The sequence below is a fragment of the Arcticibacterium sp. GJ41-1 genome, from assembly GCF_055808875.1.
This window is the reverse complement of sequence record NZ_CM147888.1, coordinates 3466713-3524383: the sequence shown is the minus strand read 5'-3', so window position 1 is coordinate 3524383 and position 57671 is coordinate 3466713. Positions and strand designations below refer to the sequence as shown.

44 protein-coding genes and 1 pseudogene (2 of these 45 cut by a window edge) are annotated in these 57671 nt (G+C 36.9%); 17 read left to right on the top strand and 28 right to left on the bottom strand.

Annotated elements, in window-relative coordinates; genetic code table 11:
- From gatB/aspS to AC0L6O_RS14620, 3 genes are all read left to right on the top strand, one after another.
- Positions 1 to 1926, top strand: partial view of a bifunctional amidotransferase subunit GatB/aspartate--tRNA ligase AspS gene (gene gatB/aspS, locus AC0L6O_RS14630; protein ID WP_473303373.1) — the 3' portion only. The gene continues 1386 nt to the left of window position 1, outside the view; only the last 1926 of its 3312 coding nucleotides appear in the window; its start codon lies beyond the left edge, outside the window; it ends in the stop codon at positions 1924 to 1926.
- A gap of 278 nt (positions 1927 to 2204) precedes the next feature.
- Positions 2205 to 2681 carry an SRPBCC family protein gene (locus AC0L6O_RS14625; RefSeq protein WP_473303372.1) on the top strand — a complete coding sequence of 159 codons (477 nt, stop codon included), beginning with the start codon at positions 2205 to 2207 and terminating at the stop codon, positions 2679 to 2681.
- 172 nt (positions 2682 to 2853) lie between these two features.
- A complete protein-coding gene (locus AC0L6O_RS14620) occupies positions 2854 to 3285 on the top strand; it encodes a hypothetical protein (protein ID WP_473303370.1) in 432 nt (143 codons plus the stop codon).
- Between the two features lie 227 nt (positions 3286 to 3512).
- Here AC0L6O_RS14620 and AC0L6O_RS14615 read toward each other — a convergent pair whose 3' ends face one another.
- From AC0L6O_RS14615 to AC0L6O_RS14605, 3 genes are all read right to left on the bottom strand, one after another.
- The gene (locus AC0L6O_RS14615) at positions 3513 to 4820 is read right to left on the bottom strand and encodes a DUF2254 domain-containing protein (RefSeq protein WP_473303369.1); all 1308 of its coding nucleotides are present in this window, start codon (positions 4818 to 4820) and stop codon (positions 3513 to 3515) included.
- Positions 4821 to 4867: 47 nt separating this feature from the next.
- Positions 4868 to 5314, bottom strand: a complete 447-nt coding sequence (gene mscL, locus AC0L6O_RS14610; RefSeq protein ID WP_473303368.1) for a large conductance mechanosensitive channel protein MscL — start codon at positions 5312 to 5314, stop codon at positions 4868 to 4870.
- Between the two features lie 72 nt (positions 5315 to 5386).
- Entirely contained in the window at positions 5387 to 6406 is a 1020-nt protein-coding gene (locus tag AC0L6O_RS14605) for a glycoside hydrolase family 43 protein (protein ID WP_473303366.1), read from the bottom strand.
- Between the two features lie 352 nt (positions 6407 to 6758).
- On the opposite strand from AC0L6O_RS14605, the gene AC0L6O_RS14600 reads away from it, so the two are divergent.
- The 3 genes from AC0L6O_RS14600 to AC0L6O_RS14590 all read left to right on the top strand — a co-directional run bounded on the left by AC0L6O_RS14600 (position 6759) and on the right by AC0L6O_RS14590 (position 9113).
- On the top strand, positions 6759 to 7400 hold the full coding sequence (locus AC0L6O_RS14600; RefSeq protein WP_473303365.1) for a hemerythrin: 642 nt from the start codon (positions 6759 to 6761) through the stop codon (positions 7398 to 7400).
- A gap of 122 nt (positions 7401 to 7522) precedes the next feature.
- Positions 7523 to 8314: a glycerophosphodiester phosphodiesterase gene (locus AC0L6O_RS14595; RefSeq protein WP_473303364.1), complete on the top strand. Its 792-nt coding sequence runs from the start codon at positions 7523 to 7525 to the stop codon at positions 8312 to 8314.
- Positions 8315 to 8513: 199 nt separating this feature from the next.
- Complete coding sequence (locus tag AC0L6O_RS14590) at positions 8514 to 9113, top strand: hypothetical protein (RefSeq protein WP_473303362.1); 600 nt, start codon at positions 8514 to 8516, stop codon at positions 9111 to 9113.
- Positions 9114 to 9299: 186 nt separating this feature from the next.
- Here the strand turns inward: AC0L6O_RS14590 and AC0L6O_RS14585 are convergent, their stop codons facing one another.
- The 4 genes from AC0L6O_RS14585 to AC0L6O_RS14570 form a co-directional block, all read right to left on the bottom strand.
- Positions 9300 to 9764, bottom strand: coding sequence for a TlpA family protein disulfide reductase (locus tag AC0L6O_RS14585; RefSeq protein WP_473303361.1), 465 nt, complete (start codon positions 9762 to 9764; stop codon positions 9300 to 9302).
- Positions 9765 to 9829: 65 nt separating this feature from the next.
- Entirely contained in the window at positions 9830 to 10060 is a 231-nt protein-coding gene (locus tag AC0L6O_RS14580) for a hypothetical protein (protein WP_473303360.1), read from the bottom strand.
- A gap of 36 nt (positions 10061 to 10096) precedes the next feature.
- Complete coding sequence (locus AC0L6O_RS14575) at positions 10097 to 10624, bottom strand: hypothetical protein (RefSeq protein ID WP_473303359.1); 528 nt, start codon at positions 10622 to 10624, stop codon at positions 10097 to 10099.
- A 75-nt stretch (positions 10625 to 10699) separates the two neighbouring features.
- Positions 10700 to 11962 carry an alpha/beta hydrolase family protein gene (locus AC0L6O_RS14570; protein ID WP_473303358.1) on the bottom strand — a complete coding sequence of 421 codons (1263 nt, stop codon included), beginning with the start codon at positions 11960 to 11962 and terminating at the stop codon, positions 10700 to 10702.
- A 447-nt stretch (positions 11963 to 12409) separates the two neighbouring features.
- On the opposite strand from AC0L6O_RS14570, the gene AC0L6O_RS14565 reads away from it, so the two are divergent.
- The 4 genes from AC0L6O_RS14565 to AC0L6O_RS14550 all read left to right on the top strand — a co-directional run bounded on the left by AC0L6O_RS14565 (position 12410) and on the right by AC0L6O_RS14550 (position 18828).
- Positions 12410 to 13657: a DUF819 family protein gene (locus AC0L6O_RS14565; protein ID WP_473303357.1), complete on the top strand. Its 1248-nt coding sequence runs from the start codon at positions 12410 to 12412 to the stop codon at positions 13655 to 13657.
- Between the two features lie 47 nt (positions 13658 to 13704).
- The gene (locus AC0L6O_RS14560) at positions 13705 to 15177 is read left to right on the top strand and encodes a hypothetical protein (RefSeq protein WP_473303356.1); all 1473 of its coding nucleotides are present in this window, start codon (positions 13705 to 13707) and stop codon (positions 15175 to 15177) included.
- A gap of 142 nt (positions 15178 to 15319) precedes the next feature.
- Entirely contained in the window at positions 15320 to 17107 is a 1788-nt protein-coding gene (lepA, locus tag AC0L6O_RS14555) for a translation elongation factor 4 (protein ID WP_473303354.1), read from the top strand.
- Between the two features lie 89 nt (positions 17108 to 17196).
- A complete protein-coding gene (locus AC0L6O_RS14550; RefSeq protein WP_473303353.1) occupies positions 17197 to 18828 on the top strand; it encodes a 2-oxo acid dehydrogenase subunit E2 in 1632 nt (543 codons plus the stop codon).
- A 90-nt stretch (positions 18829 to 18918) separates the two neighbouring features.
- Here the strand turns inward: AC0L6O_RS14550 and AC0L6O_RS14545 are convergent, their stop codons facing one another.
- The 7 genes and pseudogenes from AC0L6O_RS14545 to AC0L6O_RS14515 form a co-directional block, all read right to left on the bottom strand.
- Positions 18919 to 19563, bottom strand: coding sequence for an energy transducer TonB (locus AC0L6O_RS14545; protein ID WP_473303352.1), 645 nt, complete (start codon positions 19561 to 19563; stop codon positions 18919 to 18921).
- 50 nt (positions 19564 to 19613) lie between these two features.
- A complete protein-coding gene (locus AC0L6O_RS14540; RefSeq protein ID WP_473303350.1) occupies positions 19614 to 20171 on the bottom strand; it encodes a hypothetical protein in 558 nt (185 codons plus the stop codon).
- A gap of 26 nt (positions 20172 to 20197) precedes the next feature.
- Positions 20198 to 20752, bottom strand: a complete 555-nt coding sequence (locus AC0L6O_RS14535; RefSeq protein WP_473303349.1) for a hypothetical protein — start codon at positions 20750 to 20752, stop codon at positions 20198 to 20200.
- A 428-nt stretch (positions 20753 to 21180) separates the two neighbouring features.
- Positions 21181 to 22230 (bottom strand): tryptophan synthase subunit beta, encoded by a 1050-nt coding sequence (gene trpB / locus AC0L6O_RS14530; protein WP_473308529.1) that lies wholly within the window; start codon positions 22228 to 22230, stop codon positions 21181 to 21183.
- Positions 22231 to 22738: 508 nt separating this feature from the next.
- Positions 22739 to 23752, bottom strand: coding sequence for a zinc-binding alcohol dehydrogenase family protein (locus tag AC0L6O_RS14525; protein ID WP_473303348.1), 1014 nt, complete (start codon positions 23750 to 23752; stop codon positions 22739 to 22741).
- Between the two features lie 173 nt (positions 23753 to 23925).
- Positions 23926 to 24291, bottom strand: a pseudogene (locus tag AC0L6O_RS14520) (methyltransferase).
- Between the two features lie 51 nt (positions 24292 to 24342).
- Positions 24343 to 27150, bottom strand: coding sequence for a 3-coathanger stack domain-containing protein (locus AC0L6O_RS14515; RefSeq protein ID WP_473303347.1), 2808 nt, complete (start codon positions 27148 to 27150; stop codon positions 24343 to 24345).
- A gap of 429 nt (positions 27151 to 27579) precedes the next feature.
- Here AC0L6O_RS14515 and AC0L6O_RS14510 point away from each other — a divergent pair, with 429 nt between their 5' ends.
- The 3 genes from AC0L6O_RS14510 (at position 27580) to AC0L6O_RS14500 (ending at position 32209) form a co-directional block, all read left to right on the top strand.
- Positions 27580 to 28425: an alpha/beta hydrolase gene (locus tag AC0L6O_RS14510; protein ID WP_473303346.1), complete on the top strand. Its 846-nt coding sequence runs from the start codon at positions 27580 to 27582 to the stop codon at positions 28423 to 28425.
- Between the two features lie 159 nt (positions 28426 to 28584).
- The gene (locus AC0L6O_RS14505; RefSeq protein ID WP_473303344.1) at positions 28585 to 29568 is read left to right on the top strand and encodes an SH3 domain-containing protein; all 984 of its coding nucleotides are present in this window, start codon (positions 28585 to 28587) and stop codon (positions 29566 to 29568) included.
- 208 nt (positions 29569 to 29776) lie between these two features.
- Entirely contained in the window at positions 29777 to 32209 is a 2433-nt protein-coding gene (locus AC0L6O_RS14500; protein WP_473303343.1) for a TonB-dependent receptor, read from the top strand.
- A 27-nt stretch (positions 32210 to 32236) separates the two neighbouring features.
- Here the strand turns inward: AC0L6O_RS14500 and AC0L6O_RS14495 are convergent, their stop codons facing one another.
- The 10 genes from AC0L6O_RS14495 to AC0L6O_RS14450 form a co-directional block, all read right to left on the bottom strand.
- Positions 32237 to 33133 carry a YqiA/YcfP family alpha/beta fold hydrolase gene (locus AC0L6O_RS14495; protein WP_473303342.1) on the bottom strand — a complete coding sequence of 299 codons (897 nt, stop codon included), beginning with the start codon at positions 33131 to 33133 and terminating at the stop codon, positions 32237 to 32239.
- A 176-nt stretch (positions 33134 to 33309) separates the two neighbouring features.
- Complete coding sequence (gene fabV, locus AC0L6O_RS14490) at positions 33310 to 34497, bottom strand: enoyl-ACP reductase FabV (protein ID WP_473303340.1); 1188 nt, start codon at positions 34495 to 34497, stop codon at positions 33310 to 33312.
- 171 nt (positions 34498 to 34668) lie between these two features.
- On the bottom strand, positions 34669 to 37110 hold the full coding sequence (locus AC0L6O_RS14485) for a glycosyl hydrolase 115 family protein (RefSeq protein ID WP_473303339.1): 2442 nt from the start codon (positions 37108 to 37110) through the stop codon (positions 34669 to 34671).
- 71 nt (positions 37111 to 37181) lie between these two features.
- Entirely contained in the window at positions 37182 to 38744 is a 1563-nt protein-coding gene (locus tag AC0L6O_RS14480; RefSeq protein WP_473303337.1) for a glycoside hydrolase family 28 protein, read from the bottom strand.
- Positions 38745 to 38890: 146 nt separating this feature from the next.
- A complete protein-coding gene (locus tag AC0L6O_RS14475; protein WP_473303335.1) occupies positions 38891 to 41644 on the bottom strand; it encodes a family 78 glycoside hydrolase catalytic domain in 2754 nt (917 codons plus the stop codon).
- On the bottom strand, positions 41637 to 42788 hold the full coding sequence (locus tag AC0L6O_RS14470; protein ID WP_473303333.1) for a glycoside hydrolase family 5 protein: 1152 nt from the start codon (positions 42786 to 42788) through the stop codon (positions 41637 to 41639). Before AC0L6O_RS14470 ends, AC0L6O_RS14475 begins: the two co-directional genes overlap by 8 nt.
- A 198-nt stretch (positions 42789 to 42986) precedes the next feature.
- Entirely contained in the window at positions 42987 to 43862 is an 876-nt protein-coding gene (locus AC0L6O_RS14465) for a tetratricopeptide repeat protein (RefSeq protein WP_473303332.1), read from the bottom strand.
- 327 nt (positions 43863 to 44189) lie between these two features.
- On the bottom strand, positions 44190 to 44912 hold the full coding sequence (locus AC0L6O_RS14460) for a TlpA family protein disulfide reductase (protein WP_473303331.1): 723 nt from the start codon (positions 44910 to 44912) through the stop codon (positions 44190 to 44192).
- Between the two features lie 260 nt (positions 44913 to 45172).
- Entirely contained in the window at positions 45173 to 46075 is a 903-nt protein-coding gene (locus tag AC0L6O_RS14455; RefSeq protein ID WP_473303330.1) for a hypothetical protein, read from the bottom strand.
- Positions 46076 to 46265: 190 nt separating this feature from the next.
- On the bottom strand, positions 46266 to 47834 hold the full coding sequence (locus AC0L6O_RS14450; protein WP_473303328.1) for a solute:sodium symporter family transporter: 1569 nt from the start codon (positions 47832 to 47834) through the stop codon (positions 46266 to 46268).
- Positions 47835 to 47942: 108 nt separating this feature from the next.
- Between AC0L6O_RS14450 and AC0L6O_RS14445 the strand changes: the two genes are divergently transcribed.
- Positions 47943 to 48812: an inositol oxygenase family protein gene (locus tag AC0L6O_RS14445; RefSeq protein ID WP_473303327.1), complete on the top strand. Its 870-nt coding sequence runs from the start codon at positions 47943 to 47945 to the stop codon at positions 48810 to 48812.
- A gap of 77 nt (positions 48813 to 48889) precedes the next feature.
- Here the strand turns inward: AC0L6O_RS14445 and AC0L6O_RS14440 are convergent, their stop codons facing one another.
- Positions 48890 to 50599 carry a GMC oxidoreductase gene (locus AC0L6O_RS14440; RefSeq protein WP_473303326.1) on the bottom strand — a complete coding sequence of 570 codons (1710 nt, stop codon included), beginning with the start codon at positions 50597 to 50599 and terminating at the stop codon, positions 48890 to 48892.
- Between the two features lie 31 nt (positions 50600 to 50630).
- On the bottom strand, positions 50631 to 51257 hold the full coding sequence (locus AC0L6O_RS14435; RefSeq protein WP_473303325.1) for a gluconate 2-dehydrogenase subunit 3 family protein: 627 nt from the start codon (positions 51255 to 51257) through the stop codon (positions 50631 to 50633).
- 442 nt (positions 51258 to 51699) lie between these two features.
- On the opposite strand from AC0L6O_RS14435, the gene AC0L6O_RS14430 reads away from it, so the two are divergent.
- The 3 genes from AC0L6O_RS14430 to AC0L6O_RS14420 all read left to right on the top strand — a co-directional run bounded on the left by AC0L6O_RS14430 (position 51700) and on the right by AC0L6O_RS14420 (position 55458).
- Positions 51700 to 53013: a UDP-glucose dehydrogenase family protein gene (locus tag AC0L6O_RS14430; protein WP_473303324.1), complete on the top strand. Its 1314-nt coding sequence runs from the start codon at positions 51700 to 51702 to the stop codon at positions 53011 to 53013.
- A gap of 9 nt (positions 53014 to 53022) precedes the next feature.
- Positions 53023 to 53994 carry a UDP-glucuronic acid decarboxylase family protein gene (locus AC0L6O_RS14425; RefSeq protein WP_473303322.1) on the top strand — a complete coding sequence of 324 codons (972 nt, stop codon included), beginning with the start codon at positions 53023 to 53025 and terminating at the stop codon, positions 53992 to 53994.
- Between the two features lie 123 nt (positions 53995 to 54117).
- Complete coding sequence (locus tag AC0L6O_RS14420; RefSeq protein ID WP_473303320.1) at positions 54118 to 55458, top strand: 7TM diverse intracellular signaling domain-containing protein; 1341 nt, start codon at positions 54118 to 54120, stop codon at positions 55456 to 55458.
- Between the two features lie 306 nt (positions 55459 to 55764).
- On the opposite strand, the gene AC0L6O_RS14415 is transcribed toward AC0L6O_RS14420, so the two are convergent.
- Positions 55765 to 57234 (bottom strand): pyridoxal phosphate-dependent decarboxylase family protein, encoded by a 1470-nt coding sequence (locus tag AC0L6O_RS14415; protein ID WP_473303319.1) that lies wholly within the window; start codon positions 57232 to 57234, stop codon positions 55765 to 55767.
- Positions 57235 to 57401: 167 nt separating this feature from the next.
- Positions 57402 to 57671, bottom strand: partial view of a sulfatase family protein gene (locus AC0L6O_RS14410; RefSeq protein WP_473303318.1) — the final stretch only. The gene runs 1215 nt beyond the window's last position; only the last 270 of its 1485 coding nucleotides appear in the window; its start codon lies off the right edge, out of view; the stop codon is at positions 57402 to 57404.

Genomic DNA, 57671 nt, shown 5'->3' with positions numbered 1-57671 from the left:
AACGGTAAAGTGGTTCGTGAAATGATTCTGACACAACTAAATGCTGAAAAGGTAGCCAGTGAAGCTTCTGCAAAAGAGGCTAAAACTACGGCTAACCGTCAAAAAGCTACGGATTTAGAGGAAGATGTAAGATTTACTGATATAGTAGTAAAAGATAGATACAGAACGCATCAAATTTCTGAAGTTTCGGAAGAGGTGCTTGACCAAGAAGTAACGCTTTCTGGCTGGGTAGCGAGTGTGAGAGACCATGGCGAGCTTGTTTTCATTGACCTAAGAGACAACTCTTATGAGGTAATGCAGGTAAGACTGGACAGAGAAAATATTGAACAAATTGATTTGTTTGCGAAGCTAAAACCAGAATCTGTTATCATGGTGACGGGTTCCGTTATCAAAAGACAAGAAGACGATTTTAACGCAGGAATTAGAACAGGAACTTTAGAGTTAAATGCTTCTAAAGTGGAGGTTTTAAACGCCGCAAGCACATTGCCTTTTGAAATTAAGCGTGCCGCCAAAACTGGTGAAAACGTCCGTTTCAAATATAAATACTTAGACCATAGAAGTGCAGAGGCTCGTCAGGCTATCATTAACCGTCATAAGGTTATAAAACTGATAAGAGATGTACTGGATACAGAGGACTTTATAGAGGTAGAAACCCCAATATTGACCGCAGGTACAGACGAAGGTGCAAGAGAATTTATAGTGCCTAGCCGTAAGTTTGCTGGTAAGTTTTATACCCTTCCGCAGGCACCACAGCAGTTTAAGCAAATGCTGATGGTGGGTGGTTTTGAGAAATATTTCCAAATAGCCAGATGTTTTAGAGATGAGGATTCGCGTGGCGACAGACAGCCTGAGTTTACCCAACTCGACATTGAGATGGCTTATGTGAGTATGCAAGACGTGATTGACATTAACACCAAACTATTTAATGAGGTAGTTCATAAGGTGTATGGCAAAAAATGGAAATTGCATCCGTTTAAAGTATTGACTTATAAAGAGTCGATGGACAAATATGGCTGCGACAGACCGGACCTAAGATTTGGGCTGGAAATGCAGGATATTACCGACATCGTAAAAGAGACGGAGTTTCAGGTTTTCGCGAAACCTATAGAGGATGGCGGAATAGTAAAATGTATCAAAGTAGGGGCAGAATTCCAGAAAACTAGGCTTTCAAAAGGACAAATAGAAAAACTGACAGCTACCGCTCAAAGTCACGGTTTAGGTGGATTGGCCTATATCATTGTCAATGAGAATGATTTACAGTCGCCTATTATCAAATTTTTGGGTGAAGATGTTTGTGCCAATATTATTAAGGCTACCAATGCTCAGGTTGGAGATATTGTTTTCTTCTCGGCAGCGGACTATAAAACGGCCAACACGGCTTTAGATGCTGTAAGACAGGAGTTGGGTCAATTGCTAAGATTAATAAAGCCTAAGGAGCTGCATCCGGCTTGGGTAATTGATTTCCCTTTCTTTGAAAAAACAGACGAAGGAAGGTGGACATTTACACATAATCCGTTCTCTATGCCAAAAATAGAAGACCTAGATAAGCACATGAGTGGTGAAAATGTAGGTGATATTATAGCTCAGCAGTATGACATGGTGCTTAATGGTTATGAAATAGGTGGAGGTTCTGTAAGGGCTCATAAAGCCGAAATTCTGGAAGCAACCTATAAAAACATGGGTTACGGCAAAGAAGATATGATGAAAAGTGTGGGGCAAATGTACACGGCGTTTCATTATGGAGCACCGCCACATGGAGGAATAGCCTGGGGAATAGACAGGTTAATGATGATTTTAGAAAAAAGAAACTCGATTAGAGAGGTAATGGCCTTTCCTAAAACGGGTTCTGGAGAAGATTTACTGTTCAATAGTCCTTCTGCATTGTCAGAAAAGAAGGTTAATGAGCAAAATGTTAAGTCAATTTAACGTACTAGTTTACCATTTAATAATCTTGTTTTGCAATCATTTAGTTTTTCGTCTAAACTTTTATAGATTTGTAGCACTAAAAATATTATTTGGTTTTTAGTTTGTTGATGAAGTGTAATTGCGACATGCAGCTCCAGGTTTGGGGCTGCGTGTTCTGTTTTAGAGCAAGCCTAAATTTTGTTCTTTTTTTTCAGCTCCCGAAACTTTCTTTTTTTGATTTAAAATCAAGCCTTTCTGACAAGGATTGACTAATTTGGCGTATATTTTTTGAGTAAAAAATGCCTAAAATCGAACTTAGAACAGTTATTACAGCTGATAGGGAAATAGTTTTTGACCTTGCTCGGAGTATTGATTTACATAAAATTTCTACTGAACATACCAATGAACAAGCAATTGCTGGTAAAACGAGTGGATTGATAGGTATAGATGAAAGTGTCACTTGGCGAGCAAAACACTTCGGAGTCAATCAAAATCTAACTTCAAAAATTACGGAGTTCGACCGACCTAATTATTTTGTAGATGAAATGCAAGAAGGTGTTTTTTCAGAATTTAGACATGAACATAACTTTTCTGATATTGAAAATGGTACTCTGATGATTGACGTATTTGAGTATTCATCTCCTTTTGGTGTTTTTGGCAAATTAGCTGATATGTTATTTCTTGAAAATTATATGAAGGATTTATTATCAAAACGAAATCAAATTATAAAAGAATTTGCTGAAACGGATAAGTGGCGAAAAATATTAATCAATTAAGAGGTTTCGTTTTAGTCTTTGCTCTTCGAAGCTTGTAGCTTCGGAGGAGTGTTTGCAAGCCTCTGGTCTGCTGGAAGGTATTAATTTTAGAAATTAAGATATCAGCCAGAGGTTGATTATCGCAGCTACTAAGTTAGAGGCTTAGTAATGGGTATTAATGAAATATTGAATAATGAAAAAAAACTTAATCATTTTACTGGTTACACTTCTCACGTTAAACATTTCCTGTACTATTAGGCCAAAATCGACATTAACACCAACTAACAATGCTGGTGGATACCTTTTAGAGAAGATAAATTCAAAAGGTAATCCAACTAATATTTCAGGAACGATTTACGATAAGTTAACGGGTTTACCTCTTAGCCATTCAGTAGTAACTATGGGTTGTTTAAAAGTAAAAACAACAGAAAGTGGTGAATATACTTTTACTGTAAATGGACCTTTAAGTGTCAAGGTTTTTCTTTCGGCCATCTCTGTTGGGTATTTGGAAGTTGAAACACGCATGTTTGATTTTAAAACTGACGCTATTAAATGTGATTTCTTCTTGGTTGAAGATTTGAGACCTCTAATAGACTGTGTGGAGATTGGCGGGCTTTCAAATTAACTAAATTTACCTTTACTCTTAAAAGCTTGTAGTTTGTGAGGAGGTAATGTTTCCGTGGGTAGTAATTAAGGCATATCAGCCAGAGGCTGATTAACACCTCTGCTAAGCTAGAAGCTTAGCAAAGCGAATTTTAGAATTGACCACAGAGTGGTCAAACTATGTTAAAAAGTACAAGGGAAATAGCACCCTGACCACAGCGTGGTCGAAGGTTTAGTCAGCAGAACCAATCAATCTTCAAAAGTCTGATACCGCTCTTTTAAGTCGTTTAGGTCGTTTATTTCTTTGATACTTTCTTCTGCTAGTCTTTTGACCATGTTGGCATGTGTTTTTATGGCAGTGTGATGTTCGTCTGTTGTGGCAAAACTTTTTAGCGTTTTAAAGCCTTCCATAAGTTTAATGAGCACCGAAGGGTTTCCGGCGGCATATTGCCTAATTTGATTAAAAGAGGCATCCATAAGCCCTTTGAAATCTAGGCTTTTCGCAATTACACGGACTTGCTCATTGTCGTCAAATCTATATTTTGATGGAAACTGAATTTGTGTTAATCGGCACATGGTGGCCGTCAAATTATCAATACAGGCTATTGCGGTAAATGGGTCATTAACTCCTGGCGATAAAGCTCTGGCGGCTATTTCTACCATTTGTAATATAGAGAATTCTGCGTCTTGGTCGGGCGACCGCTGTTTTCCTAAAACCAACATGTTTTGAAGCGAACTAAACTCATCGGGCTGAATGGGCTTTGATGCGTACAGCATACCCACCGTAAAACCTTTGACCAAGTAACTACCCGGTTTAGAGTCCAGAATAAGCAGTTGATTCTTATCCTTCATTTTATGAATTAAATCTTCTGCATCTATAAACTGTAAATACCCATTTTTGGGAGCAAGTAAAGGCATATGATATTCGTAGTTTTTTAAAACTTTCGGCATATCTGGCTCTTTGAGAGTGGGCTCGCCTATAACTATTTCCTCAGGAAAAAGGCTGTTTAAATTCTTTGACAAGAGTTCGGATATGTCGGCTATTACAGCATCTGCCTGAATTTTCATGGCAATATGATGTATGAAAACTATGAGCAAAATGATATTTGCGATGGTGACTAAAAATGCCACAAAAACCGATAGGGTAGGAATGAAAGAGATGCTATCATTATCTCTTACCGCATTAAGAATAATTAGGCAATAAACATAGGTAGAAACATAAGTACCAAGCACCACCTGATTAAGCCGCTCATGCATAAAATTGCGAAGTAGTCGTGGCCCAAACTGCGAAGAAGCTAAAGTTAAAGCCACCAAAGTAATGGAGAAAACGGTACCTGCCACGGTAATCATTGCTCCAGAAATGGCAGACAAGACACTACGAGCCGCTCCTGCACTACCTGGAAAAACGTATTGCAAAACACCTTTTGGTGTGTAATTAAGGTTATTGTCTAGATACAGTAGCTCAAATGCCGCAAGTATAGCAATAACGATGATAGCAACGGGAATAAACCAAAACGTAGACTTTAGATTATGCCAAAAGAATAATAGTTTTTTCACGCTCTGGTGTTTTGGTTTAAATGTGTTTTGACCTTTGGTCAATGAGGCTATTTCTTTTTCTCAAGCAAGTTCACTTGCTTTTCCATCAAGTCACTAATTTTAGAAAGCAGTTCTATGTCTTTTGGTGTAGCTACCGTACCATCTTTTGGGTCTTCTGCTTTTTTCTTTAAGGAGTGTATGACTTTAACCATCAAGAAAACGGTAAAGGCTATGATAGCAAAATCAATGGAAGCTTCTAATAGTTTTCCATAGCCTATGGCCACTTCTGGCTGTAAAATTTCTTCTCCTTTAATAATGGCTTCACGGAGAACTATCTTACTGTTTTCAAACTTTCCACCATTGGTCATGAGGCTCAGCGGCGGCATAAGTATCTCTTTTACTATGCTGTCTATTACCTTGTTAAATGCCGCACCTATTATAACACCTATTGCGATGTCAATCATGTTGCCTTTGACAGCAAACTCTTTGAATTCAGTTAGAAATTTAAAAGCCATCCTTATTTCGTTTTTGTTAATATTCGAAATAAGGACTTATTTGGATTATAAATTAGTATTGAAGATGTTTATTTATTGTAGCAAATGAGCCTCAACTCCCTCATTAGTTATTTTAACTGGCTTTATAGTGCCATCTTCATTGAAATACATCTCGTCAATACAGGTAACACGGTGGTCGCGTCCTTCATTTTGGATGGGTCTTCTATGGTAAACTATGTAGTACTTTTCCGTGTTTTCAGGATGCATAACAGAATGATGTCCTGCTCCGGTGGCTATGGTGGTATCTGATTCTAAAATGGTACCTATTTTATTGAAAGGACCAGTAGCATTATCTGCCATGGCGTAAGAAACATGATAGGTACTGTTTCCCCAGCTGCCTTCAGACCACATGAAGTAATATTTCCCATTTCTTTTAAACATAAAAGGACCTTCTACATAACCCTCTGGCGTAATCTCTTTGAAAAGGGAACCGTCTTCCCATGGGATAAATCCTGTAAAATCAGCGTTAAGTTTACCCACATTGCAATGTTTCCATCCGCCATAAAAAAGATAATGGGTGCCGTCATCATCTTTATAGACAAACTGGTCAATAGGCTGAGCATCATTATAAAAATCGGATATTAAGGGCTTGCCTATATAATCTTTAAAAGGTCCTTTGGGAGAATCTGCCATGGCGATGCCAATGCCTCCAAAATGATTGATGTCGTTATTTGGGTCAAAAGATGCTCCTCTGCTGGGTCTTTGCACATCATTGGCAGAGAAGAATAGGTAATACTTACTGTCTTTTTCTATGATAGAAGGAGCCCAAATGGCTTGTCTAGCCCATTTGATAATGGTGGTATCAATGATTTTTTCGTGTTTAGTCCAGTTTACTAAATCTTTAGAAGAGAAAGCATCAAGGAATAGTTGGTCTTCATATTTGGCAGAGAAGGTAGGGTAAATCCAGTATTCATTACCAAAAATAACGCCCTCTGGGTCGGCGTACCAGCCTTTAGCAATAGGATTTCCAGAAAGCTCTTTGGTTTTATTTTCGCTCTCACAGCTAAACAAAACTGCCACTAATAATAGATAAACTAGGGTATTCAATTTCATAATGAAAGATAAAATCAATTTTGAGATTCAAAAACTAAGTTTAGAATTATATAGGGTGGGAGTAGACGTGGGAGTGTTTTGTTGAAGTTTTTTACCGAAATAGAAGCTGCTGTTTCTGAGATAGCGTTATTGTGGGCTTTAGAATTATTAATGTTTTTCCTGAAGAGTCCCAATTTATTAAACGTTGCAAGCTCCAGCAATGAGTTATATGTAAAACTACTGCAGAGGCTCCGCAGTAAGGAAATTCAGAAGCCCTTAGTAATAATTAAGGTTTGGTATTTAAAAGCATGAGTTTGGTCATATTTAAAATCATGTTTTGAATCAATCTTTGTAAATAAACAATGTTAAAAAGATGATAAAAAGATTGGACATTAGTACTTACGAGGCTATAAACGAAAACTTTAATAACTTTTATAATTCAAACTTGGAGCTTGATAAGCCTAGTAGAAAACTTACAGAAGTTGCCTCTCAGCTCGATATGAATGATCTTTCTGGTACAGTTGAGAAATTCAAAGGATTTTCGACGGAAGAAATCATTGATTATCTTGTTTTTAACCACCACTACTATTTGACCAAAAAATTGCCTGAACTGCAGCAATCCATCCTGCATGTTTTTGGCCATGAAGATGTTTCAAATCTGTTGAAGACTTTGGCCATGTTTTTTGGTAAGTATCAAAAGAGCCTGATAAGTCATATCAAAATGGAAGAGAATGTTTTCTTTCCAATGGCAAAAGATTTAGCGAGTTCGTCTAAAGAACAAATGTCAAAAACTAAAAAATGGACATCGTTTATAGAGTTTTTGGGAAATCACGATCCTATTGAAGATGAACTGAAAAAGGTGAATTTGATTATAAAAGAGGCTGTTAAAGACATGAAAGTGCCTTTTGCTTATAGTGTGTTTATGAACCAAATTGACTTGTTTGAGTTAGATTTAAAACGACATGCCATTATTGAAGACGAGGTTTTATTACCTAGGGTAGAGGCCATGTTGTAAGTTTTTTGATTTCCGCTGTTGAAATTTAGTATTAAATAAGCCTACCTTTATTTAAGTATATCATCCTAAATCAATAGTCTGTGAATTCTGGTAAATTCGTTTTCTTAAAGAAATGTTTATTCTTGCTGCCATTTCTTCTTACTAATGTGCTGTGTGTAGCACAATCTGAAAGTTTAGCTTCAAAAGGAATCTGTGCACATCGTGGTGCAAATAAAACGCATCCAGAAAATACCTTGGCTGCCTTTAAAGAGGCCATTCGATTAGGTGCACACATGATTGAGTTTGATGTACAACTTACAAAAGACCACAAGCTGATTATAATGCATGATGAGACGGTAGACAGAACTACAAATGGCTCTGGGAAAGTCTCTCAATTGACTTTTGAAGACATAAGAAAGCTAGATGCGGGTAGTTGGAAATCTAACAAATTTGCCGGTGAAAAAGTACCAACACTTCAAGAAGTTCTTCAGATGATGCCTGAGAATATTTGGTTAAATATTCATCTTAAGGGCACTAAAAAAGTGGGTATAGAAACGTCTAAAGTGATTATTGCTGAAAATAGAATGAATCAAGCCGTAATTGCTTGTGGAAAAGAGGCCGCACGCGGTGTTAGAAGTGTAGATTCTGGTTTGAAAATTTGCAATATGAACAGATTGAATTCACGAGCAGCATATATTGAAGATACTATAAAAGAAGCTTACCCATTTTTGCAAATAAAAAGTAGTAGAGATGATGGTCAAATGCTATCCGATATTAAAAGATTAAAGGATAATGGTGTTATGATTAATTATTTTCATTCAGAAAAAGTAACTGAATTAAGCACACTTTTTGATGCAGGAGTCGATTTTATATTGACGGATAATCTAGAAGAAATGATTCAAGCTTTTTCAAGACTAGACGTTCGCCAGTTTTAATACTTCTCTCCTATGTAGAGTTGCAATTCATTGGACTCTGCAAGCTCTAGTTGATTCTTTCACTCTGCCGATTTCTTAGGCTGGTTTGAATGGTTAGGATTGATAATAGGCTTTAGTGAAAGTTTTGAAAAGGAAATGGGTTATTTGTAAAACTGAGGAGGATACGCAGTAAGGAAAAGACCTCGGAAAATAGAAAAAAATGAAAGCATCAATACTTTTTTGTAAAACTATATTTTCTTTGGATAATGGCTTTCTTTGGGTATGTTTATATTCAATGTTTTTTCTGTCTCCCGCTTATTCACAAGAGTATATTAACCTTGAAAAAATTGGTGATTTGTTAACAGACGAGTTGAATTCAGAATTTGCAGATATGGATAGTTTAGAAATGTCCATTTATGTTCGTTTCAAAGTTAACCAATCAGGTAAATTGGATTCAATTTGGGTTAATGGGGAAGAGCCCGAGAGTTTCGACTATGATTACTTTATAGAGACCTCTGAAACTAAATTAACGAGCATTTTTTACAGTTTTCTAAAAAAGGACTATCTAATAAGAAAGGCAATCTTTAAAGTTTTAAGAAATGTCAAAGTATCTCATTCAAATGAAGAGTACTATTCGGGATATTATTTACTGCCAATTAGAATAAATTTAAAAGGAGGATTAAGTGATTTCTATTATGAGAACCATTTTCGGGCAATGAAATCTTTTTTTAAGCCCGGTTTTCAGCAATATTATTTTCTTGAGCCTATAGCCATTTCTAGAATGATTGGAAAAGTTAAACCCAAAAAACGGAAAAAGTGATTTCCCCGCTGTGCAAGGTCTTTTTGACCTTGTACTTATGTTAGTCGGTCTTTTGACCGACCAATAGAGAATTTTTCGCCATAAAAGATAGTGTTTTTTCCCTTATAGAGTCTCAATTCATTGGACTTTGTAAGATATTTCCTTGCCACAGTCAATCATCTTCTTTTGATGGGTCCGGCTACTCGACTACAGGGCGTTTTTGATTATTTCTTTTAGTTCATCCATGCTTTTGTTTCTTGCTATAATTTTTCCATTTGGGTCAATTAATATAGTAGTTGGATAACTTGTTATTTTTAGTTTTTCAATCAAAGAATTTTTATTCCCTTGATTTTGATTAACAAATAGATGTTCCCAATCCATATTTTCTCTACTTATGAAATCGGCAACTTTTTTAGAGTCACTATCATAAGCAACACTGACCAAAACAAATTTATCATTAGAATACTCTGAATTTATTTTCTTTAACTCAGGTATAAGTTTTATGCAAGGCTTACACCATGTTCCCCAAAAGTCAAGTAGAATGTATTTGTCAGGATGTTGTTTTAACTCAAAAATGGAATTATCAAGATGTTTTGCTTCAAACTTTGGCATATTATAGCCTTCTGTAATTCCAACTGGTACAGTGTTTTTACCAACATACTTAATGAACATTTCGTCTCCCCAAGTTGTAACTGAATCAATAATATAATCATGACCTTTAACATTAAAAACATCACCTATATTAAAGGGATATTACCATTTAATTCTGAAGGCAAAGAATCTGATTGTGGCGTTATAAAGATGGATAAGTCACCTGCTGTATAGTTTACATGTGAAAAACCATTTGAGACAAAAAAGTCATACTCCATGCCATCAAAATCAAAGTGTCCTTTTTTATGCTCTGGAAAATTTGCAAACAGGAAGTATTTCTTTTCAATTTCATTGTCTGTATTGAAGGTCAGCCCCATGGTGCCTTTATATGGACTCGGTTTAACTTTAGTTATTTATGATATTATTTGATTATTGTCAAAATACTCATATTGAGCTGAAACAATCGGAAGCGTATTCTCTATTTCTTTTTGCCTTTCATAGGTCAATGGAAATTCGTATTCAAGAATTTCTTCATTTCCAAAATCCTCATCATTGTCAGAATCAACAATTATTACTCGCTTATTTGATTTTGTGCCGATAAGAAATAGAACTTCACAATCTACTGTTGTATTAGAAAGTTTGGATGTATCAACCTTGTAATATTTCGTGATACTCTTAAATTGCTCTTCTTCAATGCTTCCATCTAAATATTTATTCCAATAATATTGTGCTGGTTGTAATGTTAAACTTCTAACAACATATTCATCAATGTCCTTTGGTACATTTCGATAAAATATAGAATCTCGACTTGGCAATAAAATAACATTCCCAGGACTAAATATTCCATATCCGTCTTGTGAATTAAGCTTAACTACAAAATCTGTCTTGGATTCAGAACATCCGATTAGTAGTATAAAAATCAAATAAATAAATTGTTTCATAATGTGTAGTAAGTTTTTGCCTCTTTCAGAGTCTCAATTCATTGGACTCTGTAAGGGGTTTTCTTTTGAAAGTGACTACTCCCCAGCCTCAGCATGCAATAATTCCAAGCCAGTAGAAGACCTTGCTTTAAAACCTTCCCATGTGGCGTCGTTTGAGTTTGGTTTTAAGTCTAGGTATTTTGCATAGTCTTTTTGCTTTAGTTTGGTATCCAAAAACGCAGTTACAAAATGCTGGTTAATGTTATTAATGCGTCTTTCGTCCCAGGCTGGTTCGGCGTATCTGTAATACTCATCAAAAGGTAATCCTTCTGCTAAAGACTCTGCAGGTGGTGGGTTTGGAGCTACATTATGTCTGGCGTTATCGTAAGTTAGCATGTAACGTTCCACATTGGTAGCACCTTCATAAATGGCCTTTATGCCTTTTTCATAACCAGATACATCGTCTTGGCTTCCAGCCACAAAGAAGGTTGGTATTTTTAAACCTTTAAGTCCTTCAGCATCCCAAATTCCTCTGGCCATTCCCCATGGGGCAAAAGCCACTACCGCTTTAATTCTGCTGTCAAAAGCTGCTTCGTATTTTTCGTTTCCAGTGGTTAACACATCAATGGCTTTGCTACCACCTGTCATGCTACCAAAAAACTTCGCTAAACCCTGAGAGTATCCAGCACCAGCTACATTTAAAGAGCCATAACCACCCATGGAGTAGCCTATAATTCCTATGTTTTCAGAGTCCATTACTTTACTGGTAAAAGGCAGTTTAGTCATTTCATTGACCACAAAATGAATGTCTTGAGCTCTGTTTAATAAGGTGCTGTGAAATGCATTGGCATCTCTAAAAGTTGACTCCTTATGGTCTATGGCGGCTACTATGTACCCTTTAGAAGCCAAGTTTTCTGTCAAATAAGTCATTAAGAATCTTGAACCCACATAACCATGCGAAACCACTATAAGCGGGTATTTGCTTGAGCTGCTTTTAAGCTTGGCATCTCTGCTAGATCTGCCTTTAAATCGAAAAGGAATTAATGGACGTTTCTCATCGTTGGCAGTTCCCATAACTTCGTCGTATAATATCACTGGGTTTTCATCTGCCACGTCGGCGGGGTACCACATTTCCACTTTTAGGTCTCTGTCATAGAAGGCGTCTACGCCGTCTTTAGAGTTGATAATGTCCACTTGGTTTTTGTGAACAAAATCTAAGGTCTTTACACCCACTTTATGCGGACCTCTTTTAGCTAATTCGGGAGCATCCGGCAGGGCATCGCCGTAAATAAATTCGCTTTGGGCTTGAACAGAAAACGCAATAAGGACTGCGATTAAACTTAAGTAAGTTTTTTTCATTATTAAATTAGGGTATTGATGAAAGTTCGTTTCATTCAAAATTGCAAAAAATGATTGAAAGCTCAGGGCTGTCTCGAATTATTTTGTACTGCAACTGAAAAAATAAAATAATGAATTCCTTATATCGCCCTGTACTGTTTGAGTACGGTCAAAATTCGTTTTCAAGAAATATAATCATGTCTAATTAAATACTGAGAATTTTGAACGTATGAGTTTACAGACGGTCGGCCGCTGCCGGTAATGCTTTTTTGATTCGTTTTTTACGCTAAAAAATGAATTCCAGGCTGGAAAGCCAGCGAATAAAAAGAGGGTGTTCTCTGAAATATTTCAAAAAAAAACTTCTATTGACGTAAAAGATGTTTTTAAAGAAAAATGGCATACAGTCTGAAGACAATGATAATTTAACAGATTCATAAAAGAGGATGATAAATTTCCTTAGTTTTGAGCATGTTCAAAGAAACCCTCATCACAAACGACGCCATAGTTTTAGGACTATTGATTTGCCTACTTTACTTTGTTTTTGACCGAAATAAAAACGGCGGTAAACCTTGGCAATCCTTCTTTAAATTCTTTCCGCCTATTCTCCTTTGTTATTTTTTGCCAGGGGCATTAAACTCTTTAGGAATTATTTCAGGTGAAGAGTCTCAAGTCTACCCTGTGGTGAGTAGGTATCTTTTGCCGCCATGTTTGTTGCTTTTTACTTTGAGTTTAGATATTCAAATGCTTAAGAAATTAGGCATCAAAGCTGTTTTGGTCTTTTTGGCAGGAACGGTAGGTGTGGTAATAGGTGGTCCCATAGCTGTTTTAATAGTAAAAGCCATAAGCCCTGAAACATTCTCAGGTGTGAACTCTGAAACTTGGAGAGGATTATCAACGGTAGCAGGAAGCTGGATAGGTGGAGGAGCAAACCAAACGGCTCTTAAAGAAGTGTTTGAACCTAGTGCGGCTTTGTTTTCTCAGTCGGTAGCAGTAGATATTTTGGTAGCAGAAACATGGTTGGCTATTCTTCTTTTGGGCGTAGCCAATAAAGCGAAGATGAATAAATTCTTTGGTTCAAATTCAGATTTGATTGATGAAATCAAGGATAAACTGGAAGCAGAGTCTAAAAAGAAAACTAAAATTCCTATTTACGAAGATTACATGAAAATATTGGCCGTAGGCTTTGGAGGGACTGCAATAGCCTATTTCTGTGCTGATTTAATTACGCCATTTATCAGTGAGAACTATCCAGATTTGGCAAAGTTTAGTCTTACTTCTAGTTTCTTCTGGGTGGTGGTCATAGTTACGTTAATTGGTATAGGTCTTTCGCAAACCAAAGTTAAGGAGATAGAGCATGTGGGAGCCACTAAGCTTGCTACGGTTTTCTTATATATTCTTATTGCTTCCATAGGTATGCAAATGAGTTTGGTAGCTATTGCAGATAACCCAATGTTGTTTTTAGTTGGTTTTATTTGGATAGTGATTCATGCCGTTTTTATTGTAGTAGCAGGGAAGCTTTTAAAGGTTCCCTATTTCTTTGTAGCGGTAGGTTCACAGGCTAATGTTGGCGGAGCAGCCTCCGCATCGGTGGTGGCAGCGGCCTTTCATCCATCACTTATTTCAGTAGGTGTTATTTTGTCTGTTTTGGGCTATGCCTTAGGAACTTATGCAGGATATCTTACTACACAATTAATTCGCTTAGCCTCAGGTCAATAGTGGCGTAGTTTTTGCTTAATTTTAAGTACTAACTGATTGCTTACTTAATGCGGCCAACCGCCAAACTGCTTCTCTACTTAATGCTTGCTTGTGCCTTCTCGGCTCATGCTCAGGTAGATAGTGCTAAGTTTGTCAATAAGTTTAATTACGGTTTTGAGCTCGGAGGCTACTTCAGTTCCAACAACAAAATTCCATTTTGGCAAAAAAGTAACAAATTTGGCTCCGTGCCACAAAACGGAAATTCGCTTTATTTTCGTCAAGTATTGATGTCAAAAAAAGATACCAGCAAGCGTTTTTTCTCCGCCGACTATTGTATTGACCTTGTAACTATTGTTGGCGAAAAGCCATTGATAATCTTGCCAGAGGCCTTTGTGGGATTGAATTTTGGTGACTTAAGGCTTTCAGGAGGGCGTATAAAAAGTATTCACGGTTTGGTAGATACTACATTGAGCAGTGGCTCTGTTACTTGGTCTGGTAATTCATTGCCTTTGCCAGAAGTTCGACTTTCCATTCCTGAATATAAAAGACTCTTTGCCGACTGGCTCTCCTTTAAAGGGCATTACTCACATGGTTGGTTTGGGGAACAAACATATGTGAAAGGTTACTTCTTGCATCAAAAATCACTTTATGGAAGAATAGGTGCTCCTAACGCCAAATTACACTTTTATGGAGGATTGCTTCACAGTGTAGCTTGGGGCGGTACGCCAAAATATAATGCCGAAAGCTTTGAGAAACTAACAGATGGTAAGTTTCCTGCCGATTGGTTTACCTATGGACAGGTGGTTATTCCTTATGAAGCCGTGGTAGATACTACTTTAGGCTACGGAGGTTTTGAAACGGAAAACAGGTTTGGGAATCATGTAAGTCAAATAGACTTGGGTATGGATTTTTCTGTCAAAAACGGGAAGATCATGCTTTATAAAAACAACATCATAGAAACAGGACGAACACTCGGTAGCTTTTCAAATTTAGATGACGGGCTTTATGGCTTTAGTTTCCATAATTATAAAGAGAAGGCAGTTTTTAAGAAGGTGGTTTTTGAGTATTTGTTTTCTATGAATCAAGGAAGTTACAATGCTTTGATAGCTCGTTTACTAAAGAAGCCTTTGAAAGATTATGGAAATAATAGCTTCTATTTTAACCATCAGCAGTATTTAGATGGTTGGTCTTATGAAAAAGAAACGATTGGTTCTCCGTTTTTTGTGCCTGACGATGAACTGAAGCTAGAAAGCTCTAAAGGGAATTTTACTTTTAGTAACTCTAACAGATTAAAGGTGTTTTATTTAGCTACGCAAATGCAGCTGAACTCCATAGGAATAGTAGCGAAAGGCTCTTATAGCCAAAACTTTGGGTCAATATGGTTTCCGGTAGACCCTCTAAATCAGCTAAATACCAGTTTTGAATTTAAGGTGCCGCTAAAGGCAAAAAACGCTTTTATCAAAGTGGATATTGGTATTGACCATGGTGAACTTATTAAAGATAATTACGGGATAAACTTTGCTTATCAAAGATTTTGGTAGTTATATAGGCTTGCTGATATCAAATGGCAATCGTGTTGTATTCATTTCAAATAGAATTGTGTAAAGATTTTCGCCATAGCTCATATTTTCAGGGCAATTTGTGGTACTTTTGCAGTTTGATTTAACCTCATAATTTTTCTTAGTGAAGCAAATAAGAAACTTCTGTATTATTGCCCATATTGACCATGGGAAAAGCACTTTGGCCGATAGGCTATTAGAGTTTACGGGTACGGTTACCAATAGACAAATGCAGGCTCAGGTATTAGACGACATGGACCTCGAAAGAGAGCGTGGCATTACTATTAAGAGTCATGCCATTCAAATGGATTATGAGCTTAATGGAGAAAAATATGTACTAAACCTTATTGACACACCCGGTCATGTAGATTTTAGTTATGAGGTTTCTAGGTCAATAGCCGCCTGTGAAGGTGCTCTATTAATAGTAGATGCTGCACAGGGAATAGAGGCTCAAACCATTTCTAACCTTTTCTTGGCTTTAGAGCATGACTTGGAGATTATTCCTGTCATCAATAAGATTGATTTGCCAGGGGCAATGATTGAAGAGGTGAAAGACCAAGTGGTAGACCTGATTGGTATTGATAGAGATAAAATAGTTTTGTCTTCTGCCAAAGAAGGTATTGGTATCACAGATATTTTAGAGGCTATTGTTAGTCGTGTGCCGCATCCTGTGGGAGACCCAGAAGCTCCACTTCAAGGTTTGATATTTGACTCTGTTTTTAACTCTTACAGAGGTATTGAAGTTATTTTCCGTGTAAAAAATGGTTCTATCAAAAAAGGAGATAGAGTACGTTTTATGGCTTCAGGAAAAGAATATGAAGCTCAAGAAATAGGCAGTTTAAGATTAAAACAGCAGCCTAGAGATGAAATAAAATGTGGTGATGTAGGCTACCTTATTTCTGGAATAAAAGTAGCCAAAGAAGTAAAAGTAGGTGATACTATTACTTTGGTAAATAAGCCTTCTAAAGTCGCGATTCAAGGTTTTGAAGAGGTGAAACCGATGGTTTTTGCAGGTATTTATCCTGTAGATACTACAGATTTTGAAGAGCTTCGCGATTGCATGGATAAACTGCAACTGAACGATGCTTCTTTAGTTTGGGAACCTGAAACATCTGCCGCCTTAGGCTTTGGATTTAGATGTGGTTTCTTGGGTATGCTTCATATGGAGATAGTTCAAGAGCGTTTAGAGCGTGAGTTTGACATGACGGTTATTACTACGGTGCCTTCTGTGAAATTTCATGTGACTAATAATAAAGGAGAACGCGTTACGGTATCTGCACCATCCGAAATGCCAGATACTAACTTAATAAGCAGTTTAGAAGAACCTTTTATTAATGCACAGATAATTACGGCTTCTGATTATGTAGGGCCTATTATTAGTCTTTGTATGGATAAGCGTGGTATTATAAAGAATCAGGTTTATTTGACCTCAAATAGGGTAGAGCTGACTTTTGAGATGCCACTGGCAGAGGTTGTTTTTGATTTCTTTGATAAATTAAAATCTATTTCGAGAGGTTATGCTTCTTTAGATTATAGTTTATCTGGTTACAAAGAATCTCATTTGGTAAAACTGGATATCCTTTTAAATGGTGAACCTGTAGATGCTCTTTCGGCCATTGTTCATAGAGACAAGGCCTATGACTGGGGTAAGAAACTTTGTGAGAAATTGAAAGAATTATTACCACGTCAGCAGTTTGAAATTGCTATTCAAGCGGCCATTGGTGCCAAAATTATAGCAAGAGAGTCTGTAAGGGCAATGCGTAAAGATGTGACTGCCAAGTGTTATGGTGGTGATATTTCGCGTAAGCGTAAACTTCTGGAGAAACAGAAGAAAGGTAAGAAAAGAATGCGTCAGATAGGTTCTGTGGAGGTTCCACAAGAAGCTTTTATGGCGGTGTTGAAAATAAATTAGGCTTTTTTATGAGGCAAATTGCCAGTTTATTGGCTGATGTCTTAATTTTGGAGCATTGTTGAAGAATTTAAAGAAACTACAATAGAAATATGGCGGAGGTAATAAGAATGCCCAAAATGAGCGATACCATGGAAGAAGGGGTAATCGCAGCTTGGAATGTCAAAGTTGGCGATAAAGTAAGCTCAGGGGATATTTTAGCAGAAGTAGAAACGGATAAGGCTACCATGGATATGGAGTCTTATGAAGATGGTACCATTTTGTACATCGGAGTTCAGAAAGGAGAAGCGGTGCCTATAAATGCTGTAATGGCAGTAATAGGAGAGCCGGGTGAAGACTTTCAAGCACTTTTAGATGCAGAAGCAGGTGGTGCAGCTACAGAAGCTCCAGCCGAAACGCCAGCAGCAGAAGAAGCAGCTCCTGCTGCTCCAGCAGCTGAGGCTATTGACACTTCAGGTATTAATGCAGAATTGGTTAAAATGCCACTTCTTAGTGATACCATGACCGAAGGTGTAATTCACACTTGGTTAATGAAAGTGGGCGACACCGTTAAGTCTGGTGATATGCTAGCTGAAATAGAAACAGATAAAGCCACTATGGAATTAGAGGCTTATGATGAAGGTACATTACTTTATATAGGTGTAAAAGAAGGTGAAGCTGTACCGGTAAACTCGGTAATAGCAGTGATAGGAGAGAAAGGTGCAGATTATGAAACCTTATTAAAAGCGGAAGCAGCAGCAAATGCAGCCCCAGCTCCTAAAGCAGAAGCACCAAAAGCGGCGGCACCAGCAGCAGCCACGCCAGCTAAAACTGCAGCTCCAAAAGCAGCGGCTCCTGCGGCAGCACCAAAAACTACCTCAAACGGTAGAATATTGGCATCGCCATTAGCAAAGAGATTAGCAGAAGAAAAAGGAATAGATATAGGAACTGTAAGTGGTTCTGGTGAAGGTGGAAGAATTATCAAATTTGATATTGATAATTATGTAGCTCCTGCAGCTCCGGCTCCAGCCGCAGCGGGAAGTAGTGCAGCCTTTGGTGTAGAAAGCTCTGAAGAAATAGCATTGTCGCCAATGCGTAAGGCTATTGCTAGAGGGTTCTCTGGTGAGATTCCTTCTCCAGAATTCTATGTAACCATGGAAATCTGCATGGATAAAATCATGGAAGCTCGTAAAGAGATGAACGAGTACTCTCCTGTGAAAATTTCTTTTAACGATTTAGTAATAAAAGCATGTGCACTGGCACTTACTAAACACCCGAATGTAAACTCTTCTTGGAGAGGTGACCATATCAAACAAAACAATCACGTACACGTAGCTATGGCTGTGGCGGTACCTGATGGTCTTTTGATGCCGGTTGTTCGTTTTGCTAATGCTTTACCTTTATCTGCTCTTGCGGCAGCTACTAAAGAGCTAGGTGCTAAAGCAAAAAACAAAGAATTACAACCTAAAGACTGGGAAGGAAATACTTTCACGGTAAGTAACTTGGGGATGTTTGGTGTAGATAGCTTTACGTCTATCATTAATAACAGAAACAACGAAAGCTGTATTCTAGCTGTAGGTGGTATCAAAGAAACTGTAGCCGTGAAAAACGGTGAGTTTTATGCCACTAACATCATGAAAGTAACACTGACTTGTGACCACCGTGTGGTGGATGGAGCAGGTGGAGCGGCTTTCTTGGTAACAGTGAAAGAATTGCTTGAAAACCCAACTAAGATGTTGGTTTAAGGCTTATCGCTTATCGCCTCAAAATATTTAAAGAACCTCTTCCAGAAATGGGAGAGGTTTTTTTTGTGGGTAAGAAACGCCATATAGATTTTAATAATCAATATACTTAACTGGCATAGTGAAAAAGACTTTAACTAGTCTATTATTTTGTTTTCCTGGATTCCACAGAGGCATTTTATTCAGTGCTTTTAAAACCTTTTCTTGGACAACCTTAGGAGTCTCATTCAAGAAAAGAGTGCAACAGGTTTTACCATTTTCAACTACTGTAAATCTAATAAAGCAAGATCTAAGATTTTTGGAGTAAGATTCAAATATACCCATGTTTTCTTTGAAAAAGGCATCAATAGCTTCGTTGCCGCCAGGGAATGAAGGGTTTTCTTCTACTGCCGTGTACACAACTGATGCGTCAAATTGGATTGGAATAATTCTTATAGAAGATATAAGTTGGCCATCTTGTGTGGCAGGAATCCATTTGGGCATTTCATTTGCCATTTTTAAAATAGCTTCATCGACCTCGTAATCTGTACTGTTTAGGATATCGACTTCTACAACTTTTCCAGTCGAATCTATTCGTAATTGTAGTGCTGTATTTAATTCCCTGTATGGTTTTAACTTTCTTTCGAGATAAGATTTTAGAGAATCATCGCCGCCTTCAAATTGAGCTAGGGCTAACTGTGAAAAAGAAGAGTGGAAGCTTAAGAACAGAAGGATAAAAATGATATTTCTTATTTTCATTTTTTAATTTACGTTTTCATTTTAGCTTAAAAACTTGTTTTGGCATAACATTAAAGTTTAAATCCAACATTCAATGCGTTTAGAAATGTACCTGTTATTTCTTGTGTGTAGTTCATTCCCAGTGAGCTAGAAAATCCTAATTGAAATTTATTTAACCGAATAGTCAAAGCATTATTAAGTTCAACTCCTAGAATATCTTGTTTCTCTAACCTGGTTTGGCGTCCGCCGTATCCATGATGGTAAGTATACTTGACAACGCCATATCTTATAGACGGCCCAATACTCCATTTAGCTTTTTCATTGATGCCTTTGGGGTATATTTTCAATGTAGGTGAGATGCTATAACCTCTCTCTTTAGTTGCCTTATGACTTGCGTAAATACCGGAAGGGAAATACTTTTCTATTGGAACCTCTATGGATATTTTCTCTCCTATTTGTTGTTCGTAAGCAATTCCAATGCCTGATAAGAATATTTCGCCGTATATTCCATAGACTAATGGGCGTATAGCGATTTTTTGGTACGTTTTCTGATTTGGTGTATTCTCAGTTCCTTGAGAAAACACATTTAAAAAACATAATAGGAAGAAAGCTGTAAGGGACTTTTTCAAAACAAGGCTATTTTATGGGACGTTCTTTAAAGGTGTATTCCAATCGACATTGAGTTGATGAATATGGCTGTGGTAGAGGGAATACAATTAATTCCTAAGGTGGAGGTTACATTGAAATATAGATGCTTAGCGGAAACATTTAGACCGTTGTGCATTTCAAAACCTAATACATCAGTGTTTGGGCTATATTCAGTTTTGTAATAATTCCCATCCAAATACCATCCCTCGAAATAATTAACTTTACTGTACCTTATTCCTGGACCAATACTCCAAACTACTGGTTTCTCTTTTTTATATGGGTAAATTTTGAGTCTAGGGCCTAGAGAAATTCCCTCATTATCTAAATAAGGAAAGAAATATTGAATTGGTATTTCAATAGATAAAGCCTGAGATATTTTCCTTTCGAATTCTATTCCAGAGCCAACAACTTCTCCTTTGCCAAATTTTCCCCAAATAATTGGTTGTATGGAAAGAGTGTTTCTTTTGTCTATTAGAGGGGGATCTTCTCTTGATTGACACTTAGCTTTCTGAGAAAAGCTTAATACAAATAGAACAGAAAGTAGAAAGAACTTCTTTTTCAAAATATGATGGACTTATATATGACCGCTTTTACATTGGCAAATCTAATACAAGCTGCTGTCAATTTAAGATTTCTTACTTCTCATTTTTAGGGAACTGTTTTTTTTTGTGGACTTTGATGCTTTCCCATCAACAACATCTCGCCAAAAGCTAATTCTTTTTTATTATCGAGGGAGTCTTTTTAATGTCATTTGATTAACTCAAAGCTAAAAGTAGAACGTTAATTCAATAAATAGGGAACCAGCACACCCGCAAAATAACCCACAAGGGCAAGCCAACTAATTTTTTTATCCTCAAGCACAAACCTAAAGGTCCCTAACGGAGACTCCGCAATGAGGGAAATCTTACTACAAAAAAATAGCCTACCAAGAATCACTACATCGTGAAGTCACAATGAAATGGTGGTAGGCTACTATCTTAATTTTATTAGCTATTTCGGTAAGCCGAAAGTTTCAACTACAAAGTCAATATCCTTATCGCCTCTTCCGCTTAAATTAACCAATATAGATTTCTGAGGTTGTTTCTTAGCTAGCTTTAAAGCGTAAGCTACGGCATGAGAACTTTCCAGTGCAGGGATAATGCCCTCTAAACGGCTTAACTCATAAAAAGCGTCAACGGTTTCTTTGTCGTTAATACTGTCGTAATTCACTCTTTTCATGTCTTTAAGCATGCTGTGTTCTGGGCCAACGCCCGGGTAATCTAGCCCACTTGCTATAGAATGAACGGGTGCTGGTTCACCTTTCTCATCTTGTAAAGTATAGCATTTAAAGCCATGAATTATACCTGGAGTTCCTAAGGTCATGGTGGCAGCATGTTCCCCTAATTCTAAAGAGCGTCCTGCAGGCTCTATACCATGTAGCTCGCACTCTTCATCATCCAAAAATCCTGAGAATATACCCATAGCGTTGCTTCCGCCACCTACGCATGCTACTACATTGTCAGGTAATTCACCTGTCATTTCTAAAAATTGTTCACGAGCTTCTATGCCCACCACTCTTTGAAAATCACGCACCATCATCGGGAATGGGTGTGGACCTACCACAGAGCCAATGCAATAGATAGTAGTTTCGGGGTCTTTAAGGTATGCCTCAAATGCGGAGTCTACCGCTTCTTTCAATGTTTTAAGACCGTGCGTAGCAGGAATAACATTCGCTCCTAAAATTTGCATTCGTACCACATTAGGCTGCTGTTTTTTCATGTCTACTTCGCCCATGTATATTTCACACTCCAAACCGAAATAAGCAGCTGCAGTAGCCAAAGCCACTCCGTGCTGGCCTGCACCTGTTTCTGCAATAAGCTTCTTTTTGCCTAGGTGTTTAGCCAGTAGGGCTTCGCCCATGCAGTGATTAAGTTTATGAGCACCAGTATGGTTTAGGTCTTCGCGTTTTAAGTAAATGCGTCCTCCGTATTTTTCTGACAATCGTGAGCAATAATAAACTGGAGTTGGTCGGCCTTGATAATGTTTACGTATGCTACGCAGCTCTTGAATGAAATTGTGCGACTTGCTTATAGTGTTATAGGCATCCGTTATTTTTTTTCATTTCAGCTTCCAAAAATGGAGGTATAAAAGCACCACCATAATCTTCGAAAAAACCTTCACTATTGGGATATTTTTTAAAATAATTACTCATGAGTTGTTTATTTGATTGGTATGTAAATATTGCAAAAAAAAGTGTCAATTTCCCACTATTGAAATGCCTCTAGAATAATACGTGAATACTTTTTTAGCAAGGACTAAATTTGAACTCATTAGCCATGAAGTCGCTGAATCGGTGTTTTTTTTATAAAATATAAGGTGAACCGGATTTTGTGAACCTGACCAGAATCATGCTTTTTGGTAGGAGACGGTATCGGTATAAAAAAAGCACGAGCCATTGTTTTTTGCAATGACTCGCACTAGGTTTTATTTGGTCGTTTGTTGAAGACCTACTTTAATTTATTTACCTCTTCTAAAGCTAATTCTGTATGTGAGTTGATTGACAAGCTCTTTAAAAAAGGATAACTGTTTTGCCAATGGTTTTGCCTGATTCTTGCATTTCATGAGCCTTTTTAAGGTTATCTAGCGTAAAGCCTTTCAAAGTTGTAGTTAAGGTTGATTTGATTGTGCCGGCATCTAATAAATCCGCTAAAGTGTTTAGGATTTCGTGTTGTCTAACGATGTCCTCCGTATTAAACATAGAGCGGGTGTACATAAGCTCCCAAGAAAAACTAACGCTCTTAGCCTTTAGAATATCCAAGTTTAAAGGTTTGCTACTTCCTGTAATGGAAACAATATGTCCTTGTGGCTTAATAATCTCGGCTGCAGTTTCCCAATAGCCTTCTAAGTCTACAAAATCTAAAATGTAATTGACTTGGCTATGGTTTATCTTTTCTAAATCTTCTTTAAGGTTGTGATGATTTACTACAAAATCGGCCCCTAAGTCTTTGCACCATTGAATAGAGTCAGGTCTTGAAGCTGTGGCAATTACTGTTAGGTTAGCTATTTTTTTGGCTAGCTGTATTGCTATAGAACCTACACCACCTGCTCCTGCGAGTATTAATACGGTTTTTCCTTTATCCGTTTCTGGGTTTACTTTAATGCGGTCAAAAAGCGATTCGAAAGCAGTTAATCCAGTTAAAGGAATAGCGGCAGCTTCTTCTATGCTTAAGTTTTTAGGTTTTTTACCTACAATGCGTTCATCTATTAATTGGTATTCTGCGTTACTACCACTTCTAGTAAGGTCACCAGCATAAAATACTTTGTCGCCAACTTGAAAAAGTGAAGCTTTATCACCAATTGCTTCCACAGTACCTACAGCGTCCCAACCAATAACTTTAGGTGTTTCTAAAGTAGTATCCTTAGCTGCACTTTCTCTAATTTTAAAATCGACTGGGTTTACCGAGATAGCTTCAATTTTTACTAATAAATCAAATCCTGAAGGAGATGGTTTTTCAGTTTCAAATTCGATAAAGCTATTTTTGTCTGTTATTGGTAATGATTGTTTAAATCCTATTGCTTTCATTTCTTTATGTTTTAATATACTATACTTATTATAGTTGCAAAACTAAGTATAGTAAATTGACTGTGCAATAACGGTCAAAAAGGATAGTATAGCTTTATTCTCTAGGAGCGTCTCTCTATTTTCGGATTTGTCCGCTAGTGGGAGGACAGGAAGCCTCCGCAATAGAGAAAAAACTATTTGTAGGCAATTGCCGTACTTGAAGCACCAGTCAATCGCATTAAAGATGTCGATCTAAATCCTACTTGTTTGGTCCATCTAATGAAGTCATCAAATGTATAATCAAAACCATCGGCGGTTTCTATCAGGATATTCAAACTCATCATCATACCAAATGCATTTTGCTTTCTTTCATTATCATTCACCGCCTCAATGGCAATAAATACACCACCAACAGGTAAGGCGTCGTAAGCTTTTTGAATCAACTTGATTTTATTTTCCTCATTCTAGTCATGTAATATATTGCCCATAGCCACTACATCCGCTTTGGGCAACTCTTCTACAAAGAAATCGCCACTAATAGCTTCTACACGGTCGCCCATTTGGAATTTCTGAATTGTATCTTTTAGCAAATAGGGCTCAATTAGCTTTAATTAGTAATTCAGACAGTTTTCTATTTCAGCCTTAAAAGTAGCCGCTTTTTCAGTGAAGAACCCCGCTCCAAGAGTAATTGAGCCTCCCGCTCGGAAAATAATATTACTATTAACATCAAGGGTGCCATTTGCTATTATCTCTTCCGAACTCTGAAAGATGCTATTGCCATAGATATTATTATGTAGAAATAATCTTTCAGGACAAGCGGTTATCCAAAATAATTCGTTTCCATATTTTTCAGAATCAGCGGTGAAGAATATGGTATTGTTAACATTTAAGGTGTTCTCAAGATTATAATTAAATTTCCCCGTGCCTTCGCTGGTACCATCTGATACATACTGTTGTTTACCTCTTTTGAAAAAGAATAGTGAATCGGTTTTTTCAGAATAGCGATAATTGACCTCATTTCTAGGAGTCAAAAGAGAATCAAATAGGATTTGGTGAGTGCCCAAATTATGATCGAAAAAATATGGTCTACTTCTATAAGTTGATTCTTCATTATATCTCTTTAGTACAATACTGAAAAGTTTATTTTTATTCGCATGAATTTCAGTTCCATTAAAGTTGGGATCTATCAATACTGTTCCAGATGCCGTCCCATCGGTACGCCATAATCCATAATTTTCTGTTGGTCGAAAATTCTTTATATATCTGTTAATAAAATAATAGTATTCTTGAATACGAACAAGTTTAAGTTCTTTTAAGCTGCTTGTTTTAAGTGTAATAGGGTTTCCTATTACATCCTGCTTATCAATACTAAAAAGTTCATATTCTCCCAGTGAGGTAGAAATGGCGAGCCTCAGTATATCCTCAGGATACGTGTCTAAAAAGAGTGGGTCATAGTAAGAATAATTCTTTGTAATGAGGATAGAACTTGTGTTCTCGGCAAAATCATATTTCCATAGGCCAACTTCTTGAGCAGTTAGTTCTAAATAGTATAGTGAATTATTAAAAAAGGCGTATGCGGGGAATCCGTGAGTATGGTTAAGATCTATTGATATTTCGTGCGTATTCTCTACAGAACCATCCGTTATCCACAGCTTATTTCTTGAGATGAATAAAACTTTGTCTTTATAAACCTTAATTTCAGTAGGATTAAAAAATGTATTACCATTTTGGTCTTTCACGAATTGAGTTCCCACTTTAGTACCATCACTAAAAGCTAAATGTCTTGATATTGTACTTTTAGTGGAAGAATTATTTAATTCGAAAAATAGTTTATTTCCCGCTTTATGAATTAATCCTTGATTATGGCTAGGAGTATTTCCATTATAAAATATGGTATCTACAAAAGTTGTAAGTTTTGAAGGGTTGAGTTCAGATTGGTATAATCTGTGGCCATCTATTTGTTCGGAAAAAAAGTATATTGAGTTTCCTGAATGGTTCAAACCAATTGGATTACTTGAGTATGTTTTTTCAGTAAAAGTTTTAAAAGAGCTTAATCCAGAAAGTCCTGAATTAAGTTCCCAAATGTGATGCTTTCCAAACTCATTTTCAAAAGTAACCCCTCTTGAACTCCGATTTATTTCTACTGAGAAATATAAGCTTCCATCTGTTTCTATTATATCAGATACTAAGAAGGTAGATTCTTTAGGTTCTCCAAAATTTCTTATTCTGCTATTAAATACTTCTGATATTAATTTTGATTCTAAGTCATACTTATGAATAATAGTTAAGGGGTAGGTATAACTCTTAATCGTCTTTACATAATAAATGGCATTTTTTGAAGTAAAATATTTATTGCTTGACTGGTAACTATTCTCCACTGGGCCAATGTTAGGAAAGGTTACGGTATGGGTGGTATGAAATGACGAGTCTAGAAAAGTTACAGACCCATTATAGTTTAGTATGATGTATTTATTAATTTCTCGGTTATAAACGGCTATTTCGGTTGAAAGTTCTATAGAAATCGTATCAAATCTTGATTCGTTGTAGTTAAATTCAAGCCATTTTTGATAATGATTACTAGAGCTATAAGTAGGATCAGACAGAAGAAATAGGGATGTAGAATCATTTTTCATTATTAAGTTTCCTGCACTAAATTTATTGTCATAGAAATGTGGTTCACTATTGCGGTCTATGAAGTATTTATTATCAGAAGGATGGAAAGTAATCCAAAATTCTCCTGAATGGTTTTCTTCTATGTTGGTCATGTGTTGGACTAGGGAGCTACTGACTTCATCCATATTAAAGTCATCTAATAGTTTCAATGAACTTATTTTCTCATCCGTTATAGTTAACAGTTTATTGATTATTAAATTGTTGTTACTGTTCCTTTCAGATAGAGTTAAGGCTATCTTATTTGGGCCTATTTTTCGTATAAAGGGATTGCTGTTTACGGTAAATTCCATAAGTGAGTCAAAATCCGTAGACTTGTCATTTGTCCGAAATAAGGTTGTGATATTTGAACTATTCTGATGAAAAAACAAATATAGTTTATCACCCATTACTAAGATGTTAGAAGTATTTATACTACCCATTTCCTGAGTGTAAAGCTTAGTTACTTCGGAAGGCTTAATGCTGTACAGAGAATAGTGAAAGCTGTTTTTTTCTTTTTCTAACAAGAAAACTACATTCTTACCTGGGTATACTTTCGTGTCGGAGTTAAGTGTTTTTTCCTTTAATACCTCTTTGCTTTTATCAAGAATGTAGAAACTAGTGGAATCATGATTTTCGCTTTTTACAGAGCAAAATATTAATGAATCTTGTATAGTTTTTAGGTCTAGTATTTCTAAAGGTCTGGTTGTTTTGTTGATATCTTTGAATAATTTCACCTCTTGAGAAGTAGCCACTTTTAATAAAAACATAGAAATTAATGTTAGCACTACTCGTTTCCTAGTTTGGGTTCTCATTTGCTAGTTATACTGTTTGTATTGTGTTTTTTGAAGTTATATTAGTTAAGATAGCTTCACTTTTGGTCTTAGATTTACTAAACTAATTATAGCTTATTTCGGTGTCTATAATACACAGGATTTTCCTAATTTTTTCATAAAGTCCAACTATCACGCAAAAAAAAACAAAGACCCATCAAGTGATGGCTTTTCATAAATGGTAAAAAGACCTAGAGTTTAGACGTTTTAAAGGTATTAATTCTGAGGTGTCGATGCCGGGTTTTATGGAATAGCTTTAATCTAAGACTGGGCTGAATCATAAGCTTTGATTTTACAAGTTTATAAATCAACCTATCTTTGGATAAACTTATTCCATTGAAAGACAGTATATAAGTTACACTTCAAATGGCAGCATATATAATTAGCATGTTCAAACACCTTAAATTTCTCTTTGTCTCTTTCTTAATTGCCAGTTGTACTACCCAAAAAGCAATTGACATTTCATATTTGAAAAGCTCTCAAGCTTTAGTAGAATCGTTTCCTAAGTTAGATGTTTATACTCCTGATAAAGCGGAGAATAGCCCTGTTGTAATTTTTATACATGGAGGAAATTGGAATTCGGGAGGCAAAGAAATTTATACCTTCCTTGGTCGAAATTTTGCCAAGAAAGACCTAGTCACTGTCATTCCAGGGTATACTTTAAGCCCCGATGGCAATTATAATACCATGGCAAAGGAGGTGGCAGCAGCCATTAAATGGACACATGAAAATATTTCGAAACATAAGGGGAATCCGAATGAAATATTTTTAATGGGACACTCAGCAGGTGGTCATTTGATAGCTCTGGTAGGTACTAATCCTAAGTACCTAGAAAACATAAATTTAGTCAAAGGAATTATTCTTAATGATGCAGCTGGATTAGATATGTATTCCTATCTAAAAAAGAATCCACCAAATAAAAACGGCCATTATGATGTCACTTGGACAGAAAATGAGGAAAACTGGAAAGACGCTTCGCCTATCTACTTTTTGTCAGAAAAAGTGCCACCACTTTACGTTTATACGGGAACCAAAACCTATTCTTCCATTATCGCGGGTAATAAAGAGTTTGTCAAAAAGATGAATCAATATCAAGCCAATCTAGAGATAAATTATCTGCCTAAGAAGCATGTGCCTATGATGCGACAATTCATTTTCCCATGGAATAAGCGGTATAATGAGATTGTGAAGTTTATAGATTCTAATCGATAGACCAGGGATAATGAACTGTATAAAGTGATGAGTTTTGATATCAAATGAAGTCTGATAGCGATGTCAATCTATGATATTTAGACCTTTACCGAATAATAAAAAACGTTACCGCAATTTGAATTCCATCTGCCATAGAGATAGCTTTAATTAAAAAAAGGCATGGAAACGAAATACGGTTTTACTAAAATGGATATTTCCGAATTTGAAAATTGGATTGCCAATTTCAGAGTCGGCCGTACGGTGATTTATTTGCAACAGCACCATACGGTAGCACCAAGTTATCAGCATTTTAATGGCTCCAATCATTTTCAACTTCAAAGAAATATGAGGGACTATCATGTTGGTAGTAACGGTTGGCTAGATATTGGGCAGCATTTCTCTATTTTTCCTGATGGCGTCATTGTAACGGGAAGGAGTTTGGAGCTTACTCCAGCTTGTATTTACGGAAATAATTCGGGGGCTATTTGTATTGAAAATGTGGGCTTTTTTGATACTGGTGTAGATACTATGAATCAGGCTCAATCAGAAGCCATAGTGCGAGCCACCGCGGCTATTTGTAAGAAATTTAGTATACCTGCCAGTACAGATAAAGTAGTTTACCATCATTGGTTTAATCTTTCTACAGGCTCTAGACATAACGGAGAAGGTCTAAACAAAACTTGCCCAGGTAGTGACTTTTTTGGAGGAAATAAAGTGGAAGATTGCGAAAATAACTTTTTACCTCTGGTAAGAAATGCCATGACAGGCGGTGTGATAGCACCTGTGCCCGTGTTACTGAAATATGCCACGGTAACAGCCAGTGCTTTAAATGTCAGGGTTTTGCCTACATCATCTTCTTCAAAGGCTAGCGACAGAGAAGCCTTAGTTTTAGGTTCTGTTTTAAGGGTGTATGAAGAGCAAAATAATTGGTATCGGATTTCTTCATCTCAGCAGCACTGGGTTTCTGCAAGGTATACCGATGATGTAGAGCGGGTAGAGGTGAATGCCAGCGTACTAAATGTACGAAGCGGGCCAGGTACTTCTTTTGCTAAAGTGGGTTCATTTCTGAAAAATCAGGAGGTTTTTGTGTACGAAAGGAGCAATGGATGGTGCAGGGTTAGTTTGGATAATAAATGGGTTAAAGACAGCTTTTTGGATTTTTGAGTTGTATGTCATGAGGTTGAATAATTCCTAGTCTATCTACTTCTACGCCCGTATCGTTAAGGAGTTAACATTGATTAAGCTTTAGCTTAAATCAACTTATTGCTTAGTGAAATACTCCTTTTTGTGATATACATCACATTTTGTTTAATTGAATATATTTCTGGTTAAACATTCTGTATCTTTGTGGATAGTATTCTACAAATTAAGAATGAAAAATAATCTCATCGTCCTTTTATTGCTTTTGAGTTTTACCACCTTAAAAGCTCAAACAGGAAGCATATACGGAACCGTTAAAGACGTCAATACAGAAGAACCTTTAATTGGTGCTACTATTGCGGTAGAAGGAACTACCATGGCGGCTTCTGCTGATATTGACGGTAAATACACGCTAGAGCTTCCTGTTGGTACTTATAACATTAAAGTTACTTACATTGGTTATTCAGATATCATCAAATTTAACATTGATTTAACTTCTGGAAACTCACTTTCACTCAACTTTGACATGAGTCCGTCAGAGGAACTTCTGAATGAAGTGACGGTGGTTCAGAAAAAAAAGAGGTCGGCCATAGCTTCTGATGTTCTCACGCCTTTATCTGTTCAGCAGCTTACCACCGAGGAGATAAAAAGCAACCCTGGGGGAAATTTTGATGTGTCGAAGGTAATACAAGCTTTACCGGGCGTGGCAGGAACTACGGGTGGTGGTGGTTTTAGAAACGACATTATTTTAAGAGGTGGTGGACCAAACGAAAATGTTTATTATCTGGATGATATTGAAATTCCTATTTTAAACCATTTTACTACGCAAGGAAGTGCTGGTGGGCCAGCAGGTATCATCAATATTTCTTTTATAGAGGATATTAAACTGTCAACTTCTGCTTTTAATGCTCAGTTTGACAATAGCCTTTCTGGTGTATTTCAGTTTAAGCAAAGGGAAGGGAACTCCGAAAAACTGCAAGGAAATTTACGACTAAGTGCCAGTGAATTCGCAGCCACTTTTGATGGTCCTCTTGGTCCTAAAACTACTTATTTAGTGTCTGCTAGGCGTTCTTATCTTTCTTTTCTTTTTACGCTTTTAGATTTACCTATTCGTCCAGACTATTGGGATTTTCAAACAAAAATCTCACATAAAATCAATGATAAAACCTCTATCGATTTGATTGGCGTAGGAGCTATAGACTTTTTCAAATTCGCGGTTCCTAAAGATGCTTCTCCAGAGAATATTTACATACTTCGTTCAAATTCCTTCATTGACCAATGGAATTATACAGCGGGAGCTACTTTAAAGCGTAGGGTTGAAAATGGTGTTATTAGTTTAAGCTTAAGCAGAAATCATTTCAATAATCAACTAGAACGTTTTGAAGACAATACCGTTAAAGACCCTGATACGCGTAATTTTTTGAGTACTTCTAATGAAGTAGAAAACAAACTTAGACTTAACGTTAAAAAATATTCAAATGGCTTTACCTATAGCTATGGTGCCATGCTTCAAAATGTGGCTTATGACAATAATTTCTTTGCACTAATACGCCCTGAAATAAGAAACGACGAAGGTGACGTATTGCAGTCAGAAGTTGCCAATAATTTCAATACGAATATTAATTTCTGGAAATATGGACTTTTTGCTCAGGTAGGTAAGACTTTCCAAAATCAGGTAAGTGTATCTGCAGGTATCCGAACAGATATGAACAGTTTTACCGACAATGGCAATAAGGGATTGAAAACACTATCGCCTCGTGTATCTTTTTCTTATCCTTTCTCCGACCAAGTTCGTTTTAATGCCGCATGGGGTTCATATTATAAACTACCTATTTATACAGTTTTGGGCTTTAAAAATGATGAAGGGGATTTTGCCAACAGAGACAATGAATACATCAATACCATTCATTACGCAGCTGGTTTTGAGTACTTACCAAAGGCAGATTTACGCTTTACTGTAGAAGGCTTTTATAAAGATTATTCCAACTATCCTGTCTCTGCTTTTGAAAATATTTCGCTAGCTAATTTAGGTGGTGGTTTTGGTGCTATTGGCAATGAAAAAGTGACGTCGGTAGGAGGCGGGAGAGCTTATGGTTTGGAGTTTTTCATGCAAAAGAAGCTAACCAAGAAGCAGTTTTTGACTTTTTCATACACCTATGTTAGAAGCCTTTTTGATGGTTTTGAAACAGAGCTTTTCCCGTCTTCATGGGATAACAAGCATTTGCTTTCATTCATCTATGGTTTAAAGCTTAAAAATAATTGGGAGCTTGGCGTTAAGCATCGTTTTGCTGGTGGTAGCCCATATTCTCCTTTTGATTTAGAAGCTTCGCAAAGGAACTATCTAAGCATCGGAAGTGGAATCTTTGACAATTCACAGTTGAATTCTATTCGATTAAAGGCATTCAACCAAATGGATATTCGAATTGATAAACAATTGAATTTTAAGAATTGGTCTTTAGACCTTTTCCTAGATGTTCAAAATGTTTTTGGTGCTAAAAATCAATCCGTACCTAATTTTACTTTTCAAAGAAATGCGGACAATACGGACTTTGCAACAACAGATGGTTTGAGCCTGATGCAGGATGGAAGTAATGCCATTCCACTTATTTTGAACGAACCAAGTGGTCAGCCAACACCAAGTATTGGAATTATAGTGGAGTTTTAAGAGAGAGTGGTAATATTGATGGATATGTTAGTCGGTTTTACTTAAGCTATCCACAATCATTTTTAAAGCGGTTTTAGCTTCTTTCATGACAGGTAGGAATGGCCAAATATGAGGCATGCTGTTTCCTATTATTATCTCAATATTGACACTTGCCTCCTTTAACTTTTGAGTAGCTAATTTCTGGTCGGGGTAGGTGATATCATTTGTTGCCAAAAACATCATGGTCTTCGGAAAGTTGTGAAAGCTGCCGTTGATAGGAGAAATCATTTCTTGGCTTAGGTCGTCATTCTCGGCACACATTCTCTTTGCACTTTTTACACCAATTTTTGATAACATAGGGTCTGTTTTATCTATTTCATCAATTTCTGGATTTGACATAGTGGCATCCATCACTGGAGATACCAGAATGATTTGCTGGGGTAAATCAATATTTCTTTTGATAAGTCTTTGCGTTAAAGCTGCGACTAAAGTACCACCTACTGAATCACCAATTAGGGTAATATTTTTTGACGGATATCTTTCCAAGGCCATACTATAAACCGCGTCTATGTTGTCTGAAATGACATGTATTTTACTTTCAGGAGCCTTTGGGTAATCACACATCCAAATATTTTGATTGGTTTGCTCAAGAATATCTTTTATAACATCCCAATGGTGTTTTGAAGGTCCGGAAATAAATGCACCTCCATGTATATAAATTAGAAGTTTCTTAGAGGGCTCTTTCTGCTTTATTTCTGTGATTAAGCTGTTTTTTATCTTGAAGTTTCTTAGGGCATAATGTCTAAAAAGCCCTGCTTTAGGCTGATGAACATCTTCTTTTCTTATTTTTTTGAAATCAATGGGGTCTTTGCTAAAGTCGTTTTTTAGTCCTTTTATCTTAATAATGAATAAAGTAAGGTAGTACGATAAGCTGTGTCTCATCATTAAGTCAGTTTTAAGCTAAGGGTATTGATAGCAAGACCTAAGTTAGAAAAGAAATTTATATTTATTGGTCTAATATATTTTTTGAGTAATGCTTCTAAAGTGCATAAAAAAGGCTGTAAAAGGTATTTAACCTGATACAGCCTTAATCTTGAAGTCCACTTCAGGAACGCCAAATGTTATTGTAACCCTGGAATCTCCACCATTTCGTTTGCATCCAAATCATAGTCAACGCCATCGCAATGGAAACCGAAAAGATTGAAAAATTCAGTTTTATAACCTTCTAAATCTCCTATGGTTGGAAGACTTTCTGTCGTAGCTTCTTTCCATAATGCTGCTACTTTTTCTTGAATGTCATCACGCATTTCCCAATCGTCAATTCGAATTCTACCTTTTGAATCTAAAGGAGTTTCATTAAGGAATAATCTTTCAGCATATAAGCGATGAATTTGTTCAATACAGCCTTCATGCACATCATTCTCCTTCATTACTTTATATAGCAAAGAAATGTATAGTGGAATAACCGGAATAGCCGAACTTGACTGAGTTACCAGTGCTTTATTGACAGATACGTACGCTTTCCCATTGATAGCTTTTAAAGCATCTGTGATAGTAAACGCGGTTTTTTCTAGGTGCTCTTTAGCTTGGCCAATAGTGCCTTTTCTGTATACCGCTTCCGTAAGTTTTGGGCCAATATAAGAGTAAGCTACGGTCTTAAAATCAGAAGAAAGTAAGTTTTCTTTCATCAAAGCATTTACCCACATGTCCCAATCTTCGCCCCCCATAACGGCTACTGTATTTTCAATATCGTCTCCAGTAGATGGTTCAATAGTGATTTCTTTTACCTCACCCGTATGAAAATCTACAGTTTTATTGGTGTAGCTGCCACCTATAGGTTTCAGAGTAGATTTATGCCTAACACCCGTGGTAGGATGTGTTCTCACAGGAGAAGCAAGGCTATAAATCAATAAGTCTATTTGACCAAGGTCTTCTTTTATTAAGTCTATGGTTTGCTGTTTTACTTCATTAGAAAATGCATCACCATTTATACTTTTAGCATAAATTCCTTCTTTATGAGCTGCAGTTTCTAGTGCTGCTGTGTTATACCAACCAGAAGAGGCTGTTTTGCCTTCTGCAGGAGGTTTTTCAAAATACACTCCGATGGTAGAGGCCTCTGAGCCAAAGGCACTGGCTATTCTTGATGCAATACCAAAACCGGTAGATGCTCCAATTACCAGCACTTTTTTAGCACCTTCTATTTTGCCTTTTGATTTTATATAATCAATCTGGTCTAATACATTTTTTTCACATCCTTTAGGGTGAGATGTGATGCAGATAAATCCACGGGTTCTAGGTTCTATTATCATTTAAATCGTCTGTTTTATATTGTGTCAATGAGTCGATTTCGTTTATAGCTCCAAATATCGGTGATTTTAATTTAAATGGTTGTCATTTTCAAACCTTAGCCCTCTTTTAGCTATACTGGCTTTAGATTGTATTAAAGAAACCGAAATCACTTTGGTGAGCTTATCTACTCTTTATTTAACTATTTCATAGAATTTTTGATGATTTTCTGGGCTAATGGCCAGTTGGTCAAATACTATTCCTGGCTGATTGACAGATACCTTTAAAGTCTGCTTTCCTGTTTTATCAATCACAATAGGGTAGCTGATAGAGCCAAAATTCCTTAGCACATTTTCTTTCCAAGCTTCACTTCTTCCTTTTGTGTTTATCTCATAGGCTTTGGCTTCACTATCATTTACAGATAGCCAAATCTTATGGTCAAAATTGTTAGCATGTGTAGGTAAGAAACGAAGTTCCAACTGATAAGTGCCAGTTTTTTCAATGTCGAAATTATAACTCAAAGAAGGCTTTACATTATTGAATACGTGATTTTCAAAGGGGAATAAAGTTACACTTGCGTTGCTATACCCCAATCCTTCAATAACCTTCCACTGGTAGTTTTCAGCATCTTCTGCTACTGAAAATTCACTAGCTTGAATAAATTTTGGGCTGTGTTGTTCAGTTTTGTTTTCTAGAGAAACGGTAGTATCCGCTAAATGATAGTCTGGCATATTGTAAACAGCCAGTTCGCGTGGATTCATTGACATCATGCCGTCCAACTTACCATCACTAATAGTCTTATTATACACTGCAGTTGAGCTCACTATAGCTTCATAGGCTTCTTGCGACTTATTAGCCAATGTTTTTTTCTCAGTAGCATCAGTGCTCAAAAATGATTGCTGAGCATAAAGAAATTTCTCATTCATAAGAGCCGCACCTTTGATAGGATATTCTACCAGTTGGAAGAAAGCATCCAAACGTTCTTTTGAGATATCGGCCTTTATTTCTTCTACTTTTTTTACCAATTCCGAATACGCATCCATTCTTCTTTGAGCTTCTTCTGGGCTAAACTCAGTCATTCTAGTCGGTGTTTTGGGTTCAGTTCTACTCCAACCCATATATTCTGGCTTTCGCAAAAAAGCTAAACGGTAATATTCTTCATACACATCCGCAATCTCCTGAGCCTTATCTTTTCCAAACTCTCTGTGATTCCAATCCACTAAATGCTTTTTGATGGAAGATTCATTGATGCTGTTGACATCCCAAGCTAAATCAAGGAAAAACTCCATGTTATATTCTCCTGGTTTGATATCGCCCACATTCGCAATCCATATTTTATTTGCTCCATTTTGATAGGCTCTAGACATTTCATACCACGTTAAGCCTGGCTGCGAGCTTGAAAGCCATAGATGGTCATGTGGCCTTCCCCAGTAACTTAGGTGATAATATACACCACTACCACCTTTTCGTTGCCTTTCTTCTTTATCGCTTAATCTTCTGATATAACCATAATTGTCATCAGTCCAAATGAGCGTAACATCCTCAGGTACTTTCAAACCATTATTATACAGGTCTAAAACTTCTTTATAAATGGTGAAAACCTGTGGTATTTCTTGTATTGGTTTATCGATAGTCTTGGTGAGCATTTCTCTTTGGTCTTGAATGATATTTTCCAGGAGTGCTACCTTTTCTTCTTGTGTCGCATTTCCCTGCATGCCAGAGTCATGTATTCCACGCATTCCCATGCTTATGACATTGTTTCCGTTTTTGGTTTCAGAAATTCGTTTTTGCCAATACTCTTTTACTTTTTCTTTGTTGGTGAAATAATTAAAGTCCCCATAAATTTCGTGGTCCCATTCGTCTACATTATTTCTTAGCATGGGTTCTGCATGCGAAGTCCCTATAGCTATCTGATATTTCTCAGCCATAGCTCGGTTTCCCTCAATGGTAAAAAATGCCTTGGTAGATGGATGCATAGCAGGCCAAATGGTATTTGCCTTTAATCGTAACAAGAGTTGAAATATTTTCTCGTAGGTTTTAGGGCCTATGTCACCAGTTTCTGGTTCAAATGTTTTAGCTGCCCAAGGTTGCAAAGCCCAATCTTCATCGTTTAAGAATATACCACGATATTGCACCGAAGGGCTGTCAATAAATCCATTCTCAGGTAAATCTAATGTGATTGAACCCGTGTTTTCAGGATGCACATCTGCCCACCATTTCCATGGTGAAATGCCGATTTTTTCAGCTACATCAAACACACCATATACAGTACCTCTAATGTCGCTACCAACTATGAAAAGGTTGTCTTGGTCTTTCTTAATGATGAATTTTTCCCATGCATTGTTTAAATCTGTGTCAAAGTTTTCCTCTAAACTCTGTATCAATTTATTATTAAACTGCCCTATGTAAATCCCTTTGTTTTCGGGCAGGACTTTATCAACGTAGTTCACCGGAATTTCTCTACCAATTATTTTTTCTAGGTCTTTGGCAATGTCATTTGCAGCCCATTTTATTAGTTCATCCGCGTTTGAATCAACATAAATATTGGCATTCGATGATTCTTGATTGATGGTAAAGTTTTGCGATTGACATGATGCCAAAAGAGCATACATCAGTAATATAAAATATTTGTTCATTTCTTGTTAAAGTTTATTTGAGGCTCTGGATGAAGCCTTTTTTTAATTCAAAGCAGCGTTTCTTTAAAAACTCAATCCATCACTCGAACCTGCTTGTTGTTTGCGGCATTGGTTTTAAAGGCAGTAACATCTTTTAAAACTATCTGACTGTGCTTTAAACTTTCTGGGAATTTGACATTATCTAAATCAATGCCTTTTACATCATCAAAAACCAATGCAGGCCTGAAATCATAATCGTCAAGTTTTAGGCTTACATTTTTCATTTGAATGCCCTCAGCATGGCGAACGTAAAAAGCCCAAGATGGCAATTCTGGAAACATAGTAAATTCAGGATAGCCCCTGATTTCTTCAGGAACATCTTTTAATCTGCTTAATGGTACATAAGCTTGTCCTTTGTTGGCTCTGCCGGGTGAAGTTATTTCAATGTTTTCAAGCACCACGTTTTCTACATTATGCCCTGGAATGCCCGTAATAGAGGCTGGGTAGGGGTTATGATGCTGACTAGGCTCTCTAGCACGTATATCATAGTTGATGTCAGGACGCCCCAGCGGAACCTGCACCTTAATGTTTTTCATGTGCACGTTTCTGATAATTCCAGGTTGTTTTCCGTCACGATGCCCTAATCGGATAAAAATGGAGTTGCCCGTGTTTTTTGCCACCACGTTTGACACTTTAATGTTTTCAATGATTCCTCCATCTACAGATTCAAGAGCAATGGCTGAGCGATAAGTGTCAAAAACTTGGATGTTTTCAATGGTAACATTTTTGAAACCACCGTAAGACGCCGTCCCAAATTTTATGGCACTGGCTCCAGAGCGTATGGTACAGTTGGCAATGTAAACCGACTCATTGGCGTAGCCTAAGTAATATGATTTAAGGCAAATACCATCGTCAGCAGAGTTGACATCGCAATTGGTGATTCTTACATTTTTAGAGTCTGTTATGTCCATGCCGTCATTGTTCCAATAGGCACGGTTGTATATGGTTAAACCATCTAATGTTAAGTTAGTACAAAGCTCAAATGAAAGTCCCCAACAAGCAGAGTTTCTGAAATTTGTTTGCGTAAGACTCACATTTTCGCAAGTAGAAAAACGAAGAAGCTTAGGCCTCATTTTTTCGTTTGGCCTGTTTGACCTTCTAGAGTAATCTGGGTCAATAACAATTCCAGCATGATGAAGGCTATCAACATGCAGTGCAAGTGCTCGCCCTTGACCGTCTATGGTTCCCGTTCCTGAAATTGAAATGTTATTGGCTTTGTAGGCCACTATAAGGGCTAATTGTGAATTGTCGTCTTTTTTCGGGCTCTCTGGTCTGCCTTTCATTTCAAGACTTCTGTAATGCCCAGGAACAGTACTTCCTAAAATGGTGGCGTCCTTTTGAAGATGAAGCTCTACATTACTTTTAAGTTCAATAGTTCCTGTTAGGTATTTGCCTTTCGGCACAATTAACTTGCCGCCGCCTTTTGCATAGGTAGCGTCAATGGCCTTTTGAAGGGCTTCTGTGTTTAGCGTTTTCCCATCGCCTATGGCACCATAATTAGTGATAAGGTTTTCTTGAGCATAGGCATTACAGATGGTCAGGCAAATTAGAATAAGCGTAGTAAGGGGTAAAAGTATTTTTTTCTTCAAAATCATTGTCAATAGAGATTCTTGATCACACACCATTTGATGCGTAGCAAAATAGTCTCCAAGATATAATCAAAAGTTTGAATAGCCTTATTCGGAGGATTTTAAATCCCTGTCTGCCGACAGGTAGGCGTGTGAAATATGTGTGCTATCAATCAATTTCTAGAAAAATCAAAAGAGTAGGAACCGCTTTTTAGTCGGAAGGAAACATTCTTCTTTCCTTTTGACTTCTTTACACCTTTACTTTTCTTGTATGATTTTCCGCTTTCTAAAACTTTTGTGATTTCTTTATATGGAGCATGTAAAGTAGCTTCACTTCCCACAGGTACTTCTATAAATACACTCAAAATGTCGTCAGAAATTTTTTCCCATCTGATGGCTGCCTCACCGTAAGGGGTCTGAGTAGCATAGTTGGCAAACTGTAGGTCATTATCAATTTCTGGTTGGAAAATAATGTGCTTATAACCGGGCTCGGCTTCATCGGTTTGCATGCCTGCCAAATTGGTGTAAAACCAAGCTAAACCGCCACCAAACATAGGGTGATTATAACTCCCAGACTCCGACCAATGCTCTCTAGTGGTGGTACTTCCTAGTTCTACCCAGCGGCCAAAACTAGGTTCGCTTCTTTTATTTAGAGCATCATAAGCCACTTCGCTTAAATTGTTTTCGCTTAAAACTTCAAAGAAATAGCGTGTACCAAATATTCCTGTGTCAAAATGGCCATCATTTTCTTCAATGTAATTTTTAAGTGAGGTCAATACAGCTGCTTTTAGGTTAGCAGGTAAGCCCATTTTAAGAGCAAAAATATTAGCTCCATACTTTCCGAAAGATTTAGTTTCTGGATTGTAAAATTTCTCTTGAAAAGCGGTTTTGACTTCTTCTGCCTGCTTTCTGTATAGGGCAGCTTCTTTTGATTGACCTAAAACATCAGCAGTTTTTCCGGTGATGTCATTGCCGAGCCACATATAAAAAGTATGTACCAGCTCATCGGGAGGAAGGCAGTCATTACATACGCCAGCCCATTCACCCAGATTCCACCATTTAAGTGGCTTTCCGTCATGACCTTCTCGCTGACTAAACATGGTGCCTTCTGGGGTTTGCCAAGTGTTCATGTAGCGAACATAGCCTTTCATGGCCTCATAATTATCTGCCAAAATATCTTTAGAACCATACTGCTGATAAAATTCCCAGGGAATAATGTTTATGGCTGCACCCCAAGCCACACCACCACCGCAGCCTGGCTGCCAAGGAGCTCCATTTGGTACATAGCCCGTTTCTGGAATTTGAGCATCACGCATGTCTGTCACCCATTTTTGATAAAAGGCTTGGGCATCATAATTATGCATCACGGTGTTGCAGGTTACTTGTGCATCTCCCGTGTAGCCGGAGCGTTCTCTGTGAGGGCAATCAGAGGCTATACCACCATGGGTATTATCTAATTGACTGCGTTTCCAAATCTTATGTAGTTGATTAAAAAGGTCATTTGAAGTTTCAAAAGTGGCTTTTTCTTGTAAATCAGTATTGACAGCTTCTGCTATTAAGTTTTCCGCCTTTAATTCGCCTGGCCAGTTGGTTATTTCTACACCTGAAAATACAAACCAGTTAAACCTTGGAGCGTATTGTTCTAATCCATCTCCTTTAAAAATGTATGTGTTTTCACCAGAGTAAAGGTTTGCGTTAAAGGTGATATGTACTTTTTGACCCGCAGGGCCTGTTACATTGACCAGTTTTAACCAACCCGAAATTTCCTCAGGAAAATCCACTTTATAATGCCCTTTGCCTAGTTTTTGTATGTTGGTAGGAGCATACTGCTTTGTGACTTTGTCGGTTTCTGCGGTATGAGCTACCAAATCACCATAAGGAGCCTCTCTAATAATTGCGTGTTGCCAAGCTTCGTCATTGAAACCTGCATTTGACCAACCTGAAATTTCTTTTCTAGCATCATAAACTTCTCCATCATAAACTAGGTCAACTAGAATAGGTGATTTAGCTGCTTTCCATGTTTCGTCGGTGGCTATGATTTCTTCTGTGCCGTCTGTATAAGTGACATGAAGCTGTGCTATAAAACGAGGACTTCCGTAAGATGCTGTCCAGAATCTAGGAGCATTGTAAAAACCATTTCCCAGTATTCCGCCAATAGCGTTTTTTCCTTGTTTTAAACTGGAGGTAATGTCATAAGCCAAGTACATGACTTTATATGCTGCAAATTCGTCGGGAACTGCAATGTAGGCATCGTTTAAAGCAGGTCTTTTACCGTAGTTGGTTTGATTGGGTACCAATACATCGTTTCCTACTTTTTTGCCATTGGCGTAAAGTTCAAAATAGCCTAAACCTGTAGTGAACACCACCGCTTTTGCCACTTCTTTATTAACCTGAAAGGTTTTACGAAGTAGGGGAGCGGGAGGAGGTAGTATTTCCGTTTTCTTTTGAGGGCCGCCTCCTGGTTTCGGAATGGCTTCTTCTCCTTGCCATGGTGCACCTATCCATTTGGCTTGCCAGTCAGACTTTTCTAATAAGCCCATTCGCCAGAAAGCAGGTTCTGACCATTCGCCTGCCACGCCGTCTTTATCCCAAGTTCTTACTTGCCACCAGCATTCTTGACGAGAATTTAAGGCTTTACCGCTATAAACTATTCTGTTATTCTCTTCTGAATTAACCTTTTTAGAATCCCACAAGTCGGGTGTAGAAAGTCCATGTTGACTGCTGGCTACTCTAATTTGATAAGCAGTTTGTTTCTGAGCTCTTACCTTATTCTTAGATGTATTTATCCAAGCAAGGCGAGGGTTCACATGGTCTATTACCCTAGGATTTTCTAGGTATTCGCAGGTCAGTTTATCTACCTGTAACTGTGCTTGAGCTATGGAAGCTAAACTAAAAGTAAAAAGTAGGAGTAGGACGTTTTTACGCATTTTGCAATAAGGTTAATAGTTTTCTGTCTAGTTTATGACCGTACCAGTCTTCATAATCTACATCTTCTCTTCCAGAGTCTAGAATTCCAAAAGAGCCTTTAAACTCCCATAGGGCAAAACCTATGTCATGCTCACTTAATATGCCCGTGAGGTCTTTAAACCATGCCAAGAAAACATCATGTGGGGTTTTATTATAACAGCCGCATTCGCCACAGTGTACGCCTATGCCTTGATTTTTTAGTTCAATCCATGGAGCATACATGTCTTCTAACATTTTTTTGCTCAGGTATTGGTCGCCTACTTGTCCTGGGTATTTTAGTTCTGGCAAGTTAGAGGTGTCTTTAAAAACCCACGGAGCGGCATAGTGAGAAATAATACCAGGTGCATATCCACGGCAGCTTTGTGCCACTTTAAGGTCTATCAGTTCTGGTGTAACTTTACTACCTACCTCATTGCCATCGGCCACTATTAACCTTTTGGGGTTAACCTCGTGTATGGCAGTTTTAGCTGCTAGAACTAGTTTTCTATAAACATCACCAGGTAGTTTTGTTTTCTTACCAAACTGGTCGTTCATGTCGTCACGCCAGCTAGGTTCGTTTAGTAAATCGAAGCTCATTTTTTTGGAGCTGTGCGACTTAAATCGCTCCGCCCAAAATTTCCAGTGGTAGCAAAAATCGTCTTCTGCCTGTTGGTCTGTCCAAATATTATAAGGTTCATGAAAACCTGCATTTATACAGTAACCGGGTGCTCTATGAATGTTTAAACTTACATGATGCCCATATTTCTGAGCCATGTAAACCAAGTTTTCAACTCTATCTGTAGCAGCCCTGTCAATATTCCTGACGTCTTCAATGCTGATATCTTTACTTCTATCAAAATCAATATAGCTAGGATAAGCCATTGGAATTCTCACAAAATCAAAACCCCAGTCTTGCATCCACTTGAAAAACTCCTCAGGCGTTTGTTCTCTTTGGGTGGCAGGGTTAGGCGAAAAGAAGTCTAAAAAGTTAAAGCCTTTCCATTTAGGAATAGCATTTTTTTTGATACTTACTTCTTGGCTAAAGGCTCTATCTGCTCCTACTAAAATAGCAGTGGTAGCTAGGCTTGATTTCTTTATGAAGTCTCTTCTTGAGTTTTGTTTCATAGGGTTGTTTTAGAAATTCAAGTTTAATGCTTTTTTCAAAGAACGCTGTCCTACTTTGTTTGAATATGCTGCAATAGGAGAATGTCTGGTTCTTGAGCTCAATCTCGATAGTTATTGGGACTCAAATTAACCGAAGTCTGTCCTGACATAGTCGAAGAGCCGTTATCGCTAGATTGGAGCCTAATTGTTGTACTTCTGTTATTTATTCTGTTCGATTATTGTTTCAGCATTCTTGTTTTTAGGATTAAGTTCTAGTGACTTTTTATAAGCGTTTATTCCATCTTCTTTTCTTCCTAAGAGTAACAAGCATTCACCATAACTGTCAAAAGTGTTATACTTGTCGGGATACATCTCTGTATTCAATTTAAAAATATTTAAAGCATCCTGTTTTTTGTCATTTCTTAGAATTTTGTATCCAAAAGAATTTATTCCATTTTCGGAAATGTCATACTGTGACGTAGCAACTTCTTCATTTTTTATAAATCCAATTATTTCATTCACAGTTTTACCGTCTTCTAATAATTCAGAAAGTTTTTTACTGTTCATACTTTTCAGTTTCACTTTCTGTTCGGCTAGGGTTTCTACCCCATATTCTTTTCTTTCTATATCACTTATTATAGTTGTGTCCATCTTTGACCTTTCCCAAGGCTTGCCTTGTCCATATCGAATAAATTGAGTTCCGTAAATTTGAGGTTCACCTTTACTTAATCGGTATCTGTCAATTGCAGCAGCTAGAAGCCATTTATTCGCAGTAGAATCTAATTCAATTGATTTTCGCATCAATTTTACTGCCATCCCATAAGCGGTAGAATTTCCTCCATGCTGGAAAATCATTGCAGCGTTATGATAGTCCTTAGACGTTTGTACTTTATTTGAGTCTAGCAATTCATAAATTCTTATTTCTCTTAAATTATCTCTTTTTGTAACAACGTTCCAATCGATATTATCTGTTTGTCTATCTGCTTGGTCATTTTTATAAATTTCTATTAGTTCTTGGTTATCTTTTGGTTTGTCCTGAGTATAGGCGATAGTTATTATACCTAGACATAATAGCGTTAATCCTATTTTTTTCATTATTTATATTTTCTGTCTTTATAAGGTATAACGACTAGATATAGCAGAAGTTACCATATACATTATATATAACACTAATATAATTGTTTGAAAGTATTAGGAAAGCTTTAGAGCAGTCTTTGGGGAAAATTCAGAGTTCCTTTGGAGACTCTGGGAAAGGGGATGGTTGTTTTAGAAGTTCAAGATTAACATTTTTCCCTAATATAACTGTCCTAGTTTGTTTGGCCGGGATCAAAGACCCTGTGGAGATTAAAGCAAAAGGAGGCAGTGAATCCTCCTTAAAAACGGGCACAACTGATGGATCTGTCTACTCTAATAGCCATATTTCTACTTTATTAGTTTGTCTAAAAGGCTTTCAAAATATTCCACTTTCTCACCGAATACTCCTCCTTCAATAAATTCAATGTTCCCTTTCTTATTGATGAATATGTTCTCTGGATAGGGACTGCTTCCAATTTGTTTGATGTATTCTTCGACATTCACGATGTGGATGAATCTAAAGTCAGTTCGCGATAAGAATTTTAATACTTTAGGCTTCTCGTCAAAAGTCATAGAAACAAAGTTCACTTGATCACCATATTTCGATTTAATTCGATTGAGTTCAGGCATTTCCTGTACACATCCTGTACATCCAACAAACCAAAGGTTAATTAGAGTTGGTTTGGCCTGATTACCGCCGATTTTAATACTGTCTCCGTCAATGGTTGAGAAAGTTCTTTTAGGAATTGTTAACCCGAGCTTGTCATAAGAGTGCTCTCTAACTAAGTATTCCATTCCCACTCTTATTGAATAATTGAAAGGTTGAATTATGGAGCCATTTGAGTTGGTCTGTTTTTTGAAATTTAGGTTAACCATTTTCTCACCTTCAATTGAATCGAACTCCATAGCATAAAGACTATCCCGAAATTCCTGAAATTCAAGTTTATCCAAAATATCTCCAGTAAAGAGGTTCTTATAATAGTCTGGTTCCGGCTTGTTAGAACAATTGCTTAGAAAGGCTAGCAGCAGTAGTACTGCTAAGCTGAATGTTAGGAAATTCGGGTTTTTCATCTTATTAATGGATTGTGGATAGAGACTAGATGTGGTATACGCGTTAACTATATCTAATATATATGGTCCACGAATATAATGTTTTTTTAGTCTTTGAAAATAGTTAAAAGCCTTAGGGAAAAGCCCAGATTTTGTCTGCGAAGCTTGGCTTCGCAGGAGTGCCCGCCCGCCTTCGGTTGGTTTAATCCTAATACCTGTCCAAACCAGAGGTTTGTAATCACCACACCGAAGCTACAAGCTTCGGAGAGCAGAGTACTTTTTCATAATTGGTTAAATGGAATATAAATGTTTCCTGTTTCAATAGCTTTACGTCTTTTTTTATATAATAAATCAGGTAAGCTTACTCGTCCATCAAGAATTGAAATTATATCCAATCCATCCATGATAATTATAGACTTAAAATCTGGTGAAATAGCTTCAGGTGTCAATCCATCAACTGTAACAAGAAGTCCCATTGCAATCTTTAATTTACTCTCGACTTTAAAGGTGAAAGTAGCTAAATCAGTTCTATTTACTTGCTGTTTCCATTTAGCTTCCATTAAATAGTCAGTTCCATCAAATGTAAATGCTCCATCTATTTGTTCTCCGTAATTCTTAAAAGAACTTTTTGGGTCAAGCTCAAAGAGTTGAAATAATTCAATAAGAAACTTTTCAAATTCAAATCCTCGTTGTTGAAAATTTGTATTCATAGCCAATTTATTAAACAGCAATCTTAAAGTACTTAATTCATCTTGTAAAGATTTGTTTTTCGCAATTCTAGATTCAGTTTTTTCTCTTCTTACTTTAGCTTGTTCTTGTTCTTTCGTGATTTGAATGTAGCCTTTAGTATGCTTTCTTAGATTCTCTACTGCTTTTTTTGCTTTTGCTTTTTTAGTTCCATCTTCATCCCAAAAGTCCAATTGTGGAAAATCTGTTAAATCTGTAACTACAAGCAATAAATTCATTAAGTCAGTTTTGTATAAATCAAGTTGATTAGTCATTCGTTCGACTAATTCTTTTACACTTTCCCTTTTTGTTCCACTCCAATTTATAGAACCAATAATTGCAGTATTGTCCATTGAGAGTTTTAAAAAATCCCTTAAATCATCTTTTTTCCAAGTAATGACAGATAAAGCTTCTTTCAAAGCCATAACTGCTTGTGGTGATATTTTTTTATTTGTCATTCAGATTTTCGCCATTTTTGGGTATAAAGCACAACGACCGATACAGCACACATTAACCATATCCATCCTTTTTCAAACGCTAATATAAATGTTTGGAAGTGATTGGAAACCTTCATGGACGAAGTCAATTTTCCTTTGGAACATATGTCCAAAGGAAAACTCATAGAAGCAAAACCTTAATTTATTGGCTCTACGATAGTAAATAGTAAATCAGAACGGTAATGATAACTAAGACTAAGCCCATTACATTTGCCCACTTCCAAGGTTTTGAAACGTCTTTTACTAGCTCTACTACTACTTTATCTGTTGGGAATTGTTTTGAAACCAAAATCATGATAACAAAATTGAGTACGAACTCAATACCCCAAATATGCACAAAGTGAATGCCTGAGTCAAAGATGAAGGTAGTCAGAATGTAGAAAAGAAAACCAAAGAACAGCCCTGCTTTGGCACCATTAGCATTAACAGATTTGGTGAAAAAGCCAGCCATTAATATAGAAGCAATAGGAATAAAGAAAATTCCATTCAATTGCTGTAGCATTTGATAAAGTCCTTCAGGTGCTTTGGCTACTAATGGAGCCGCTACAATAGAGAAGACTGCTAGAATAACGGCTACCCACTTTCCTGTTATTACAAGTTTAGCCTCAGAAATGTTTTTATTGAAATGCTTTTTATAAAGGTCAAAACAGAAAATGGTGGATGCGGAGTTAAGAACGCTATTGAATGTACTTAAAACGGCTCCAAGTATCACTGCCGCAAAAAGACCTGTAAGGCCAGCTGGTAATACCTTCTTTACTAATAAAGGATAAATGATGTCAGGATTGTCATAGTATTCAGTTTGAAAATAATAGAAGGCTATTAAACCTGGTAATACAATTACCAAAGGGATAAATATCTTAAGGACACCCGTGTAAAGCAGTCCTTTTTGAGCTTCTGCTAAGTTCTTGGCTCCAAGAGCTCTTTGAATGATGGTTTGATTCATTCCCCAGAAGTACAATTGATTTATCATAAGTCCTGTGAAAAGAACAGAAAAGGGGAGTACGGAGTCTTCGGAACCTATAATGTTGAATTTCTCAGGAGCAAATTCGTAGACTTTGTTTAATCCAGTAAGCATACTGCCATCCCCAATTTGCCAGAGTGCTAAAACAGGAATAAGTAGTCCACAGAACAAAAGACCTATGCCATTCAATGTATCGGAGTAGGCCACCGCTTTTAAGCCGCCAAAAATGGCATATGCAGAACCTATAAGGCCTATGACCACTACGGTGTACCAAAGGCCCTCCGTTTGTGATATTCCCAAGTTGACAGAAATGTCAAAAATGCTTTCTAAGTTTAAAGCTCCAGAGTATAATACAATAGGTAAAAGTGTCACCACAAAAGATACCATCAAAAATGAGGCGACTAAAGTTCGGGTTAATGAGTCAAAACGACTTTCTAAATATTCAGGGATAGTGGTTAATCCCATTTTAATATAGCGAGGTAAAAAGTATAAAGCGGCAATCACTAAAGCAATGGCGGAGGTCACTTCCCAAGCAATTACAATAATTCCGTTTTTATAAGAATTACCGTTCATTCCTATGAGGTGTTCGGTAGAAATGTTGGTCAATAACATGGAGGCTGCTATGACAGGACCGGTTAAAGATTTGCCTGCTAAAAAATAGCCTTTTTCGCTGCTAAGGTTTTCATTTTTAAGTCTGTACCAGACAAATAAAATTACGGCTAAAGTGAAGCCAAAGAAGCCAATAAGAGTTAATATCATTACTATGGGTTAGGGTTTGAGAGCCAAATTAGTTTAAAAATCTTAGGCATCAAAAGTTTTGTAATTCAAAGAATTCATGTGAAATTTGGTAGAAATAAATACGAAAATATGAATAAATCTTTTTCAAAAAAGGAGCTGAATCCATTAGCCAGCATAGAAGAATGGGAAGATGACCTGTTAAAGAGGTATCCAGAAGAAACCAAAGAAAAGGAAGAATACAGAAATTATACTGATTCTGAGAGGGTAGATACCGTAAAAGAGTTTTATAAACTCAATCATACCTATCAAACTTATGATTTTGTTACAAAAAAAGAAGAGGAATTTTTGAAGTTTGATAAGAAAGAAATGTCTCTTTGGGAGGCAGTGGATTTCTTAAATACTTTGGTAGATGATTCCGACCCTGATACTTCTTTAGATCAGCTTCAGCATTTGTTACAAACTTCAGAAGCCATCCGTGCAGACGGGCATCCAGATTGGTTTGTGCTAACCGGTTTTATGCATGACATGGGTAAGGTCTTATGTCTTTTCGGTGAGCCTCAATGGGCGGTAGTAGGAGATACATTCCCAGTGGGTTGTAAACACTCTGATAAAATAGTTTATCCAGAGTTTTTTGAAGCAAATCCAGACAGTAAGGACGAGCGATATAATACTAAATATGGTGTTTATGAGCCAAACTGTGGCTTAGAGAATGTTAAGATGAGCTGGGGACATGATGAGTACCTATATCAGATGACAAAAAACTACCTACCAGAGGAGGCTTTATATATGATAAGGTATCATTCTTTTTACCCGCAGCATAAAGAGAATGCTTATAGTCACCTAATGACAAAGCATGATCACGAGATGTTTAAATGGGTAGATAAGTTTAACCCTTATGATCTTTACTCAAAAGTGCCTACACCTCCTGATGCAAAGGCTTTGAGACCTTACTATGAAGATTTGGTAGCTAAATACTTACCAAGTACTTTGAAGTTTTAAGATAAAAAATAGATGTATATAAGAAATGCCCCTTAGGAAATCCTAAGAGGCATTTTTGTTTTATAGTTTTGAATAAATTACATATTCATTTTCTTTAACTCATTTACTGCAAAATCAGCAGCTCTGGCGGTTAAGGCCATATAAGTTAAAGAAGGGTTTACACAAGAAGATGAAGTCATAGCCGCTCCGTCAGTAACGAATACGTTTTCAGCACCCCAAACTTGATTGTTCTTGTTAAGAACAGAAGTTTTTTCTTCTCTACCCATTCTTGCAGTTCCCATTTCATGAATACCAATTCCAGGAGATTTCTCCTCGTCTTTGTAACCATTTACATCTTGGAAACCAGCAGCTTCTAGCATGGCGATGGCTTCGTCACGCATAGCTACTCTCATTTTTTGCTCATTATCTCCCCACCAAGCATCAAATTCAATAACTGGAAGACCCCACTGGTCTTTTTCGTCAGTTAAAGTCATAAGGTTTGACTCGCTAGGTAATGTTTCACCAAAACCTCCAATACCCATAGTCCATTGTCCTGGAATAGTCGCTGATTCTTTGAAAGTGGCTCCAAAAGTAGCATCAGTAGGAACTCCTCTTCTTCTTTGAGCTCTTCCTTGATAACCAAAACCTCTTACGAAATCTCTTTTGTCGCTGCCCCAGTTTGTAAACCTAGGAATATAGATTCCGTTTGGTCTGTTACCATAGTAGTATTTGTCTTCCCAACCGTCAATAACTCCACCGGCTCCAGAAGATAAGTGGTGGTCCATGATGTTTCTTCCTAACTGGTCAGAAAGGTTACCTAAACCATTTGGGTGTCTTTTAGATTTTGACTGCATCATAATCCAAGCAGAATTAATAGCCGATGCATTCAAGAATATAATTTTAGCGAAATACTCTATTTCTTCTTTAGTATTTTGGTCAATGGCTCTTACACCAGTGGCTTTTCCTAAATCGTCATCATAGATTACTTCGTAAACAATCTTGTCGTTTATTAAAGTCAGGTTCTCTGTTTTCTTTGCCGCAGGCAAAGTAGCAGATTGCGTACTAAAGTAAGCTCCATAAGGACACCCTCTAATACACTTGTTTCTAAATTGACAGCTACCTCTTCCTAAAGCAGTTTGCTCTTCGGTAGGTTCTGTCAAATGGGCTACACGACCAATAGTGGCGTGTCTGCCATCAAATTTATTTTCTAGTTGCTCTCTGAAATGCTGCTCTACGCAGTTCATTTCCATTGGTTTTTGAAATTGACCGTCAGGAAGTACATCCCAGTTTTCTTTTTGACCAGAAATACCAGCAAATTTCTCTACATAGTCATACCATGGAGCTAAATCACCATATCTGATAGGCCAGTCTACACCGTTTCCATCTTCTAAGTTGGCTGTGAAATCTTTTTCATTCCATCTGTAAGACTGACGTCCCCACATTAAAGAACGACCTCCGGTATGGTATCCACGAATCCAGTCAAATCTTCTTTTTTCTTTATAAGGATGGTCTATATCTTTTTCAAATAGTCCACGATTTCCTTCATTAGCCGCGTATCCTGTTCTTTTAACAGCCCAGTATTCTTCTGCAGCTGTTTTGTCTAATCTACCTCTGTGAGGGAAATCCCATGATTCTTTCATCATGTCTTCATAGCCGCTAACATGAACCACGTCACGACCTCTTTCTAACATCAATACTTTTAAGCCTTTTTCTGTTAGTTCTTTGGCTGCCCATCCTCCAGACACACCAGAACCTACTACTATGGCATCAAAGGTGTTTTGTTCCTTTGCTTTTCCTTGAATATTCATTCTTAAAGTTTCTTTTAAATTTTAGTTTGCCTTACAGTGCGTAGGCTTTTTGACCTTCTTTTAATGGAATACATCCTTCATATCTTCCTGGGATAGGCACATAATCTAATTCTTGTGTTGCACCAATTTCAGAAGTAAAGTATCCAAATAAGGTAAGCTCTTTCATGATGTTAAAGAAAGGTGTCACTTTTTCAGCAGCTTTTCCATCATCTTTAACTTTTCCTGTTTCAGCGTCAATCTCTTTAACTTTTTCCGCTTCTTCTTTTTCGGTGCTAGCAGCAGCTTCCATGCCTTTTAGAACTTCGTTTTTTTGTTCATTACTTAATGATACAAATGAACCTCCAAGTTCTTTTGACTTACTTTCTAGAGCCTCTAAGCCTTTTTTGAAGTGTACTCCTTGGGCATCAGAATAGCAATCCCTCAGCATTGTTTCTATGAAAGGCCCCACACCAGCTTCTTTGGCTCCAGGAGTATCAGTGGTAGGAATTATAACCTCAGCTATTTCAGCTACAAGACTTTGGTAGTCGGCTGATAGGTTAAATGGAGTGCTGGCTGTGTCTTTAGGAGTACAACCTTCCATTAATGCCATAATTGTAGGGGCTGAAACAGCTCCTCCCATAAGAATGGCAACGCGATTTAATGCTTCTCTTCTATTCAATTGTCGTCGCTTATTTATAGATTAAAATGAAATATTACTATGAAAAGGTGAATTTAAGGGCAATTAGCCTTTAAGACAAGAATTGGGCGGTTTTTCCTCTGATTATTTAACGCAAACGTTTGTACGAAATGATGAAATGCCCTTTTTAGTCTATTTGGCCATTTTTAGAAAGTGCAATGCTCTTTTAGAGGCGAATTAGAGCTTGGAAGCAGTGTTTTTATAGGAAGTTAATCTTGAAATAATTTAATCTGGAATGTTTCGTTCTGTTTTGTAAAGTGAACATGAGTGTTCTTGATGTATGACTTATTGAGTATTTTTGTTTGATAAGTTATACATTGATGTTGATGTTTGTTGACTTTTTTATTTTAAGGTATTTGGAAGCGATAAGAAAAGTACTACTTTTGTCTCAAAGTCATTTAAAACTTATAAAGAAACAATTAAAATGAAAGTTGCAGTAGTTGGAACAGGTTATGTTGGTTTAGTAAGCGGAACATGTTTTGCCGAAACCGGTAATACCGTTATATGTGTGGATAATAACCCTCAAAAGGTAGAAAGCCTTAAAAAAGGGAAAATGACCATTTACGAGCCAGGTTTAGATGTGCTTTTTGATAGAAATACAAAAGAAGGCCGTTTGACTTTTACCACTTCTTTAGAAGAAGGGATAAAGGATGCAGAGGTTATTTTCTTAGCTCTGCCAACACCTCCAGGTGAAGATGGCTCAGCAGATTTGAAATATATATTAGGTGTAGCGGATGATTTGGGTAAAACCATGAAACAATATGCCGTAATAGTAGATAAGAGTACGGTGCCAGTAGGAACTGCTGAAAAAGTAAGAGCAGCTATAGCCAAAAATGCTACAGTTGATTTTGATGTAGTTTCTAATCCTGAGTTTTTACGCGAAGGGGTGGCGGTAGATGATTTCATGAAGCCAGACAGAGTAGTGGTAGGAACGGAGTCTGAAAGAGCTCAAGAAATAATGAAGCGTCTTTATGCTCCATTAGTACGTCAAGGTAATCCAGTGATTTTTATGGATGAGCGTTCTGCTGAAATGACAAAATATGCTGCAAACTCTTTCTTGGCAATGAAAATTACCTTTATGAATGAGATTGCTAATCTTTGTGAAAGAGCAGGTGCCGATGTAGATAATGTAAGAAAAGGAATAGGTACGGATAGTAGAATTGGTAAGCGTTTCTTGTTTCCTGGTATTGGTTATGGTGGTAGCTGTTTCCCGAAAGATGTACAGGCCTTAGGTAAAACTGCAGCAGAATATGATTACGATTTCAAAATTTTGAAATCAGTAATGAAAGTTAATGATAAGCAGAAGACCAAAATGATGCCTTTAATAAAGGATTATTTTGATGGAGAACTTAAAGGGAAAACTATTGCCATTTGGGGTTTGGCGTTTAAGCCGCATACTGATGATATTAGAGAGGCACCAGCTTTGTATAATATTAAGTCTCTAAGAAGAGCAGGAGCAAAAGTGGTTGTTTTTGACCCTGAAGCTATGGATAATATTAGAGGAGAAATAGGACGTAAGGTGAAATATGCAAAGTCTATGTATGAAGCTATTGAAGGAGCAGATGCATTGATGATTATGACCGAATGGCCAGAATTCCGTTCTCCAGATTTTGATAAAATAGGGAATGCATTAAAAAACAAAGTTATCTTTGACGGAAGAAACCTTTATGACCTAAATAATATGGAGAACAAAGGTTTTACATATTATTCAATAGGAAGAAAAGTAATAAACGGCTAATTTTATCAAATGAAGAGGATTTTAATTACGGGTGGAGCAGGTTTTTTGGGTTCACACCTTTGTGATAGATTTATTAAAGAAGGGTATCACGTAATAGCGATGGATAACCTTATAACAGGTGATTTAAGAAATATTGAACACTTGTTTAAACTAGAAAATTTTGAGTTTTACCACCATGATGTTAGTAAATACATTCATGTGCCGGGTGACTTAGATTATATTCTTCATTTTGCCTCGCCTGCGTCGCCAATTGATTATTTGAAAATTCCCATTCAGACCTTAAAAGTAGGTTCTTTAGGAATTCATAATTGCTTAGGACTAGCTAGAGTTAAGAATGCGAGAGTTTTAATAGCCTCTACTTCTGAAATTTATGGTGACCCTCAGGTTCATCCTCAAACAGAAGACTACTGGGGACATGTAAATACAGTAGGACCTAGAGGTGTATATGATGAAGCTAAGCGTTTTCAGGAGTCTATGACTATGGCTTATCATACATTTCATGGCGTAGAAACCAGAATAGTAAGGATATTCAATACTTATGGACCAAGAATGAGATTGAATGATGGTCGTGTAATTCCTGCTTTCATGGGGCAAGCTTTGAGAGGAGAAGATTTAACGGTTTTTGGTGATGGTAGTCAAACACGTTCTTTCTGTTACGTAGACGATTTGATTGAAGGTATTTATAGATTACTTCATTCTGACTATGCTCAGCCAGTAAATATTGGTAATCCTATCGAAATTAGTATCGCTGATTTTGCTGAGGAAATTATCAAACTTACCAATACAGACCAGAAGGTAATTTATAAAGATTTGCCTGTAGATGACCCAAAACAACGTCAACCAGATATTACCAAAGCAAAAGAAATTTTGGATTGGGAACCTAAAGTTGGTAGAGAAGAAGGTTTGGCTATTACTTTTGATTATTTCAAAGGTTTTACAAGAGACAGACTTTTTGATGAAGCAAAGCATAAAGAGTTTTAAAAGAATTTAAATAGCTATTAAAGCCCGAAGATTGATGTCTTCGGGCTTTTTTTATGTCTGATCCTTCTTTTCTAGAAGCTGAAAAATGAGTAAACTCGCAAAACTTTAACCATTAAATAAAAATTGAAAAGAATTTTAGGAGGCATCTTACTGCTATTTCTGCTCCAATCCTTTAATGTATCGGCTCAAGAACTTTCATATTATCGTGCTAAATCTCCTCTAGAAACTTTGGAAGAAGTTAGTGCTAAGCACTTTATTGGTTTCGAAGAAAAAGTAAGTGAAGGGGCTAAGAATGGAGTGTATTGGATTAAGATTGAAAACGATTCGGAGGATGCCGTATGTGAGTTAACGTCTGCACATTTAAAGGAAGTTGATTGTTATATTGAGGGGGTAGTAACTTCTTCTATTGTAGGTTCTGTTTTTCCTTCTTTTAAAATTCCAGCTAATCAAACAGTTTACTTTAAAGTGAATTGTGATAAAGAGGCCTTTATTCCGGTTAAGCTTGTTAATGCAGAGAGCTTTAATCAGCTTGAAAATAGAAGTTTGTTAACTTCTGGGATTTATTACGGATTTACTTTGATGGTGATAGTAATGAACTTGTTTTACTTCTTTAGTATGAAGGAAAGAAGTTTTCTTCATTATAGTATTTTCCTTTTTTTTATAAGTGCAGCCATTTTTCAGAGAGATGGCTTTCTTCATTTAATTCTTGGCGGGGAAACATATTTGTCGTCGCATTTAGAAATACTAACACATTTTTTTGTGGCCTTGTCCGGAACTGTGTTTGCCATTGATTATCTGAATATGGAGAGCTACTGGAAGCAGTATAAGTTGCTTTTGTTTTCTATAAATGGATTGATACTTGTAAGTTTTTTCGCATTTATAGGCACTGATGATTTTCTTTGGATGAAGGTGTCTGAGGTGTTGTCTATTTCTATTTTAATAATAATTTGGGTAACAGGGGTATTTCTTTTTCGTAAGAATAATTATTCCAAAATTTTTGTAATAGCGTACTGTGCCATATTATTTATGGCTTTCGATTTCTTTATTTCACCGCTTATGGGGTGGGCTAATTTGGGCATTACCACTAAATATTTAAAAATAGGAGGGATAGTGGAAATGCTTCTTTTAAGTTATGCGGTGGTTTATAGAATGCGTGTAATTCATAGAGATCATAAAGTTATGGTGAGGCAGCTTTACGCCTATACTAATCAATTAAACTCTCTAGAGGAAGAGTTAGAAAAGCTAAATGCTGGAAAGGAAAATGAAATTACAGCAGATGTTTTAAGTTCAAGAGAAATAGAGATACTGGAGCTAATAGCGGCAGGAAGAATAAACAAAGAAATAGCAGAAGAGTTATTTATATCAATAAATACAGTGAAGTATCACACTAAAAAGCTTTACGCTAAATTGAATATTAAAAGTAGAAGTGAAATTCAACCAAGCTTTATTGATTCTTTGAATTGATATAAAAGAAGCGAAAACTGGCTCTAATTGCTTGTTTTACCCTGCCACTACCCACAGACTACCCGCTAACTACCCTTAGTTTAATTGCTTCGTAGCGGCTTTTGACCGAATTTCGCTGTTGAGACTTGTAGCCATGGAAGACTGATTAACTTCCAATATCTAGTCCACTATAAACAGATTGCATCGGAATAGTTATGATTGGCTATTTCCGATGCTTTTTTTGTTGAGGCTCAAATTGATAATGTTAATTATCAATTTGACATGTAAGAACGAGCTACTCATGTTAACAAGTGCTTTTTACTAAGACTAAATTTTTGATAGTTTTAAGTGAGCCTTTTTTCCTTCTTTTAACACTATTTTAATAACTTCTTTGATGTCTTTTTCGGATGTTCTGAAGTTGACAATGCAGGCTCTCAAACAATACTTTTCTTTCACTAAAGCATTTGACAAAAAAACTTCTCCGCCAGCCTGAAGTTGATTGAGAATTTCTTCATTTAGCTTATTAAGGTATTCTTCATTTTGACGGTTGCTCGAAGGGGTATACCTGAAAGTGGTAATACTAAGGTTTTGAGAAACGGCTTCTAGTTCGTCTTCTTCATTGGCTAAGTCAAAGAGGATTTCTGAAAGTTGAATATCTTCACTGATAAGTTTTTGGTAACCACTACGACCGACTTGCTGCAAGGTCATCCAAACTTTTAAGGCCCTAAAGCCACGTGAGTTTTGAAGTCCATATTCATAGAAATTTTGAGCTATCTCATTTTCGTGATTGCTAAAGTTGTAGTATTCAGGATGTGAGCTGAACGTGTCAATTAAGTGCTGCGGATTTTTTACCAAAGTACAGCCGGCTTCTAAAGGGCTATAAAGCCACTTGTGAGGGTCTAAAGCTATGGAATCGGCCTCAATCATTCCTTCAAATAAATACTGTTGCTCTGGAATAAGAGCTGCAGGGGCACCATATGCTCCATCGATATGAAACCACAAATTATGTTTTTTACAAATAGTCGCTATATCAGATAGCTTATCTACCACGCCAGTGCTCACATCGCCAGCTGTTCCTACCACCATAATGGGTTTGTAGTTATTTGTGACATCACTATGTATAGCACTTTCTAATGCTTCAATGTCCATTCTGTTGGCATGGTCAGTTGGTATCCAACGTACTGCCTTTGTACCTAAACCGAATAAAATGGCAGCTTTTTCAATCCAGGTATGGGTAGCTTTAGAACAATAGATAGTCAGTTTATCACTAATACCATCTTCTTTTACGCTTTTAGGAGCTTTAGCAGTTCGAGCAGCTAAAAAGGCTGTGAAGTTTGCCATATTACCACCACTGACCAAAATGCCACCATAGTTTGGCGAAACACCAATGAACTCAGCCAGCCATTGAATGGTTTGTTTCTCTATTTCTGTGGCCATAGGGCTTAAAATATGTGCTCCTACGTTCGGATTGACAGATGCCGCAAGTAGGTCTGCCAATGCCCCAATAGGAGCTGCAGATGAGGTTATATAGCCTAAGAACTTTGGATGGCCATTCAGAAGAGAATGGTTGAAAAGTAAATCTGTGGCTTTGCTAATGATGTCGTTTACTGGAATTCCGTTTTGGGGTAAAGACGAACTACCCAATTTAGTTTGTAATTGGCTAGGCTTTTCGTTTGGTGTAACTGGTCTTTTATCTATTCCTTCAATAAAGTCTGAAATTTTATCAATCAATTCATAACCAACCTTGCGAAACTCTTCTTTGTCTATTTCTATTGATGATTTTCTGATTTTTGTCATGGCTGAAATGAGCGTAAGGGTTAGTCTTTGATTGAGAGTTTATTTAGTTCAAAGCTTATTGAGAAATGGAATTTACCTTTTACCAAAGCTATAAAAAAAACTCATAAGGCCATTAGGCTTTATGAGTTTTGAAATCAGTGACTTAAATGCTTTTATAAAGATTGAAACTAAGGTTTCATAAACGCTAAATCTAGTTTGTCGTTATAATGCTCTTGTAATTTCTCTAGCTCTGCAAATAGTTCTTTTACTTTTCCTTGATAATCTGAGTTTTCTGCCAAATCATTCAATTCGTTTGGGTCGTTTTTCAAATCAAAGAGTCTCAGTTTATTCGCTTTTGGGTAAGCTATCAGTTTAAAATTGTCTTTCCTTACCATTCTTTGTAATCCCAAATAGCAGCCATAAACAGCATCTAAACCTTGACTATTTGAAACATTTGT

What these genes read in the sequence shown, in the direction of transcription:
- AC0L6O_RS14625 (WP_473303372.1), top strand. Translation starts at nt 2,205, where the DNA reads ATGCCTAAAATCGAACTTAGAACAGTTATTACAGCTGATAGGGAAATA.
- AC0L6O_RS14620 (WP_473303370.1), top strand. Translation starts at nt 2,854, where the DNA reads ATGAAAAAAAACTTAATCATTTTACTGGTTACACTTCTCACGTTAAAC.
- mscL (WP_473303368.1), bottom strand. Translation starts at nt 5,314, where the DNA reads ATGGCTTTTAAATTTCTAACTGAATTCAAAGAGTTTGCTGTCAAAGGC.
- AC0L6O_RS14605 (WP_473303366.1), bottom strand. Translation starts at nt 6,406, where the DNA reads ATGAAATTGAATACCCTAGTTTATCTATTATTAGTGGCAGTTTTGTTT.
- AC0L6O_RS14600 (WP_473303365.1), top strand. Translation starts at nt 6,759, where the DNA reads ATGATAAAAAGATTGGACATTAGTACTTACGAGGCTATAAACGAAAAC.
- AC0L6O_RS14590 (WP_473303362.1), top strand. Translation starts at nt 8,514, where the DNA reads ATGAAAGCATCAATACTTTTTTGTAAAACTATATTTTCTTTGGATAAT.
- AC0L6O_RS14585 (WP_473303361.1), bottom strand. Translation starts at nt 9,764, where the DNA reads ATGTTCATTAAGTATGTTGGTAAAAACACTGTACCAGTTGGAATTACA.
- AC0L6O_RS14580 (WP_473303360.1), bottom strand. Translation starts at nt 10,060, where the DNA reads ATGGGGCTGACCTTCAATACAGACAATGAAATTGAAAAGAAATACTTC.
- AC0L6O_RS14575 (WP_473303359.1), bottom strand. Translation starts at nt 10,624, where the DNA reads ATGAAACAATTTATTTATTTGATTTTTATACTACTAATCGGATGTTCT.
- AC0L6O_RS14570 (WP_473303358.1), bottom strand. Translation starts at nt 11,962, where the DNA reads ATGAAAAAAACTTACTTAAGTTTAATCGCAGTCCTTATTGCGTTTTCT.
- AC0L6O_RS14565 (WP_473303357.1), top strand. Translation starts at nt 12,410, where the DNA reads ATGTTCAAAGAAACCCTCATCACAAACGACGCCATAGTTTTAGGACTA.
- AC0L6O_RS14560 (WP_473303356.1), top strand. Translation starts at nt 13,705, where the DNA reads ATGCGGCCAACCGCCAAACTGCTTCTCTACTTAATGCTTGCTTGTGCC.
- AC0L6O_RS14550 (WP_473303353.1), top strand. Translation starts at nt 17,197, where the DNA reads ATGGCGGAGGTAATAAGAATGCCCAAAATGAGCGATACCATGGAAGAA.
- AC0L6O_RS14545 (WP_473303352.1), bottom strand. Translation starts at nt 19,563, where the DNA reads ATGAAAATAAGAAATATCATTTTTATCCTTCTGTTCTTAAGCTTCCAC.
- AC0L6O_RS14525 (WP_473303348.1), bottom strand. Translation starts at nt 23,752, where the DNA reads ATGAAAGCAATAGGATTTAAACAATCATTACCAATAACAGACAAAAAT.
- AC0L6O_RS14515 (WP_473303347.1), bottom strand. Translation starts at nt 27,150, where the DNA reads ATGTTTTTATTAAAAGTGGCTACTTCTCAAGAGGTGAAATTATTCAAA.
- AC0L6O_RS14510 (WP_473303346.1), top strand. Translation starts at nt 27,580, where the DNA reads ATGGCAGCATATATAATTAGCATGTTCAAACACCTTAAATTTCTCTTT.
- AC0L6O_RS14505 (WP_473303344.1), top strand. Translation starts at nt 28,585, where the DNA reads ATGGAAACGAAATACGGTTTTACTAAAATGGATATTTCCGAATTTGAA.
- AC0L6O_RS14500 (WP_473303343.1), top strand. Translation starts at nt 29,777, where the DNA reads ATGAAAAATAATCTCATCGTCCTTTTATTGCTTTTGAGTTTTACCACC.
- AC0L6O_RS14495 (WP_473303342.1), bottom strand. Translation starts at nt 33,133, where the DNA reads ATGATGAGACACAGCTTATCGTACTACCTTACTTTATTCATTATTAAG.
- fabV (WP_473303340.1), bottom strand. Translation starts at nt 34,497, where the DNA reads ATGATAATAGAACCTAGAACCCGTGGATTTATCTGCATCACATCTCAC.
- AC0L6O_RS14485 (WP_473303339.1), bottom strand. Translation starts at nt 37,110, where the DNA reads ATGAACAAATATTTTATATTACTGATGTATGCTCTTTTGGCATCATGT.
- AC0L6O_RS14480 (WP_473303337.1), bottom strand. Translation starts at nt 38,744, where the DNA reads ATGATTTTGAAGAAAAAAATACTTTTACCCCTTACTACGCTTATTCTA.
- AC0L6O_RS14475 (WP_473303335.1), bottom strand. Translation starts at nt 41,644, where the DNA reads ATGCGTAAAAACGTCCTACTCCTACTTTTTACTTTTAGTTTAGCTTCC.
- AC0L6O_RS14470 (WP_473303333.1), bottom strand. Translation starts at nt 42,788, where the DNA reads ATGAAACAAAACTCAAGAAGAGACTTCATAAAGAAATCAAGCCTAGCT.
- AC0L6O_RS14465 (WP_473303332.1), bottom strand. Translation starts at nt 43,862, where the DNA reads ATGAAAAAAATAGGATTAACGCTATTATGTCTAGGTATAATAACTATC.
- AC0L6O_RS14460 (WP_473303331.1), bottom strand. Translation starts at nt 44,912, where the DNA reads ATGAAAAACCCGAATTTCCTAACATTCAGCTTAGCAGTACTACTGCTG.
- AC0L6O_RS14455 (WP_473303330.1), bottom strand. Translation starts at nt 46,075, where the DNA reads ATGACAAATAAAAAAATATCACCACAAGCAGTTATGGCTTTGAAAGAA.
- AC0L6O_RS14450 (WP_473303328.1), bottom strand. Translation starts at nt 47,834, where the DNA reads ATGATATTAACTCTTATTGGCTTCTTTGGCTTCACTTTAGCCGTAATT.
- AC0L6O_RS14445 (WP_473303327.1), top strand. Translation starts at nt 47,943, where the DNA reads ATGAATAAATCTTTTTCAAAAAAGGAGCTGAATCCATTAGCCAGCATA.
- AC0L6O_RS14440 (WP_473303326.1), bottom strand. Translation starts at nt 50,599, where the DNA reads ATGAATATTCAAGGAAAAGCAAAGGAACAAAACACCTTTGATGCCATA.
- AC0L6O_RS14430 (WP_473303324.1), top strand. Translation starts at nt 51,700, where the DNA reads ATGAAAGTTGCAGTAGTTGGAACAGGTTATGTTGGTTTAGTAAGCGGA.
- AC0L6O_RS14425 (WP_473303322.1), top strand. Translation starts at nt 53,023, where the DNA reads ATGAAGAGGATTTTAATTACGGGTGGAGCAGGTTTTTTGGGTTCACAC.
- AC0L6O_RS14415 (WP_473303319.1), bottom strand. Translation starts at nt 57,234, where the DNA reads ATGACAAAAATCAGAAAATCATCAATAGAAATAGACAAAGAAGAGTTT.